This is a genomic window from Rhizobium sp. L43 (genome assembly GCF_002531725.1).
Taxonomy (GTDB): domain Bacteria; phylum Pseudomonadota; class Alphaproteobacteria; order Rhizobiales; family Rhizobiaceae; genus Rhizobium.
On record NZ_NWSQ01000036.1, the window covers coordinates 1 to 53,175 of the forward strand.

Annotated in this window: 55 protein-coding genes, 1 tRNA gene, 1 pseudogene and 1 riboswitch; of the genes and pseudogenes, 24 read left to right on the forward strand and 33 right to left on the reverse strand. The window is 62.2% G+C overall.

The annotated features are described in order from the left end of the window. Positions 1 to 273: 273 nt before the first annotated feature. Together CO667_RS30675 and CO667_RS30680 are read right to left on the reverse strand one after the other, a co-directional pair. Positions 274 to 3,021 carry an EAL domain-containing protein gene (locus CO667_RS30675; protein ID WP_245433357.1) on the reverse strand — a complete coding sequence of 916 codons (2,748 nt, stop codon included), beginning with the start codon at positions 3,019 to 3,021 and terminating at the stop codon, positions 274 to 276. Between the two features lie 79 nt (positions 3,022 to 3,100). After that, a complete protein-coding gene (locus tag CO667_RS30680; protein WP_245433367.1) occupies positions 3,101 to 4,201 on the reverse strand; it encodes a FecR domain-containing protein in 1,101 nt (366 codons plus the stop codon). Between the two features lie 394 nt (positions 4,202 to 4,595). Between CO667_RS30680 and CO667_RS30685 the strand changes: the two genes are divergently transcribed. Next, positions 4,596 to 5,618 (forward strand): LLM class flavin-dependent oxidoreductase, encoded by a 1,023-nt coding sequence (locus CO667_RS30685; protein WP_097621928.1) that lies wholly within the window; start codon positions 4,596 to 4,598, stop codon positions 5,616 to 5,618. Positions 5,619 to 5,621: 3 nt separating this feature from the next. Here CO667_RS30685 and CO667_RS30690 read toward each other — a convergent pair whose 3' ends face one another. Beyond that, complete coding sequence (locus tag CO667_RS30690) at positions 5,622 to 6,446, reverse strand: AraC family transcriptional regulator (RefSeq protein WP_097621929.1); 825 nt, start codon at positions 6,444 to 6,446, stop codon at positions 5,622 to 5,624. A 96-nt stretch (positions 6,447 to 6,542) separates the two neighbouring features. Here CO667_RS30690 and CO667_RS30695 point away from each other — a divergent pair, with 96 nt between their 5' ends. Next, complete coding sequence (locus CO667_RS30695) at positions 6,543 to 7,466, forward strand: phytanoyl-CoA dioxygenase family protein (RefSeq protein WP_097621930.1); 924 nt, start codon at positions 6,543 to 6,545, stop codon at positions 7,464 to 7,466. Between the two features lie 235 nt (positions 7,467 to 7,701). Beyond that, complete coding sequence (locus CO667_RS30700) at positions 7,702 to 8,625, forward strand: LysR family transcriptional regulator (protein WP_097621931.1); 924 nt, start codon at positions 7,702 to 7,704, stop codon at positions 8,623 to 8,625. Here CO667_RS30700 and CO667_RS30705 read toward each other — a convergent pair. The 3 genes from CO667_RS30705 to CO667_RS30715 all read right to left on the reverse strand — a co-directional run bounded on the left by CO667_RS30705 (position 8,622) and on the right by CO667_RS30715 (position 11,725). Next, positions 8,622 to 9,902, reverse strand: coding sequence for an MFS transporter (locus CO667_RS30705; protein ID WP_097621932.1), 1,281 nt, complete (start codon positions 9,900 to 9,902; stop codon positions 8,622 to 8,624). The two genes, CO667_RS30700 and CO667_RS30705, sit on opposite strands and share 4 nt — an antisense overlap. Next, complete coding sequence (locus tag CO667_RS30710; RefSeq protein WP_097621933.1) at positions 9,899 to 10,540, reverse strand: helix-turn-helix domain-containing protein; 642 nt, start codon at positions 10,538 to 10,540, stop codon at positions 9,899 to 9,901. Before CO667_RS30710 ends, CO667_RS30705 begins: the two co-directional genes overlap by 4 nt. A gap of 72 nt (positions 10,541 to 10,612) precedes the next feature. Then, positions 10,613 to 11,725, reverse strand: a complete 1,113-nt coding sequence (locus CO667_RS30715) for an adenylate/guanylate cyclase domain-containing protein (protein WP_097621934.1) — start codon at positions 11,723 to 11,725, stop codon at positions 10,613 to 10,615. Between the two features lie 276 nt (positions 11,726 to 12,001). On the opposite strand from CO667_RS30715, the gene CO667_RS30720 reads away from it, so the two are divergent. After that, on the forward strand, positions 12,002 to 12,181 hold the full coding sequence (locus CO667_RS30720) for a hypothetical protein (protein WP_097621935.1): 180 nt from the start codon (positions 12,002 to 12,004) through the stop codon (positions 12,179 to 12,181). Positions 12,182 to 12,268: 87 nt separating this feature from the next. On the opposite strand, the gene CO667_RS30725 is transcribed toward CO667_RS30720, so the two are convergent. After that, positions 12,269 to 12,577, reverse strand: coding sequence for a hypothetical protein (locus CO667_RS30725; RefSeq protein WP_097621936.1), 309 nt, complete (start codon positions 12,575 to 12,577; stop codon positions 12,269 to 12,271). A 185-nt stretch (positions 12,578 to 12,762) separates the two neighbouring features. Next, the gene (locus CO667_RS30730) at positions 12,763 to 13,209 is read right to left on the reverse strand and encodes an SRPBCC domain-containing protein (RefSeq protein ID WP_097621937.1); all 447 of its coding nucleotides are present in this window, start codon (positions 13,207 to 13,209) and stop codon (positions 12,763 to 12,765) included. Positions 13,210 to 13,514: 305 nt separating this feature from the next. Then, positions 13,515 to 13,657: riboswitch (FMN riboswitch) on the forward strand. A 79-nt stretch (positions 13,658 to 13,736) separates the two neighbouring features. Between CO667_RS30730 and CO667_RS30735 the strand changes: the two genes are divergently transcribed. Together CO667_RS30735 and CO667_RS30740 are read left to right on the forward strand one after the other, a co-directional pair. Beyond that, the gene (locus CO667_RS30735; RefSeq protein WP_097621938.1) at positions 13,737 to 14,171 is read left to right on the forward strand and encodes a 6,7-dimethyl-8-ribityllumazine synthase; all 435 of its coding nucleotides are present in this window, start codon (positions 13,737 to 13,739) and stop codon (positions 14,169 to 14,171) included. A gap of 268 nt (positions 14,172 to 14,439) precedes the next feature. After that, positions 14,440 to 15,129 carry a VOC family protein gene (locus tag CO667_RS30740; RefSeq protein WP_097621939.1) on the forward strand — a complete coding sequence of 230 codons (690 nt, stop codon included), beginning with the start codon at positions 14,440 to 14,442 and terminating at the stop codon, positions 15,127 to 15,129. Positions 15,130 to 15,262: 133 nt separating this feature from the next. Here the strand turns inward: CO667_RS30740 and CO667_RS30745 are convergent. Further along, positions 15,263 to 15,794, reverse strand: a pseudogene (locus CO667_RS30745) (cytochrome b/b6 domain-containing protein). After that, the gene (locus CO667_RS30750; protein ID WP_097621940.1) at positions 15,775 to 16,251 is read right to left on the reverse strand and encodes a MarR family winged helix-turn-helix transcriptional regulator; all 477 of its coding nucleotides are present in this window, start codon (positions 16,249 to 16,251) and stop codon (positions 15,775 to 15,777) included. The pseudogene CO667_RS30745 and the gene CO667_RS30750 overlap by 20 nt, the downstream one beginning before the upstream one ends. Before the next feature lie 98 nt (positions 16,252 to 16,349). On the opposite strand from CO667_RS30750, the gene CO667_RS30755 reads away from it, so the two are divergent. After that, entirely contained in the window at positions 16,350 to 16,718 is a 369-nt protein-coding gene (locus CO667_RS30755; RefSeq protein ID WP_179874254.1) for an antibiotic biosynthesis monooxygenase family protein, read from the forward strand. A gap of 81 nt (positions 16,719 to 16,799) precedes the next feature. Here CO667_RS30755 and CO667_RS30760 read toward each other — a convergent pair whose 3' ends face one another. Together CO667_RS30760 and CO667_RS30765 are read right to left on the reverse strand one after the other, a co-directional pair. Further along, positions 16,800 to 17,576, reverse strand: coding sequence for a DUF1194 domain-containing protein (locus tag CO667_RS30760; RefSeq protein WP_097621942.1), 777 nt, complete (start codon positions 17,574 to 17,576; stop codon positions 16,800 to 16,802). Between the two features lie 151 nt (positions 17,577 to 17,727). Further along, positions 17,728 to 18,630 carry a LysR family transcriptional regulator gene (locus CO667_RS30765; protein ID WP_097621978.1) on the reverse strand — a complete coding sequence of 301 codons (903 nt, stop codon included), beginning with the start codon at positions 18,628 to 18,630 and terminating at the stop codon, positions 17,728 to 17,730. Between the two features lie 188 nt (positions 18,631 to 18,818). Here CO667_RS30765 and CO667_RS30770 point away from each other — a divergent pair, with 188 nt between their 5' ends. Both CO667_RS30770 and CO667_RS30775 read left to right on the forward strand, forming a co-directional pair. Then, positions 18,819 to 19,544, forward strand: a complete 726-nt coding sequence (locus CO667_RS30770; protein WP_097621943.1) for an SDR family oxidoreductase — start codon at positions 18,819 to 18,821, stop codon at positions 19,542 to 19,544. Next, a complete protein-coding gene (locus CO667_RS30775; protein ID WP_097621944.1) occupies positions 19,538 to 20,026 on the forward strand; it encodes a RidA family protein in 489 nt (162 codons plus the stop codon). Before CO667_RS30770 ends, CO667_RS30775 begins: the two co-directional genes overlap by 7 nt. 221 nt (positions 20,027 to 20,247) lie before the next feature. On the opposite strand, the gene CO667_RS30780 is transcribed toward CO667_RS30775, so the two are convergent. Next, positions 20,248 to 20,787, reverse strand: a complete 540-nt coding sequence (locus CO667_RS30780; protein ID WP_097621945.1) for a Pycsar system effector family protein — start codon at positions 20,785 to 20,787, stop codon at positions 20,248 to 20,250. 128 nt (positions 20,788 to 20,915) lie between these two features. Here CO667_RS30780 and CO667_RS30785 point away from each other — a divergent pair, with 128 nt between their 5' ends. Beyond that, positions 20,916 to 24,674: a FecR domain-containing protein gene (locus CO667_RS30785; protein ID WP_097621946.1), complete on the forward strand. Its 3,759-nt coding sequence runs from the start codon at positions 20,916 to 20,918 to the stop codon at positions 24,672 to 24,674. Then, complete coding sequence (locus CO667_RS30790; RefSeq protein WP_097621947.1) at positions 24,674 to 26,638, forward strand: adenylate/guanylate cyclase domain-containing protein; 1,965 nt, start codon at positions 24,674 to 24,676, stop codon at positions 26,636 to 26,638. The genes CO667_RS30785 and CO667_RS30790 overlap by 1 nt, the downstream gene beginning before the upstream one ends. A gap of 476 nt (positions 26,639 to 27,114) precedes the next feature. On the opposite strand, the gene CO667_RS30795 is transcribed toward CO667_RS30790, so the two are convergent. After that, entirely contained in the window at positions 27,115 to 27,927 is an 813-nt protein-coding gene (locus CO667_RS30795) for a methyltransferase domain-containing protein (protein WP_097621948.1), read from the reverse strand. A 126-nt stretch (positions 27,928 to 28,053) separates the two neighbouring features. Continuing rightward, positions 28,054 to 28,641 (reverse strand): TetR/AcrR family transcriptional regulator, encoded by a 588-nt coding sequence (locus CO667_RS30800; protein ID WP_097621949.1) that lies wholly within the window; start codon positions 28,639 to 28,641, stop codon positions 28,054 to 28,056. 139 nt (positions 28,642 to 28,780) lie between these two features. On the opposite strand from CO667_RS30800, the gene CO667_RS30805 reads away from it, so the two are divergent. Then, on the forward strand, positions 28,781 to 29,338 hold the full coding sequence (locus CO667_RS30805; RefSeq protein ID WP_097621979.1) for a DUF308 domain-containing protein: 558 nt from the start codon (positions 28,781 to 28,783) through the stop codon (positions 29,336 to 29,338). A gap of 155 nt (positions 29,339 to 29,493) precedes the next feature. Continuing rightward, positions 29,494 to 30,474 (forward strand): SDR family oxidoreductase, encoded by a 981-nt coding sequence (locus CO667_RS30810; protein WP_097621950.1) that lies wholly within the window; start codon positions 29,494 to 29,496, stop codon positions 30,472 to 30,474. 140 nt (positions 30,475 to 30,614) lie between these two features. Here the strand turns inward: CO667_RS30810 and CO667_RS30815 are convergent, their stop codons facing one another. After that, the gene (locus tag CO667_RS30815; protein ID WP_097621951.1) at positions 30,615 to 31,505 is read right to left on the reverse strand and encodes a LysR family transcriptional regulator; all 891 of its coding nucleotides are present in this window, start codon (positions 31,503 to 31,505) and stop codon (positions 30,615 to 30,617) included. Positions 31,506 to 31,675: 170 nt separating this feature from the next. Between CO667_RS30815 and CO667_RS30820 the strand changes: the two genes are divergently transcribed. Continuing rightward, positions 31,676 to 32,572: a DMT family transporter gene (locus CO667_RS30820; RefSeq protein WP_097621952.1), complete on the forward strand. Its 897-nt coding sequence runs from the start codon at positions 31,676 to 31,678 to the stop codon at positions 32,570 to 32,572. A 32-nt stretch (positions 32,573 to 32,604) separates the two neighbouring features. Here CO667_RS30820 and CO667_RS30825 read toward each other — a convergent pair whose 3' ends face one another. Together CO667_RS30825 and CO667_RS30830 are read right to left on the reverse strand one after the other, a co-directional pair. Further along, the gene (locus tag CO667_RS30825) at positions 32,605 to 33,141 is read right to left on the reverse strand and encodes a GNAT family N-acetyltransferase (protein ID WP_097621953.1); all 537 of its coding nucleotides are present in this window, start codon (positions 33,139 to 33,141) and stop codon (positions 32,605 to 32,607) included. A 43-nt stretch (positions 33,142 to 33,184) separates the two neighbouring features. After that, the gene (locus tag CO667_RS30830; protein WP_097621954.1) at positions 33,185 to 33,937 is read right to left on the reverse strand and encodes a nucleotidyltransferase domain-containing protein; all 753 of its coding nucleotides are present in this window, start codon (positions 33,935 to 33,937) and stop codon (positions 33,185 to 33,187) included. Between the two features lie 283 nt (positions 33,938 to 34,220). Between CO667_RS30830 and CO667_RS30835 the strand changes: the two genes are divergently transcribed. Together CO667_RS30835 and CO667_RS30840 are read left to right on the forward strand one after the other, a co-directional pair. Then, the gene (locus CO667_RS30835; protein WP_097621955.1) at positions 34,221 to 34,916 is read left to right on the forward strand and encodes a fumarylacetoacetate hydrolase family protein; all 696 of its coding nucleotides are present in this window, start codon (positions 34,221 to 34,223) and stop codon (positions 34,914 to 34,916) included. 10 nt (positions 34,917 to 34,926) lie between these two features. Continuing rightward, on the forward strand, positions 34,927 to 35,457 hold the full coding sequence (locus CO667_RS30840; RefSeq protein ID WP_097621956.1) for a gamma carbonic anhydrase family protein: 531 nt from the start codon (positions 34,927 to 34,929) through the stop codon (positions 35,455 to 35,457). 234 nt (positions 35,458 to 35,691) lie between these two features. Here the strand turns inward: CO667_RS30840 and CO667_RS30845 are convergent, their stop codons facing one another. The 4 genes from CO667_RS30845 to CO667_RS30860 form a co-directional block, all read right to left on the reverse strand. Continuing rightward, entirely contained in the window at positions 35,692 to 36,399 is a 708-nt protein-coding gene (locus CO667_RS30845) for an isoprenylcysteine carboxylmethyltransferase family protein (RefSeq protein WP_179874255.1), read from the reverse strand. Between the two features lie 87 nt (positions 36,400 to 36,486). Next, positions 36,487 to 36,888 (reverse strand): hypothetical protein, encoded by a 402-nt coding sequence (locus CO667_RS30850; protein WP_097621958.1) that lies wholly within the window; start codon positions 36,886 to 36,888, stop codon positions 36,487 to 36,489. Positions 36,889 to 37,057: 169 nt separating this feature from the next. After that, positions 37,058 to 37,456 (reverse strand): ester cyclase, encoded by a 399-nt coding sequence (locus CO667_RS30855; protein ID WP_097621959.1) that lies wholly within the window; start codon positions 37,454 to 37,456, stop codon positions 37,058 to 37,060. Between the two features lie 88 nt (positions 37,457 to 37,544). Further along, positions 37,545 to 38,120, reverse strand: coding sequence for a transglutaminase-like cysteine peptidase (locus CO667_RS30860; protein ID WP_097621960.1), 576 nt, complete (start codon positions 38,118 to 38,120; stop codon positions 37,545 to 37,547). Positions 38,121 to 38,310: 190 nt separating this feature from the next. Here CO667_RS30860 and CO667_RS30865 point away from each other — a divergent pair, with 190 nt between their 5' ends. Further along, positions 38,311 to 39,237: a hypothetical protein gene (locus CO667_RS30865; RefSeq protein WP_097621961.1), complete on the forward strand. Its 927-nt coding sequence runs from the start codon at positions 38,311 to 38,313 to the stop codon at positions 39,235 to 39,237. A gap of 226 nt (positions 39,238 to 39,463) precedes the next feature. Here CO667_RS30865 and CO667_RS30870 read toward each other — a convergent pair whose 3' ends face one another. The 3 genes from CO667_RS30870 to CO667_RS30880 are packed head-to-tail and all read right to left on the reverse strand — an operon-like array spanning position 39,464 to position 41,599. Continuing rightward, the gene (locus CO667_RS30870; protein ID WP_097621962.1) at positions 39,464 to 39,862 is read right to left on the reverse strand and encodes a Fur family transcriptional regulator; all 399 of its coding nucleotides are present in this window, start codon (positions 39,860 to 39,862) and stop codon (positions 39,464 to 39,466) included. Further along, positions 39,859 to 40,671, reverse strand: coding sequence for a zinc ABC transporter permease subunit ZnuB (gene znuB, locus CO667_RS30875; RefSeq protein ID WP_097621963.1), 813 nt, complete (start codon positions 40,669 to 40,671; stop codon positions 39,859 to 39,861). The genes CO667_RS30870 and znuB overlap by 4 nt, the downstream gene beginning before the upstream one ends. Beyond that, entirely contained in the window at positions 40,664 to 41,599 is a 936-nt protein-coding gene (locus CO667_RS30880) for a metal ABC transporter ATP-binding protein (RefSeq protein WP_097621964.1), read from the reverse strand. Before CO667_RS30880 ends, znuB begins: the two co-directional genes overlap by 8 nt. 102 nt (positions 41,600 to 41,701) lie before the next feature. Here CO667_RS30880 and CO667_RS30885 point away from each other — a divergent pair, with 102 nt between their 5' ends. From CO667_RS30885 to CO667_RS30895, 3 genes are all read left to right on the forward strand, one after another. Further along, positions 41,702 to 42,703: a zinc ABC transporter substrate-binding protein gene (locus tag CO667_RS30885; RefSeq protein WP_097621965.1), complete on the forward strand. Its 1,002-nt coding sequence runs from the start codon at positions 41,702 to 41,704 to the stop codon at positions 42,701 to 42,703. Between the two features lie 146 nt (positions 42,704 to 42,849). Beyond that, on the forward strand, positions 42,850 to 44,055 hold the full coding sequence (zigA, locus tag CO667_RS30890; protein ID WP_097621966.1) for a zinc metallochaperone GTPase ZigA: 1,206 nt from the start codon (positions 42,850 to 42,852) through the stop codon (positions 44,053 to 44,055). Then, on the forward strand, positions 44,052 to 44,234 hold the full coding sequence (locus CO667_RS30895) for a hypothetical protein (protein WP_097621967.1): 183 nt from the start codon (positions 44,052 to 44,054) through the stop codon (positions 44,232 to 44,234). The genes zigA and CO667_RS30895 overlap by 4 nt, the downstream gene beginning before the upstream one ends. A gap of 401 nt (positions 44,235 to 44,635) precedes the next feature. Here CO667_RS30895 and CO667_RS30905 read toward each other — a convergent pair whose 3' ends face one another. Next, the gene (locus tag CO667_RS30905; protein ID WP_097621969.1) at positions 44,636 to 44,959 is read right to left on the reverse strand and encodes an RcnB family protein; all 324 of its coding nucleotides are present in this window, start codon (positions 44,957 to 44,959) and stop codon (positions 44,636 to 44,638) included. Between the two features lie 317 nt (positions 44,960 to 45,276). On the opposite strand from CO667_RS30905, the gene CO667_RS30910 reads away from it, so the two are divergent. Together CO667_RS30910 and CO667_RS30915 are read left to right on the forward strand one after the other, a co-directional pair. Further along, positions 45,277 to 45,660: a VOC family protein gene (locus tag CO667_RS30910; protein WP_097621980.1), complete on the forward strand. Its 384-nt coding sequence runs from the start codon at positions 45,277 to 45,279 to the stop codon at positions 45,658 to 45,660. 167 nt (positions 45,661 to 45,827) lie between these two features. Continuing rightward, positions 45,828 to 47,159 carry a hemolysin family protein gene (locus CO667_RS30915; RefSeq protein ID WP_097621970.1) on the forward strand — a complete coding sequence of 444 codons (1,332 nt, stop codon included), beginning with the start codon at positions 45,828 to 45,830 and terminating at the stop codon, positions 47,157 to 47,159. A 42-nt stretch (positions 47,160 to 47,201) separates the two neighbouring features. Here the strand turns inward: CO667_RS30915 and chrA are convergent, their stop codons facing one another. Then, a complete protein-coding gene (chrA, locus tag CO667_RS30920) occupies positions 47,202 to 48,635 on the reverse strand; it encodes a chromate efflux transporter (RefSeq protein ID WP_097621971.1) in 1,434 nt (477 codons plus the stop codon). Between the two features lies 1 nt (position 48,636). Further along, positions 48,637 to 49,452 (reverse strand): chromate resistance protein ChrB domain-containing protein, encoded by an 816-nt coding sequence (locus CO667_RS30925; RefSeq protein ID WP_097621972.1) that lies wholly within the window; start codon positions 49,450 to 49,452, stop codon positions 48,637 to 48,639. Between the two features lie 336 nt (positions 49,453 to 49,788). Between CO667_RS30925 and CO667_RS30930 the strand changes: the two genes are divergently transcribed. Further along, positions 49,789 to 50,106: a hypothetical protein gene (locus CO667_RS30930; protein ID WP_097621973.1), complete on the forward strand. Its 318-nt coding sequence runs from the start codon at positions 49,789 to 49,791 to the stop codon at positions 50,104 to 50,106. 346 nt (positions 50,107 to 50,452) lie between these two features. Here CO667_RS30930 and CO667_RS30935 read toward each other — a convergent pair whose 3' ends face one another. Next, positions 50,453 to 50,755, reverse strand: a complete 303-nt coding sequence (locus CO667_RS30935) for a hypothetical protein (protein ID WP_097621974.1) — start codon at positions 50,753 to 50,755, stop codon at positions 50,453 to 50,455. A gap of 222 nt (positions 50,756 to 50,977) precedes the next feature. Here CO667_RS30935 and CO667_RS30940 point away from each other — a divergent pair, with 222 nt between their 5' ends. Continuing rightward, complete coding sequence (locus CO667_RS30940) at positions 50,978 to 51,196, forward strand: hypothetical protein (protein WP_245433369.1); 219 nt, start codon at positions 50,978 to 50,980, stop codon at positions 51,194 to 51,196. A gap of 28 nt (positions 51,197 to 51,224) precedes the next feature. On the opposite strand, the gene CO667_RS30945 is transcribed toward CO667_RS30940, so the two are convergent. From CO667_RS30945 to CO667_RS30955, 4 genes are all read right to left on the reverse strand, one after another. Continuing rightward, the gene (locus CO667_RS30945) at positions 51,225 to 51,521 is read right to left on the reverse strand and encodes a hypothetical protein (RefSeq protein WP_097621976.1); all 297 of its coding nucleotides are present in this window, start codon (positions 51,519 to 51,521) and stop codon (positions 51,225 to 51,227) included. Positions 51,522 to 51,663: 142 nt separating this feature from the next. After that, a tRNA-Lys gene (locus CO667_RS30950) sits at positions 51,664 to 51,739 on the reverse strand. Beyond that, positions 51,730 to 51,918, reverse strand: coding sequence for a hypothetical protein (locus tag CO667_RS35090; protein ID WP_143540771.1), 189 nt, complete (start codon positions 51,916 to 51,918; stop codon positions 51,730 to 51,732). Before CO667_RS35090 ends, CO667_RS30950 begins: the two co-directional genes overlap by 10 nt. A 47-nt stretch (positions 51,919 to 51,965) precedes the next feature. Continuing rightward, complete coding sequence (locus CO667_RS30955) at positions 51,966 to 52,877, reverse strand: PhzF family phenazine biosynthesis protein (protein ID WP_097621977.1); 912 nt, start codon at positions 52,875 to 52,877, stop codon at positions 51,966 to 51,968. Between the last annotated feature and the right edge of the window lie 298 nt (positions 52,878 to 53,175).

Consider the following 53,175-nt stretch of genomic DNA (forward strand, 5'->3'; position numbering starts at 1 on the left):
ACCATCAAGCCTGACGAATGCGCAAACTACTTCACAAACGCTGGCTATGCTTCCGTCAAAACGTGAAACGCTCTAGTCGTCACGATGTTGGAGCGACCCTATCGGCTAAGAGCAAGGCTCTCATCCGCTTGCCGGCTACAGGGAGAGGATTAGCGTGGATCGGCCTTTATCGATCTCATGCACTTGGCCGCCAGTCGAGCAGAAATCGACTCCCTCTCAGCCGTTTACGGCAATTTCTTCTGCGTCCGCTTGAGCAATCGGCCGACAGGCCCGTCACGCAGCAAGGGTCCAGCTCGGCTGGCTTGAAAGCGCAATCAGCGCGGCGGACGATTGCGGCTTACCAAAGAAATAGCCCTGGCCCTCCTCGCAACCCATCTGTGCCAGCATCCGCCACTCCGTCTCGGTCTCTATCCCCTCTGCCACGACCTTGAGCCCCAGCCCGTGGGCAAGCGAGCCGACCGTCGCGACGATCGCGAGGATCTTGGGATCGTCCGCGATCTTCCTGACGAAGGACTGGTCGATCTTCAGCTTGTCGAGAGGGAAGCCGGCCATATAGCTCAGCGACGAATAGCCGGTTCCGAAATCGTCGAGCGCGACGGCGATGCCGAGCGCTCTGAGCTCTGAGATGACCGACATGACCTGCTCGCTGCCGTCGACAAAGGCGGATTCGGTAATTTCGAGATGCAGTCGCGAGGCCGGCAGGCCGCTTGTCGCCAACGCAGCCTTGACCTCGGCAACCAGCTCCGGCCGGGAAAACTGGATCGGTGATACGTTGACGGCGAGATTGAGTCCATCAGGCCATTCGGCCGCCGCCCGGCATGCTTCGGCAAGCGCCCAGCAGCCGAGATCGCAGATGAAGCCGCTGGCTTCGGCAACGGGAATGAAGTCTGCCGGCGAAACCAGCCCGAACTCCGGATGCTTCCAGCGCAAAAGGGCTTCCGCACCGACCAGTTTGCCGGTCTTGAGATCCACCTGCGGCTGATACAACAGGAAGAATTCGCGGCGCTCGAGGGCACCGCGCATCTGCCGCTCGAGCAGCCGCGATTGATGCTGTCGCAGGGCGGCTACCGGATCGTAGGCGCTCCATCCGCTGCCGGCCACCCGCTTGGCGTCGTCGAGCGCAATTTCGGCGTTCTGAATCCAGATGTCGGCGTCGCCGTTGCGCGCCTGGCTGGTGCAGATCCCGAGCCGGGCGGCGACGTGGATCATCGAACCGCCAAGCTCGAACGGCTCTCTGAAAAGATCAAGGATGAGCTGCGCGCACCGCTCCTGACCGCACTCCTCGGACACCGGGATAACGGCCGTGAAGACATCGCCCCCCAGCCGCCCGACGAGGCTGATTGCGCCCTCCTCCTCCATCCGCGCGGAGACGGCCCTCAACACCTCGTCCCCGACATCCCGTCCCATCGCTGTATTCAGTACGGAGAAACGGTGCAACCCCAGCGCAATCACATGGCATTCGCCGTCGAGCCGATCGAGGCGACGACGGAATTCGCGCCTGTTCATCAGACCGGTCAACTCGTCGAACTCGGACAGGCGCTGAAGCTTATCTTCGTACCGCCGGCGGGCGGTCATGTCCCTGACGATCAGGCTGCCGATGAAGGATTTCGTGGCGACGATGCCGGATTCGCCGGGCCGCTCGACGGGCGAAATGGTGATCGCTGCCTCGAGATGCTTTGTCCCTCGCTCGGTTTGAAGAGAAAAACGCGCGGTGCAGGCGTGGATCGTGCCCGGCTGCGCCACATAATCCGAAGCAAGCTTGACGATGCGATGAACGAGAGAGGACGGGACCATCGCGTCAAGCGTTCTGCGCCCATCTGCCCGTGGCTCCAAAGCCAGCATCGCCGCGGCCGAGGCGCTTTCGTTGAGAATTCGGAACGCATCGTCGAAGGCGATGACGGCGTCGGCGCTGTCTGCCACGATCCTCTCGAGCAGCCGGCGCGTGTTGCGCTGCTCGGCATTGGCAAGCTCGACCAGGAACCGGCCGAAATCGACCTTCTCGTTCAACAACAGCAAGAGACCAACAAGAAGAATGATCCACGGCCGCACCGTGTGAATAATGAGAGCATGATCCTTCTGAACAAGGAAGGCCGTCACTTCGCCAGCGGCGACGATGGCAAGAGCAAGCGCCACAGCATGGGCTGCGGGCCGACTGCGCATTCCAAGGGCGAGCGCGATAACGGCTGCGGCAAAGAGAAGCTCCAGCGGCATCTGGTCGATGTCCTCGAGCAGCCGCTTCTGCAGGATCGTTTCGGAAGCGAGGATATGAAGCATTGCGCCGGGCAGCGCGCCATAGACTGGAACCGGGAAAATATCCTTCAGCTCGGTCGCATAGGCGCCGACCACCACCGACCGCCCTTCCAAGTCGCGCCTGCCGACCGTCCCCGCAAGAACATCCGACAGCGAGAATGTCGGGACGCTCGCCGGGGCGATCGAATAATCGATCGGATAGGAGCCTGCCGCCCTGTCGAATTTCGCCAGCACTGCGGCAACGCTCTGTGTCGGCTGATTGTCGAGATTATCACCGAGATCGAACCGCCTGACCGTACCGTCGCCGTCGAGGCTGACATTGGCGAGGGAAAGCCAGGCATTCTCGGCGAAATCAGAAATCGGCCGCGTCACCACCGTCTGCGAGCCGGCTTCGGCGCCGAGATACTGCTTGAAGACCGGTAGGATCACGCCGCCTCCGGCATCAGCCAGAGCCTTGGCCAGCCGACCATCCTCGGCAGAGCTCGAGGGCGTGCTGAAATCGACGTCGATAAAGATGTCGCCGGCGCCTGCCGCAGTCAGCTTGTCGATGAGCTCGGCATAAAGACTGCGCGGCCACGGCCACGTGCCGACCGCATCGAGACTGCGCTTATCGATCGCGACATAGACGATATTTCCGGACGCCGCGCGTGGCGCTGCGCTGAAGCGCCAGCTCACCAGGCCATTGTCGAGATAATTCACGAAGGGCAGGACTTGCCAAGAGAGCGGCAGGCCGATCATCATCAGGATGAACAACAGCCTGACTGGGCGCAAGCCCGACAGCCGAAAACCACGACCGCCCTTCATCAAGGACGGAAACCTTTCGCGTCGGCCGGCCGGGAAACCTCAGTCGTCATCGTTTCCCCTTGCCTTTGTCCTTGTCTTTTTTGTCCTTCTTGTCCTTTTTGTCTTTCTTATCCTGCTTGTCCTTATCCTTCCCGCTCCCGTTTCCATTGCTGGCTGCATTCATGCTGCCGTTGCTGGAGGCATTATCGGCGCCATAGTGATTGCCGTTGCGGCCCTCGCTGCCGAAGGAGCCGGAAGCACTATCTCGGCCGCCCGAGCCGGCGCTATTGGAAACGGATGAAGGCGTGCTGGATGCCTTCGAACTCTCTGTCTCGGTCTGCCCGTTGAGCGTCGTCGCGCCGACGGCAGGTACTCTCGCCACCGACGGGGCGACCGCGGTCACCACAGGCGTCGAAACGTCGCCGGAAACCGTCATCCCTTTCACGCCGTCGACGGATGCGCCCTGCCCGGGCCCGACATTCGCCCTTTGACCGCTCGCAAACGAGGTCACCTGCACCAGGCCGCGGTTGACCGAAACCTCAGCCGCAGATTTCGAGACGGAGACCCGGAAAATCGTGCCCTTCACGACGGCCGCCAGGAAAGGCGTCTGGACTGTTGTATGCGGCTTGCTGCGTTTCTCGATCTCCAGATCGAGCACGCCCGCCTGCTCAACGACCTCCGTCTTCCTCTCGCCAAAGTCCGACGTGAAGACGCCCGCGACGGTGTTGGGCTGAAACGAAATGCTTTCGACGCCGCGCACCAGCTGAACGCGTCCCCTTGGGCCGGTCGATATCCAGGCGGTGTTGGGGATGATGTCTCCCGCTCGAACCGCCACCCAGTTCCGCTTGTCGACGGTGAAATTCACCTGCTGGCTGGCCCTGGCCACTTGCCAGTCACCCTCGGCGGCATTCGCAGACCCTATCGCAAAAAAGAAAAGCACCAGAAAAAACGAAAAAACGCGAAACATATAATCTCCTAAAATACCAGCTGATGAAAACACTATCTCCTTAATTTCATTTGAATGATTCCAGAAAAACTCTCGCGAATTCGGCGATTCCCGACCTTCGCCGACGAAGTGCGGGCGCTTTAGCAAGACGGTGCCAGCCGGCGCATGCCACCGCAGGTATTCAACGCCGCACACAAGCAGCTGGAGGATGTCGCGCGGCATGAACGCTATGGGGCTTCATCGATCGGGCCATCCGGCGTTCGGGACCATCCCACCATTATGTGTCGGAAAGTGTAGCGCGACGTCACCCCACCCACCGTCATTCCTGTGCTCGTCACAGGAATCCAGTGCGCCCAAGTCCTTGGGCGCAGGAGACTTCCTTCATAGGCGTGTTCGATTCATTCACCGCGCAGACGCGCGGTGGCTGGATTCCTCTGACGAGCACAGGAATGACGGAGGAAAGGGGTGATCACGCGACACTCTCCCGGGGCAGCGCAAGATAGCGCGCCAAATGCCGGATAAGTGATACGCCACACCCACCCGCTTCCGATTGTCTTCCTGCCCGAAACTATGCCATGACCCATCCACCATCAGATGCAACGGAAAAAGGCGCGGCATGAAGAAGATCGGTTTCCTCTCGTTCGGGCACTGGACGCCCTCGCCTCAATCGCAGACGCGCTCGGCGGCCGATGCGCTGCTGCAGTCGATCGACCTTGCGGTCGCGGCCGAGGAGCTCGGCGCCGACGGAGCGTATTTTCGCGTGCATCATTTCGCCCGCCAACTGGCGGCCCCCTTCCCGCTGCTATCAGCCGTCGGCGCAAGAACCAACCGGATCGAGATCGGCACCGCCGTCATCGATATGCGCTACGAGAACCCGCTCTATATGGCCGAGGATGCCGGTGCGGCCGACCTCATCGCCGGCGGCCGGCTGCAGCTCGGCATCAGCCGCGGTTCGCCCGAGCAGGTGATCGATGGCTGGCGCCATTTCGGCTATGCCCCGCCCGAAGGTCAGAGCGAGGCCGACATGGCGCGCCATCACGCCGAAGTCTTCCTCGAAGTGCTGCGCGGCGAAGGTTTTGCCAAGCCGAACCCGCGGCCGATGTTTCCGAACCCGCCGGGCCTGCTGCGTCTCGAGCCGCATTCGGAAGGCCTGCGCGAGCGGATCTGGTGGGGCGCAAGCTCCAACGCCACCGCCGTCTGGGCCGCCAAGCTCGGCATGAACCTGCAGAGCTCGACGCTGAAGGACGACGAAACGGGAGAGCCGTTCCACGTCCAGCAGGCCGAACAGATCCGCGCTTATCGCGAAGCCTGGAAGGCAGCCGGCCATACGCGCCAGCCGCGCGTCTCGGTCAGCCGCAGCATCTTCGCGCTCACCGACGACCGCGATCGCGCCTATTTCGGCTACGGCAACGACGAGGGCGACAAGATCGGTTTCATCGACGAGAAGACCCGGGCGATCTTCGGACGCAGCTACGCCGCCGAACCTGATGCGCTGATCAAGCAACTCGCCGAAGACGAGGCGATCGCCGAGGCCGACACGCTGCTGCTCACCGTTCCCAACCAGCTCGGAGTCGCCTACAACGCCCATGTCATCGAAGCGATCCTGACCCACGTCGCCCCGGCGCTCGGCTGGCGCTGACGCTCAAACCCGCCTGTACCTCGCGCGGAATTCGCGCGGGCTGCAGCCCTCGCGTTCGTGAAAGATCCGCGAAAAATAAAACGGATCATCCAGGCCGATCATGGCGGCGACGGTTTCGATCTTTTCGTCGGTGGTTGCCAGCAGCTGTTTGGCATGGTCCATGCGCGCCCGAAGCTGGAATGCCTTGGGCGGCAATCCGGTTTCGAGCGTGAACCGCCGGCGCAACGTGGCCGGCGACATGCCGTGCTCGGCGGCGAAGGCCGCGAGATCAAGCGGCTGCATCGCCCGCCGCCGCAGCGTTTCTACGATGTCGGCCATATCAGGCCTTTCCCGGCGTCGATCGGCCGCGCCGCTGGCCTGTCCGGCGGCTGATATGACGATGCGATGCAGCATCAATGCCGCCGACGCCTGGCCGAGGTTGGTATCGTCAAGCAGATCGGTATGAAGCTTGGCAAAGAGCCGCGACAGCTCATCGAGATGATACAAGGCGACGACCGGATGTCGCTCGGCAATCAGCCTCAGCCTGACGAAGTCCCGCGTGAAGGATCCTTCGAAAAGTGCCCAGCGCTCGTCCCAGCCGCCTTCGTCGGGGCCATAGGAATGCGCGCGGCCGGGAAACAGCCAGAAGAGCGCCGGTCCCGCCAGACTGAGGCGGCCGCTGGCGGCGGTTTCCAGCCAGCCCTGCCCGCGCTCCACCAGAACGACGGCGAAACTCGGAAGTTTCCGCTCCGTCACCGCATGGCTGGCATGCTGCCTGCCGCTGCCGGTGACCGCAAGTCCGCCGGCCGCGTCAAGCGGTGATCGATAGATGGCTTCGGCGTCTTTCATGATGAGCGAAAAGTCCAGCTATGGCTTTCCTCTATGTCGGCTGCCCCTGCGGATCAGCTAAATAGCGGCAATCAAGTCAACCTAGGGAAGGCCGAAATGTCAATTGCTGCCCAGACCGTGCAGGCCCGAAAGCCGGAATTTCCCCTTGCCGCCCACGGCAGGACCTTGCCTGCCGAGCGGACGGGCTGGCTCACGCCGACCGATCCCGCCATCGGCGTCGACGCCATCCGCCGTCGCTACCAGGACGATGGCTATGTCTGGCTGAAAGGCCTTCTGCCGCGGACCGATGTCATCGATTTCCGCCGCTGGGTTTTCGAGCGCCTCGCCGAAACAGGGCTGGTCGAGCCTGCAAGCGATTTTTCGCTGGGCATCGCGTCTGCAGCCGGCTTCGACAGGAGCCTGGCGGACCGGCGCCTGATGTCGCTCGTCCGTTCCGCCGCCTATGAAGGTTTTTGCGCGCAGCCGCCGCTCGCCCGCTTCATGGACGATTTCCTGCAGGGCATCTCCTATCTGCACAAGCGCAAGATCATGCGTTTCGTCCAGCCGGGATCGCCGACGGCCACGCCGGCCCACTATGATCTCGTCTATCTCCGCGGCGGCACCAGCCGCCTGGTGACCGCCTGGATTCCGATCGGCGACATCCCCGCCGAGATGGGAGGCCTCATCTACCTCGAAGGCTCGCACGCGCTGGGCATCAAGATGGAGGCCGAGTTCCAGGCCACAAGCGGCGAGCTTTCTCCGGAAGAGCGGATCAGCGCCTATAACCGCCACATGGCCGAAGGCGGCTGGGTTTCGAAGGATCTCCCCGATTTGGCGGAGCGCTTCGACACCCGCTGGCTCGCCGCCGATTATGAGGCCGGTGACGTGGTGCTTCACTCGCCCTACATGATCCACGCTTCGACCACCAACCAGGACCGCAGCCGACGGCTGCGCCTTTCCACCGACATCAGATATCAGAATGTCGACGACGAGATCGATATCCGATGGAACAACCACTGGAGTCTCGGCGACATGCTGTAGCCCGGCTTCCCCACGCCCATTCGACAGAGCCCGGGCCATCGTCAGCCGATGCAGGCGACGGCGCGGATTTCGATGAGTTGATGCGCGAAGGCCAAACCACAACTCCAAGCCTTAACTCGATACAGGAGCGACGCGCACGGACCTTTCGCCTTGGGTGAGCGTTGATGGTCCGAGCCTTGAATCGATCTCATGACTGATCGACTTATTCATGTAGCCGAACCGCTCGAGTTGCCTGATGCCGCGCACGAACCTGAACGATATCCTGATCTTCATGGCCGTCGTCGATGCCGGAAGCTTTATCGCCGGCGGCCAGGCCATGGGCCTCTCCCGTTCGGCGGCAGGAAAAGCCGTCATCCGCCTGGAAGACAGGCTCGGCGCGCGCCTGCTCAACCGCACGACGAGGACGCTGAACCTGACAGACGAAGGGCGTGTATTCTACGAGCACGGCTTGCAGATCCTCGCATCGGTCGACGAGGCTGAAGCGAGCGTGGCGGGCCGGAGCAATACGCCACGGGGCGTTCTCAGGCTCAGCGTTCCCGATGCCTTCGGACGGCTTGTCCTGCTGCCGCTGCTTGAAAAATATCTTCGCGCCTGGCCCGACATCCAGGTGGAGATGAGCTTCACCGATCGCTTCGCCGACGTCGTCGAGGAAGGCTTCGATCTGGCGATCCGGATCGGCCCGACGGCGTCGGACACCCGGCTGATCTCGCGCGCGATCGCCACCTACAGGACACGGCTCTGCGCCTCGCCGTCCTACCTCATTGAACGCGGCGAGCCGCGTGATATCGACGATCTCGCAGCCCACGACTGCCTGATTTTCGCCAGCCGCAATCAAAGGCACGGCTGGCGTTTTCGCGGCAAAGGCGGTTCCTGGATCACGGCGCAGGGCCGCAGCCGCCTGAGGCTCGACAGCGCAGAGGCGATCCGCGGCGCCGCCCTGGCGGGGCTGGGCATCGCGCTGCTTCCCGACTTTCTTATCGCCGACGATCTCGCCGCCGGCCGTCTGCGGCAGGTCTTGCCCGACCTCGAAACCGATGAGGCCAAGATCGTCACGCACTATCCCGACAAGCGCCCGCTGGAATCGCGCGTCCGCCGCTTCATTGACCTGATGGTCGACGAGCTCGAGGGCCAGGGTCCAGGCACGCCACCGCGACGCTAGCTCTCGGCGATAGGCTTGTTGAAGCCGCGGAAGCTTTTCAGCGCCAAGGGAAAGAGCGTTGCCGCGAGATAGGCAAGCCCGGTGAGCAGCAACGCCGCCGCAAGGCCGATCGTGCTGATCAGTGCGCCGCCGACGAGGCCGCCGAAGGGGATGAGGGCAAAGCACAGGGCGGCGTTCATTGCGGTGACGCGGCCGGTCAGCGGCTTGGGGATGCGCTCGAAAATCACTGCCGACAGGATCGGATTAAGGAAGCCCGAGGCAAATCCTGCGATTGCCAGGGTGACGAAGATGAGGGTGAGCGGCGCATCCAGCGCAAGGATGAAAAAGCGCGGAAATCCGGTCAGCAGGAAGGCCACGGTAAAGACCATCAGGCGCGGCATCCGTTCTCCGATCGCAGCGGCAATCGCAGCACCTACGATCGAGGCGCCGGTGAAGGCCGCCAACATCGCCCCCAGCAATTCCGGGCCATGGCCCGAGCTCTGCGTCCAGACGGGCAGCAGCACTGCCCCATAGGCCTGGTCCAGCAGATTGGTGGTCGCCACCATGACGACGATGCTGACGAGCACCGCATCACCGCGCAGAAAGCGCCAGCCTTCCCGGAGATCGTCGAGATAAGAGGATATCCCGTCCGGCCGGGCCTCGGGAGTGCTGCGCGGCCCCGGCATGCTGGGCAACCCTGGCATGCTTCGCAGCCTGGGCATGCTTTGCAGCCCGGGGATGCCTACGCCCACGATCAGCGCGGCGGCAGCGAAGGTGACGGCATTGACGATGAGCGCCTGGCCCGGGCCGATCAGGCTGATCAGCGCACCGGCGCCGGCCGCACCCGCCGTCGAGGCCAGCCGCTCGATGGCGCCAATCAGCCCGGTCACCCGCTCAAGCGGCACATCGGCCAGTTCGGCGATATCGGGCACCATCGCCTGTTTGGCGGCATCGGATGGACCGCGCAGCACACCCATGGCAAAGACAATCGGTAGCAGGACCGGCATACCAAGCAGGCCGAGCCGGTCGAGCAACGGCACCAGCATCACCACGGCCACCGAGGCGGTGTCGCAGACGACAGCGATGCGCTTCGGGCCGACGCGGTCGATCAGCGGCCCGCCGAGCGCTTTGGCGAGGACATAGGGCAGCATCTCCATCATCGCCGTCAGCCCTGTCAGAACCGGGTTGCCCGTGGCGACCAGCACCAGCCAGGGAATGGCGATGGTCGACAGCCGCGTGCCGGAAAGCGAAAGCGTCTCGGCTGCGGCAAGCGCCAGGAAAGGCCGACCCCTTCTCATGACTCACCCTCCTCCTCGCGATGCGGGAGCCGGCCCGGATAGGGAAAGGCGTGCAGCATAATCGAGAAAGGCACCATGCCCGGAACGGTCGCCTCGCCCAAAGGCAGAGCCACCCGCATGGCTTCGAGGATGATGTCGGTCAACTGCCTGGTCAGGGCCTCGGCCTGCTCCGCCGTCATCGGGATGATGACGTCGTTGGCAGCGCTCGCCTTGCGCCATTCCGCCGGCAGCTCGGCATACTCCTCCAGCGCCTGCTGCATCTGGCCGACCTGCAGGGAGAGTACCGCCTGATTGAAGGCGAGATCGAGATCGAGCGCTTCGCCCTCGGCCTCGCTTGCCGGCACCGAGGTCAGCTCGTGACTGGCGCGCCACCAGCGGTCGCGCCGCGAAACGTGCGGCGCCTCCTCGATGAAGCCGTACTGGGCGAGCTGGCGCAGATGATAGCTGGTGGCGCCGCTGTTTAAGCCCAACCGCACTGCCAGCTGCGTCGCCGTGGCGGGTCCATCGACCCGCAGCATGCCGAGCATGCGCAACCGGACCGGATGCGCCAGCGCCTTCAACGCGGTCGGATCGGGCACCACGCGGCTGATGGTTCGGGGTGCTGTGACGGATTGAGGCTGCGGGCGCGGTGTTTTCATGCTCGAAGCGTACTATTGCAAAGATATCTTTGCAAATTTTTCTTTGTAAAGATATCGGCGCCTGCCCGCGGCTCAATCGGCCGGCAGCGTGAACACCGCACAAGGCTGGGCGATGCCGCGCAAGCTGTGCTCTCCGAGCGGCATCAGCTTCGTCGTCGTATTCGCTGCCACCGCACCCGAGATCAGCACGCTTCGGCCGAGCGGCTTGCACAGCCCTTCCAGCCGGCTGACCAGATTGACCGCGGGGCCGATGGCGGTAAAGTCCAGCCGATCGGCAGCGCCGATATTGCCCCACAGGATCTCGCCGAAATGCAGTGCTGCGCCGAAGGGCAGCGGCGCCAGCCCCTGCGCCTGGCGCACCTGGTCGAGATGGGCCATGCCGGCACGGCTGGCGGCGACCGCTCGAAGGGCGGCCTCGCAGGCCTCGCGATCCCCTCGGGCGGCGTCGCCCTCGCCCGACGCGGCCGTGACCGGAAAGATCGCCAGCACGCCGTCGCCGATGAATTTCAGCACCTCGCCGCCGAACGCGTGCACGGCGCCGGCGATACGGTCGAACCAGGCGTCCAGGGCTGATATCATCACATGAGGCTCGGTCACCTCGGAGAGTGCGGTGAAATCGCGCAGATCGGCACAGAGAAGGGCGGCGCGGATGGTCTCGCCGGTGCCGCGGGCAAGCGCGCCGGCCTGCACCCGGGCGGCGCTGCGCCGGCCGAGATAGGCTTCGAGCAGCGCGGCCCGGGCCTCCCGCGCCGCCAAAGCGGCGAGCGGCGCTGCGGCAAAACGCGCGACCTCGCAGAGCCGGCTGGCCTCGGCCGGGCTGAATGCGCTGTTCCCTGCCGCGTGGGAAGGCCCCGCCCAGCCAAGCAGCGGGGCATCCGATGCCTGATTGTCCCGCCCGATCCTGGTCTCCCACACCGAGCCGAGCCCGGCCAGCCACTCGCGCCCGGCCTCGCTTTGCGGAGCCGCAGCAAAGGCCAACGCCTCGATGACGGCTCCGGTCTCGGCCCGCCACAGCCAGGTGCGCCGCGCGATGATCGGATGCGGCACCGAAAGCGTCAGCGCACCGCCGGAAAGCGGCAGGCCGTCAGCCAGCAACCGGCGCCCGAGCTCGGCCAGAAACCGTTCGGGACCCGGCGAGGCACCGGCCTCGTCAACCAGCCAGGCAAGAGGAGATGGCAGATCCATATCGCGATGATGGCACACGCCTCAGGGCACCCGCAAGCCGACCTCCCCTGAGATAACGGCCTGCAATCCCGCCTGTTCGTGAAGACATCTCTCTCGACGCAAGGGGCGCTCCGCAAAGGACGCCCACATCCCTGTCAAAAAAGAGCTCACGGCGATGGAAAACAGAAAATAAACACTTTAAAATTGCGCGGTTTTGATTCCATTATGGAGCCATTCGTCATCGTGTGATTGAGGGGTACGATATTCTGGCCGAAAGATCCGCTGGATGGGAATGATATGGCACTGCTGACATCGATCCTTCGGCGGTGGTGCGAAAGGTATCAGGTCGAGCTGAAGGCGGAAGAGAGCAGCCGCAAGGCGAAGGAACTTATCGAATGGTATGAATTCGGCGTCAAGGATCCGATCGAGCTCGAAGAACTCATCGACGGCGAACACTGGCTCATCAGCAAGATCTGACCGAACCGGACAATTGCCGGCTTGCATGCGAAAAGGCCGGGCGAAACATCGCACCGGCCCCTCCATATTTACCTCTGAATGAAGCCCTTAGTAGTCATCACGCCAGCGGCGGTCGCGCTCCCAGCGCCGCTCATGGCGCCAGCGCGGGCCATCCCAATCCCGGTGACGCCGCTCCCAGCCCCAGCGGGGCGGACCACCGTAGAAAGCGACCGGCGGCGGGCGGCGCCAGTTTCGCCGGCATTCGCCCCAGCGCGTCAGGTGCCAGCCGCGACCGCAGGCGTAGTCGACCTTTGTGACAGTGCTCTCAACTTTGATCGTCGCGCTCGGCATCGCCTGCGCCGTGCCGATCGAAAGGCTGCCAGCGAGCAAGGCAGCCGCGATAGAAAGTGCCTTCATAACGAACTCCAATTCAATCCAGCCGTGACCACCTTAGGTCCGCCAAATTGAACTGGAGATGAACTGCGTGTTCATGTCTGCGGGAGAAAAAGAAGCGCTTTCGGACGGCCGATTGGAGCGCCGGTCGGCAATTTTCCCCACTGCGGCAAACACTTCCAGCAACCCCGCTGCCGACGGAAAACCGTTCATGTCCTGCCGTAAAAAGGGTCGGGACCTGGGTCACGCCCGGCGGCGACCTCGGTCAGCCGCCCGAGATAATGGGCCCAGCCTTCCGCATGGCCGGCGCATTGATCGGCACTCGGCAGGCCGCTATGCGTGAGCCGCAGCAGCGTTCCGCCGCCCTGCTCGATCAGGTCGATCTCGACCAGGCTGGATCCCGGCGGCACCACCTCGCTGCCGTCCCAGCCGAAGCTGTAGGCAAGGCGATGAACCGGCACCACCTCGCGAAACGAACCGCGCGCAAAGCGGGCGCCGGTGACGTTGACGAGATAGAGCCCGCCGGGCTGCGGCTCGACCTGCGCCTGCGTTCCCATCCAGCGCAGGATCTTTTCCGGGTCGGTCATCAGCGCAAACACGGCAGCCGGCGGCGCTGCGATATGCGCTTCGCGGTGAACGACGAAAGCTTCAGGCATCACGATCTCCCATGGTTGCTGCTCTGCCTCGCCTCGAGCGAAGACGGCGTATCCTGTTCCGTCCTGTTGTTCTGACGTGGATGTCCTCACCGGAGCATGTAGGCGCGCGCCCATCGTCAGCAAGAGGGATCGCCTGTCGCGATCGACGGACGCCCGCCAGCGCCCGGAGCAAAAACGCCGAAGAGAGCCTCAGGATGAGGGACCGTGGAGGATGCCGTGCCGCTAATGAGGTGCGTGGAAAACAACTGGTCGCCGCTAAATCATTTCCTCCTATTGCCAGTCCCTCACCTTCCCCCTATTGTCCCCGCCGTTCTCAGGGCGGGGTGAAAGTCCCTACCGGCGGTATGCAATTCCAGTTGCGAGCCCGCGAGCGCCTTCTTCGGAAGGGTCAGCAGATCAGGTGAGATGCCTGAGCCGACGGTCATAGTCCGGATGAAAGAGAACGTGCGTTCCTGCCGCCCTTGCGGGCTGTCGGGGACGTTCGTGATCGCCTTGGGTGATGTGTCTGTTCGCCAAAGGAGATTACCGTGACACCCACCCGTTATGCCTTTATCAAAGCCAGCTGGCACGCCGACATCGTCGACCGCGCCCTTGACGGCTTCTACCAGCTCATTCCGGCCGAGCAGGTCGATGTGTTCGATGTTCCCGGCGCATTCGAAATGCCGCTGCTGTCGCGCGACCTTGCTGCAACCGGGCGCTACGGCGCCGTTATTGCCGCCGCCTTCGTCGTCGACGGCGGAATTTACCGCCACGAATTCGTCGCCCAGGCCGTCGTCGATGGGCTGATGCGCGCCGGCATGGATACCGGCGTACCGGTGCTGTCGGTTTCGCTGACGCCGCATCAATATCAGGAAACCGAACACCATAAGCAGATCTACCGCGCGCATTTCGTCGAGAAAGGGCGCGAGGCTGCAAAGGCGGCTTTGACGATCGGCAAAACGCGCGCCGCTCTTGCCGCGTAAGGATATTCATTTCCCCGCGCCGGCTCGACGAGCCGCAGAGTGACGGACGAAGACGGCGGGAACCGGTTCCGCCGTCTCATCGGACCGGCAGATCCTGCCACCCCAGTCGGGTCCGCCATCTCAAGCGACGCCTTGCCTTGCAGCGGAATCCGCCAAAACGGTTCAATACCGACAGAATAATTGATTCGACGCCCTTGCCGCGCTGTGGTCCACTGACCGCCGACATGTATCGCCATTCTTAATGCGTCCAAACCTCAAGGAGCTGAAGATGAGCAATGCAATGCGCAGTGAAACCCCCATCGAGACCCCGAATACACGGCCCGTCGACACCAAGCTGGAAGTGATCGTCATTCCCGTTGCCGACGTCGACCGCGCCAAACGATTTTATGACGGCCTGGGCTGGCGGCTCGACGCCGACTTTGCCAATGACGCCGATTTCCGCGTGATCCAGTTTACCCCGCCGGGCTCCGGCTGCGCGATCATCTTCGGCAAGAACGTCACCGCGGCGGCACCCGGCTCCGCCCAGGGTCTCTACCTTGTTGTCTCCGATATCGAGGCCGCCCGCCGCGATCTCATCGCTCGCGGCATCGACGTGAGCGAAGTGTTCCATGACGCTGCCGGCGTCTATGCCGGCAAGGACGAACCCTATCTCTTCGGACGGCTGCGCGTCGCCGGCCGCGATCCCGAGCACCGCAGCTACCGCTCCTTCGCCTCGTTCAAGGATCCCGACGGCAACGGCTGGCTGTTCCAGGAAGTCACCACGCGACTGCCCGGACGCATCGACGCCGACGAGACGAAATTCACGACGTCAAACGAGCTTGCGTCAGCACTGCGCCGCGCGGCAATCGCCCACGGCGAACACGAGAAGCGAAACGGCGGCAAGCATGATGAAGGCTGGCCGGACTGGTACGCCGAATACATGGTCAGCGAGCAGGCCGGCAAGCAGCTGCCGTTGTAGGCAAGGCGAGGTCGTCACCACCGGCACTCACGAGCGCCTCACCCCGAAGTGCCCCTCGCGATGCTCCAACGGCGACGCGGGCGCTCTGGACGTCAAATAAAGGCAAGGAGCGTTGCCGCCTCGTGAGTCGACCTCAGCCGCCATACCACATTCGCCGCAACAGATGATCGCCGCGGACAAGCTGGTGATAGAGCGCGGCACCGGCATGGAAGACCAGCAGGCCGACCAGCAGGAAGGCGCCGAGCCCATGCGGGCCGCGCGGCGGATAGGCAGTGAAATCAGGCAGCATGGCGCCGGGCGCCCCGAAAACCGCCGGAGCCGCACCGCTGAGGATCATCATGCCGATGCCGCTGGCGACCATACCGAGAATGAAGATGTAGAAGGCGCCGTGGACAAAGCGCGAGGCGCTCCTGCCAGCGAGGCGATGCCTCCACCGGCGCAGGCTTGCGATCGAAACGCCACCACCAGACAATGCGAAGAGCTGTGAGAAGCAGGACGACGATCGCCACCGGAATGTGGAAGCGCAGCAACCCGGCCTTGGTGGCCGCATCCATGGCGTTGGCGGCCCGGAAGCCGGAGCCGAGCAGCGCCAGGATCAGAACCGCGCTCAGCCAGTGGATCGAGACCGCTATTGCGCCATAGCGATCAGGCCTGCTCTTCAACATCTCCATGTCCTTCCAGTTTGTTGCGCAGCGCCTTCATGACGGCATGCGTGGTTTTGAGATCCTCGACCTGAAGCCCTTCCGAGAGCATGTCGACCCACGGGGCCTGCAGGCGCATGGCGGTTTCATATGCCTGGTTTCCCTTGTCCGTCAGGGCGACGAGCTGCGCCCGCCGGTGATGCGGATTGGGCTGGAACACCAGAAGCCCCTCCTTCTCCAGATCGTTGACGATACGCTGAACGTTCTGGCGGTTGGCGCCCATGTCGCGCGCCAGCCATGCGACCGGCTGTGGCCGGCCTGCTGTGACGACGGTGCCGAGGACATGCCAGCGGGCGCTGGTCAGGCCGAGCCCGTCGACGAGCTTGTCGCCCGCGTTGATCATCCGGTTGTTGAGCCGGAAGAGATCCAGAATGAGGTCGGTCAAGGCTGTTCCAGCCGGGCTTCGTTGAGGCTTGGACATTTGTCACCATGTATCTATATTGACATTATGATGTCAAAGGAAATATGTATCCTTATCACCAGATTGACATCATGTAACCAAATCAGATGGAGTCGACCATGTCGCTCATGCGCCCGATGGACCCTGCCTTCCCGATCGATCGTCAAATCGCACTCGATGCGTCCGCGATCGTCCTCATCAACCTCTTCACACTCGACAAGGCCGATGAGCAGGCTTTCCTTGATGCCTGGCAGGCCGATGCAGCTTTCATGAAACGGCAGCCGGGCTTCATCTCCACCCAGCTGCATCGCGCCATCGGCGAAAGTCCTGCCTATCTCAACTACGCCGTCTGGGAATCGACCGCCGAGTTCAGGGCGGCATTCTCGCATCCGGAGTTCAGGGCGAAGCTCTCCTCCTACCCCTCCTCCGCCATCGCCTCCCCGCATCTCTTCCAGAAGGTCGCGGTTCCCGGCATCTGCGTCGCGTAGGCAAAGCGGCGGTGGGAGCATCAGGTTGGGAAGAAGAGCAAGTGCGCAACAAGGGCGTGACCATCACCTGGAGCGAACCGCTCAGCGGTCGAACATGTCCCGCCACTGCTTTTCCCCGATCAGGCAGTCGGTCGCCGGCGGGGCGGCGGCTGTCTTCTGCACCGTTGCCGGCGGGGAAAGGCCGCTGATCTCCAGCACCAGCTTGCGGCGCACGGCAACGGCGAAATCCTCGATCTTGCGGACCGGCAGCACGAAGGCGCCGGGACCGCCGATGACACAATCCTCGTAATATTTGTCGAGCCCGTTGGGCGCATCGGAAGGCCGCAGCATGATGGCAAGGCCATTGATGATCATACCGGCCTCCACCGCCTTGTCGCGGGTGGGTGTGACGGGATTGCCTGAGTTGTTCGGGCCGTCGCCGGAAACGTCGATCACCTGTCGCCTGGACTGAAAGGGACTGGAAACGATCATGCTGGCGCCTTGGGCGATCGCGGTGGAGATCGATGTGCGCCGCTGCGTGGCGATCGGCCGGGCTTCGAGCTTGTCGGCAAAAGCGATCGCGTCCCCTTCCGTCTCGATCACCTGCCAGTCGATCACCGAATCCTGGACGACATAGCCTGCCCATTCGAAATAGCTGATGGCGATGCGGCCGGTCAGACCGCCCTTCACCGCATTGATGAATTCCTTGTGCTTGAGTGCTTCGACATAACCCTCGCGCTGGATGCCGATCTCCTCGAAATCCATCGACCGCGAGGTGTCGACGGCAAGCACGAGGGTCACGTCGACCTCATCTCCCCCCGCCTGCGCTGCCGGGACGAGGCCGGAAAGACCGATAAGCACCGCAAGCGTCGTCAGCATTGGCAATCCAATCCCCGCGCCATCCAAGCCGGCAAACTCTAACACAGCTTGGCCGACGCAGGACGCCCGCCCGCACATACGGCTTCAATTTTCGGTGATGTCCGGAATGTTTCCGTGATGGCTGGAGCACCGCCCCGCCCTTCGAAGGAACTCAATGCAATGGCAACCACAAGGGGTTCTTCCAGGCCTTCAGCGCATCAAGAAAGACCTGCAATCTCGAGGGCAGGAAGCGCCGTGTGGGATAGACGGCATGTACAAAGATTTCCTCCGACGACCAGTCCGGCAGCAGGCGGATGAGTTCGCCTCTTTTAATCTGCTCGTCGCAATAGGTCGAAGGCAACAATCCGATACCGTGTCCGCGATAGGTGAAAGCGCTCACCGCATCGAAATCCCGGCTCGAGACCGACCCCGATACCTGCAGGCGAACCGATTTGCGCCCGCTGACCAGATGCCATTCCGCCTCACAGTTGCGGCCGTTCAGCAGAACGCACCGATGGTCCTTCAGGTCTTCAGGCTTTGACGGGAGCACCCTGCCCTTCAGATAGTCCGGTGTCGCGACCAGGTAGCGCACGCTCTTGCCGAGCCGCTGCGCAACGATGGTCGAATCCTTGAGTTCGCCGAAGCGGATGGCGAGATCGACATTCTCCGCGATCAGATCGAGGAACAGATTGGTGACGAAGAGATCGATCTGGATATCGGGATATTTTTTCAGGAAGGCAGAGACAAATTCGTAAAACACCTCCTGCCCGAAAATAACCGGCACGGAGATCTTCAGCAGACCTTCCGGTTTTCTCTGTGTTTGCGTGAGCACCTGCTCGGCATCGAGGATATGGGCAAGCGGCTCGCGGCATTGATCGTAATAGGCGCGGCCCTGCGCGGTCAGGCTGAGCTTGCGGGTCGTCCGCTGCAGCAGCGTCACCCCAAGCTGCTCCTCCAGCGACGTCACCTTCCGGCTCACCGTCGAGACCGGCATGCCAAGCGAATGGGCGGCGCGGCTGAAGCTGCCGTACTGCGCCACCTTCGCGAACACGGCGATATCGTTGAGATCGGCCATGGCTGATTTTTGCATAGGCGCAAAAGAGAATCCAGATATTTCCATCTAATCGAGGAATGGCGTTTTCGCCATATTCACCTTGCGAACACAGACAACCCGATGGAGGCGCGTTCGCAGCAGCCCCATCTCGAGCGACCCGTCCTTCACAAGCAAGGCCCGCTGCCCGAACCAATCTTTTGGAGATCAACATGAGTACGACCAAAACAGTCATCGTCACAGGCGCCTCCCAGGGTATCGGAGCAGGCCTCGTCAACGCCTTCATCGAGCGCGGCTATAATGTCGTCGCCACCTCACGCCAGGTCAGCGCTTCGGATGCCTTCAAGGCCTCAGACAAGCTGGCGCTGGTCGATGGCGACATCGGCGATGCCGAAACCGCAGCGCGGGTGGCAGGGGCCGCAACCGGCCGGTTCGGCTCGATCGACGGCCTCGTCAACAATGCCGGCATTTTCTTGGCCAAGCCGTTCGTCGATTTCACGATGGCAGACTTCAGGAAATTGTCCTCGACCAATCTCGAAGGCTTCATCCATCTGACCCAACTGGTCATCCGGCAGATGCTCGCGCAGAAGACCGGCGGCAGCGTCGTCAGCATCACCACGCCATTGACCGATCATCCGATCGCCGGCTTCTCCGCCTCGGTATCGATGATGACAAAGGGCGGCATCAACGCCATCTCCAAGAACCTGGCGATGGAATATGCGAACGAGAAAATTCGCTTCAATATCGTGGCTCCGGGTGTGGTGGACACGCCGCTGCATAAGGACAATCCGAAGGACTTCCTGAGGACGCTGTCGCCGATGGCAGGCATATCGAACGTCGAGGAGATCGTTGACGCAGTCGTCTTTCTCACCGAAGCGCCGCGCGTAACCGGGGAGGTGCTGCACGTCGACGGCGGCGCACATCTGGGCAAATGGTAAACCCTCAAAAAGCGTTGGCAGCCGGCGCAGAACGACGGCTGCAGGAACTGGGCATCACCCTTCCCCCGCCGCCGACCCCTTTCGGGGCCTATGTCGAAGCGACAACGACCGGCAACCTGGTCTTTTTCAGCGGCATGCTCCCCGTCGTCGGCCACGAGCCGCGCCATATCGGCCGCGTCGGCGGCACGCTGACATCGGAAGACGGCAGGAAGGCGGCCGAAACGGCGACACTCAGCGCACTCGCGGCCGCCAGGGACTATCTGGGCTCGCTGGACAGGGTCGTGAAAGTCGTCAAGCTCGGCGTCTATATCGCCACCGAAGGCGATTTCCGCGACCATCCGAAGGTTGCCGACGGAGCATCGGAAATGCTGCTTGCCGTCTTCGGCAAGGAAAAGCTCTCAGGCCGCGTCGTCCTCGGCGTCGCCAGCCTGCCGCTTGGTGTGCCGATCGAGCTTGAACTGGTCATCGAGATCCAGGATTGAGTGGAGGGGCGGACTGGCGGCGGCATCCTCCAACGCCCCTCATCCTTGTAGCCCATAGGACGAAGCCTCGAAGGACACGCTCCGGCGCTGCTTCTTGCATCCCACCGACCACCAGCACACCCGCCTCGCCCTTCCAGGCCCTTGCAGGGTACGTCAAGGCGAGGCTCTGTTGGATGCCGGTGCCGGCCAACTGATAAGCCCCAAGCGCCGGCACACCCACCTCACACCGCCACCAACAACAGCACATAAGCAATCACGCTCACCATCAGCCCGCGGAACGCGAAGGTGACGCAGCGATATTTGTTGCGGGCGATTGTGGAGAGGATGTTGGCGTTTTCGAAATATTGGTCGAAAAGGTAGCGCTCGTCGCGCCTGAGTGCCGCCTCGAAAAACATGTCGCGATGACCGGGCCATGCGCCCCAGAACAGCGAGGTCGAAGTGTCCAAGCGGCGCGGCAGCACGACGAGAATGGCCGACAGGATGGAAAAGACCGAAGCTGCGGCAAGCAGGCCCGAGAACACCATGCCGCCCGGCGTCCCGCCGATATAACGTGCCGGGCTGAAAACCGCCCTCACCTCGCTCGAGCTCACCAGGAAGGCGAGCATAAAAGTAAAGATATAGGCAGCCTTTTGATCGGAAATCTTGATCTGATCATAGAATATGTCATTGATTTTCTTGATATGGTCGAAATACTCGACGCCGACATCCATGCTCGACGGCTTGCTCAGCATAATCTCAGTCGCATTTTCAAAATCGCTCACGTGATTACTCCACCCTCAAGTGTTTCCCTGATATTACACTAAGCAAAGAAAGCAAGAACACGTGTGCAGCGCGCTTGACTTTTCTTTTCTACACCGACAAAGGGGAAGCGGGGTATGGGGTTGAGGTCATGCGGGGGCAGTCCAAACACATCTTTCGCGCAGGGGTGGCGCTGGCGCTTGCTCTGCCTGCTTTCGGGCCGCCGGCAATGGCCGATCCCGTGCAGCGCGCGACCCCGGTCGCCGGATCCGTCATCGCCCGCAAGACCGGCGAGGAAGTCCGCTTTATCGACGTATCGAACTGGCGCGTTGTCGACCTGCACCAGGATCTTTTGACCGGCGACGTGCTGCGCACCAATGCCAACGGCCAGCTTGCCATCGTCTTTTCTGACCACACACAAGTCCGCCTCGGCCGCAATTCATCGCTGCAGGTCAAGAAGATGGCGGCAAGCGGCGATACGACGCTGGAACTTCAGTCCGGAACGATCTGGGCGCGGGCGGAGCGCGGCGGGCAAGGCCTGACGGTCGAGACACCTGCGGCCGCAGCCGCCATCCGCGGCACCGACTGGACGATGACCGTCGACGGCGCCAAGACCTCGATGATCGTGCTCGAAGGCCGCGTAGCGCTCAGCAATCCGCAGGGCAGCGTCGAAGTGAACGAAGGCGAAGGGGCCGTCGCCACCATCGGCCAGGCGCCGCATAAGATCATCAGCGTCAATCCTGACGACCGCGAGCAAATGCTCTTCTATCTGGACCTGCGCGACGGCTTCGGCCTGATGCCGACCTCGCCGCTGCGGGCCGATCGCATGGCGACGGAGCGCCGCCGGCTGCTGGCTCTGCCGCCGGCTCGCCGCACGACGGAAGACTGGGTGGAACTCGCCGAGGTGCAGAGCGCCTTCGACGGCCGCCAGGCAGCGGCCGCAACGTTGCGGAACATCCGCGGGCGCAAGCTGACGGTGGCCCAGCAGGCGCGCGTGGACCTGCTCGACGCCACCATCGCCGGCTCGGAAAAGCGTTATGGCGATGCCGCCAAGCTCTTCCAGAGGGCTCTGCCGCATCTCGACCCGACACGCCGCAACATGGCGCAATATGGCGGCTATTTCGCCCGGTCGCTCGCTGATCCCGCCCATGCCGAACAGCCGCCGGCCACTGCGACGGGTCCCTACGGCGCGATCATGCAGGCCTATACGGCAGGCTTCCTGGAAAACCCGCGCGCAGCGCTCGACATCATCAGGAAAGCGGAACGACGCTATCCCGATGATGCGACCCTGCCGGCGATGCGCGCCCAGTTGGCCCAGCTCATCGACGACCGTGAGCAGATGAAGGAAGCGATCGAACGCTCGCTGGCGCTCGACCCGGATCATCCGATGGCGCTCTCCGCCCGCGCCGGCTACAAGGCGGTCTATGAAAGCGACATCAACGGCGCGCTTGCAGACCTGAACCGCGCTATCGAGCTTGCGCCCGGCTCGTCGGGCACGCTGAATTCGCTCGGCCTGCTGCAGGGTGCGCGTGACGCCAACGGCGAGGCGGAAGAAGCCTTCCTCAAAGCGATCGCACTCGATCCGCAAGATCCGGTAGCGCACGCCAATCTCGCCATCCTCTATCTCGATCAGGGGCGCATGAAGGATGCCAAGCGCGAGATCGATGCGGCGCTCGCCGCCGAGCCGGGCTTCGACATCGCCATTCTCGCCCGCGGCCGCTACTACCTGCAGATCGGCGAGCGCGACAAGGCGCTGGAAGATCTGCTCGCCGCCAGTACCGCCAACCCGGCCCATTCTCAATCGCAGCTGATGCTCGCCGCCGCCCATTATGAAAAGGGCGACCGCATCCCCTCCGAGCAGGCGCTCGACAATGCCGACCGACTGGACAACAACGATCCGGTGATCTCAGCCTTCCGCACGGCCGTCGATATCGACGACTACGACGCCGATGGTGCGATCCGCAATGCGCAGGAATTCCTGCGTCGCTCCCGCGCCCGCGGCGGCGATTACAGTGGTCTCGGCGCCAATGCGAGCGCCGGCTCGACGCTGAACAACGCCTTCCTGCTGCAAGGCCTGGATGCTTGGGGCCGCTATTATGGCGATGCCGTCTTCGATCCCTTCGAAGGCAGCGGTTATATCGATCAGTCGATCAGGGGTAGTATCTTCCCATTCGTCAACGCGACGAGCTTCAGCGACGACAATATCATCCAGAACCGGAATAATGCGTCGAGCTACTCGTCCTTCATCCAGGGCCTGCTGCTCTCTCCGCACATGCTGTCCGGCCGTTCGCGCTCGGCATCGCTGTTCGACGTACCCTTCATCGAAGGCTCGCTCGGCGGCGGCATCAACAGCGTCGACGGCCACACGCGCCGCATCGGCGAAGCCGATATCCAGGGCTATTCGAACGCGACCATCCCGATCAGTTTTTATGGCAACCTGACCTGGGAAGAGCTGGCGCTTGATCGCGACTACCGGGATTTCGGCGGCGTCCAGACTGATAATAAACTGCTGAGCGCCAACGGTTACCTGACGGCAACCGTCACGCCTGATGATCGCATAGTGGCCTTCGTCAACCATGGCAAAAACGATGGAACGCTGAACGCACAGACGCAGGGCACGACGCTGACGGATCTGTTCAATTTGGCAGGCATTCCGATCAGGACGACGGTACTGCCGGAATATATCGGCCGCAATGTTGACAACGAATTAACCAATGCCGGCGTCGGCTGGAGCCACACCTTCGCCTATGAAAACATATTGAACGGTGCACTCCTCTATTCGGAGACCAAGTCGCGAACGGCAATCTCTCTTCGGGTCGACGATGCCCTGATTTTACCGCTGCCCGACCCGGACATAATTCCTGTCCTGGACACGGCCGAGAACACCTCCTCTATGACCTACATCGGGGCTCTCAGCCATTCCATCGGCAGCGGGCCGCTGACCTGGCGGTATGGTATCGAAGGCGGCTGGATCGATACCAGCACGACCGTCTCCTCCCGCCTTTATGAACTCGTTCCTCTCGTCCCGCTCATCCCGGAAGCCATCGAAGGTCCGACCACTAGCAGCAACACCGTCAATATCGGCCGCGCCTATGTCGATGTGCTGCACGAGATCACGCCCGATCTCAAGGGCGAATACGCCTTGTTCGCCACGCGCCTGGACGGCGACGGCATCGATATCAGTCGGCTGGAGCCGCGTTTCGGCCTCGCCTGGGCGCCGGTTCAAAACCACTGGCTGCGTGCCGCCTTCATGCGCCAGAGCTTCGATAGCGGAGTGCCGACCCTTGCCCCGATCGGCATATTAGGGCTGCAAGCCAACCAGTTTTCCGCCGATCCGCAAGGCTATACGGATACGGTCGCCCTGCAATGGGATGCCGAATGGACCGACCGCTTCTTTACTTCGGTCGAGTACCAGCATCAGGAACTGCACGATTTCTCGATCGATCTGCCGCTGATCTCGCTTCCATCGGACACCAGCCTGCCGCTCTCGCGCGGTAGCATCGACCGCGCCGCCGTCACCGCCAATGTCGCGCTCGGACACGGTTTCGGTCTTTCAGCCACGTACGCCTACATGGATTCCGAAAACAAGGATCCAGGAACCTTCAACTACGGCGGCAACCTGCCCTACATCCCAAAAAACTCAGGCCAGATCGCGCTGACCTGGGTCAACGAGGCCAAGGTCAAGGCAACGGTGGCAGCCAATTATGTTGGCGAGCGCGATGGCGACGATCTCGGCACCAAACTCGACGACTACTGGAGCCTCGACGCCCACCTGATCTGGGAGCCGTTCGACAAGCGCATGGAATTCGAAGCGGCCGCCTACAACCTGCTCGACGAGGACTTCGAAATCACGCCCGGCGTGCCCGGCTGGGGCCGCGCCTTCAAGGGCACGCTCAAAGTCCGCTTCTGATGCGGGACAAGCCTCGGCAGACCAGGCAGATCACGAGCCGCCATCTCAGGCTGCTCGCGCTGTCGCTGACCACGCTGATCGCCATCTCGCTTCTGTCGCGCCTGCCCGCCTGGTCGCTGCTGGAGCTCAGAAGTTTCGATTATCTCTCGACCGTCGACGATCCCCGCCCGCCGCAAGGCGGACCGGTCATCGTGGCGATCGACGAGCCCTCGCTTGCCGATATCAACGCGCAATGGCCCTGGCCGCGCAGCCTGCATGCCGAACTCATCACCCAGCTGCGCGCCGCCGGCGCTCGCGTCATCGGCCTCGACATCATCATGGCCGAACCCTCGAACCCCGGCAATGACACAGCGATCACCAAAGCCGTCGGCCCGGATATCGTGCTCGCCGGCGACGAAACGCTGATCGAGACGCCGCAGGCCTCGCAACTGATCCGCGCGACACCGCTGCCGCAGCTCACCGAAGCGGGTGCCGTCACCGGTATCGCCTCGATCGATCTCAGCGGCGACGGCATCTTCCGGCGCATTCCGGGCTATGAGGACGGTTTTGCCGCCATGCTGGCGAAGGCGTCGGGAGCGGCCCATGCATCCTTGCCGGCCGGCCAGCTGATCCAATCCTTCGGCCCGGCCCGCAGCTATCCCACCGTTTCGTATTACCAGGCGCTCGACCCCCGGAATTTGCTGCCGCCTGACTATTTCAAGGACCGCGTCGTGCTGGTCGGCCTCAGCCTGCAGAACGCGCCAGCCATCGACAAGGGCGGCGTCGACGCCTTCGCGACCCCCTATACGGTTCACACCGGCAAGCTTGTTTCCGGTGTCGAGGTCCAGGCGACGATCTACGACAATATCCGCCGCGGCCTGTCGATCGCCGAAGCCCGCCTGCCCACGGTTGCCGCTTGCATCCTGATATCGGTGCTGCTGGCCGCCGCCACCGTCTGGCGCTCGACAGGCTGGCTGACGATCGTCACCAGCGCATCCGCCCTCCTCGCATTCGCAGCCGTCAGCTTTGCCGGCATCCGACTTGCCCATGTCTTCGTCTCGCCGCTCGGCCCCACGGTTGCGTATATCTCTGTCGTCTTCGGCCAGGCCGCCTTCGATTATGCCGAGGAGCGCCGCAACAAGCGGCAGATCATCCGCGCCTTCGCCCAATATATCTCTCCCGATCTCGTCCGCCGCCTGTCGAACGATCCCTCACAGCTGAAGCTCGGCGGCGAGCGGCGCACGCTCTCGGTGCTGTTTTCCGATGTTCGCGGCTTCACCACCATCGCCGAAACCCTGAAGGACGATCCGGAGCAGCTGACCGGCCTGATCAACCGGCTGCTGACGCCGCTCTCCGATGTGGTGATGGATCACGGCGGCACGATCGACAAATATATGGGCGATTGCATCATGGCCTTCTGGAACGCGCCGCTCGACGATCCAAACCACGCGCTCCACGCCGTGCGCGCCTCGCTCGCCATGCAGGCGGCGATATCGAGGCTGAACGGCCAGCTGGAGCGGGAGGCGGCGACACGCGGCGCCAAGCCGCACGTCTTGAAGATGGGCGTCGGCATCAACACCGGCGAATGCATCGTCGGCAACATGGGCTCGACCCGTCGTTTCGACTATTCCTGCCTCGGCGACAGCGTCAACCTCGCCTCCCGCCTCGAAGGCGCCTCGAAGAATTACGGCGTGGCCCTGCTGCTCGGCGAGGAGACCGCCAGGCTGGTCACTGAGACCTACATCGTCGTCGAACTCGACCGGATCATCGTCAAAGGCCGCACTGCGCCCTCGCCCGTCTTCACCGTCGTCCACAAGGCCGACGCGGCAGCGCTGGTTGCCCACCAGACCTTCATCGAGGCGAAATATGCCGGCGCGCTGACGCCATCCGACGAGGCCTTCGAGACGCTGGCCGCTGATATTCCCGAGCTTGCAGGCTATTACGCGATCGTGCTTGATGCACTGGCCGCCGACGGCGAGGAATGAGGGTCATGCGCAGACAGCCGCCGCTGCGCCTAGCGGCCGGCGGGCGGATTGGCCAGGATGGGATCAGGTTGGCCTACATTCCTGCTTGATCTCGCGACTCGCCGGATAGAGGTCACTTTGTATTGTCCCTCATCAGGTCTGATGCCGACTTAATTATAGGAAGCGCCGTTTGCCCGAATTCAGCTGTTGGTTTTGCGCCAAGTCCATAGAAGAAGACGATGTTAAAGCCGTGCATATCGAGATATCCAACCTCTGGTTTGTCGGAGAAAATCAACCGACCCAGACATTTTGGGCTCATTCAGGATGCGCGAAGGCAAATCTCAGTCCGATCTACAGGTTTGATCCCGATGATCTCCTCAACCCGCAATAAATAGTCGTGCTGGTTTCTGCTACAGAATGCTGATCTCCGACGATAAGGACACCTGTCGGCTCGAAGCGAACGTGCCGTCGCTATCGATTTGCTTCGGATCCAGCAGCTAGACCACAGCCACGATGACATGTGCCTGAATTTTGGCGGCAACCTCGCCACCACCATGTCTTTCTGCAATCGCGGATGCGGCATAGTCGGTCGCAGCGTCGAGTTTTGTCGGGTCCCGGGCCACGATTTCGTTGCGAAGAAGCGTTCCCTGGCAATAGGCGACGGCCGGAATGCTGGGCGAAAGTGCGCGGCTTTGTTCGGCCCTCGTTTCGATCATCACATGGGAGAAGCCCGCGCCGGTGAGCTCGGAGCGGATCAGCTCCTTGTCGTGATAGCCGTGCGGCGTGCGCGCCAGAAAGCGCGGCGGATCGTCGGGAAAAATCCTGGCGAGAGCATGCGTCACCTCATCGGCAAAGACGTTTTCCTCGATGCGATCCCACACGCTCAGCAAAAAACGGCCTCCCGATTTCAGGACCCGCCTTGCCTCGCGATAGGCCGCCGGACGGTCGGCAAAGAACATCGCGCCGAACTGGCAGCAAACGAGATCGAAGGCCGCATTTTCGAACGGCAGCGCCAGAGCATCCGCCTGGCGCCACTGGATGCGGCTGTCGGGCGCTTGCCGCAAAGCGGCGTAATCGAGCATCGGCTGGTTGAGGTCGGTGACGACATAGCTTGCGCCGGACGGCAGCCTTGGCGCCAATGCACGGGTAACGACGCCGGTGCCGGCGGCGGTTTCCAGAATGGCGCCAGGCGAAAAGGACGCCGCCCGCCCCGCAAGATCCGCAGCGTAGGGCTCGAAAATCAACGGCACCATATAGCGGTCGTAATTTTCCGGAACCGAGCCGGCAAACACCTTGTCCGTCTCCAACATTGCCAACGCCCTCCGTCCGCTGATGGCTTGCGAGACTAGCATGGAATTGCGCGTTTTGGCTCGTTTTCGAGCAGGAGACATCCGACAGCCTATGCGGCCATGCCCGATCTTGGGCCGACAGCCCCTTCAGCGACCCTGTACCCGCAGCCTCGCAACCTCAGGGGCGATGATTGTGATGAACAGTCCGGGATCGCCGAGGGCCCTCGCAGAGAGCATCGCCCCGTGAACCGAGGCCATCAGCATCTGGGCCTGCTGTTCGGGCCGCGTGTCCAGGTAGAACAGCTCCTGCTCGACTCCGGCCTGCAGCACCGAGGTAAGCCATGCCGCGAGACTCTGGAAATGGGCGCGGACGCGGGAGGCGACCTCTTCCGGCAGCATCTGCATTTCGCTGGCGAGCATCGCGCAGAGGCAGAAGGGCTGCGAGGCGTCGCGAATGCATGTGTGCCAATAGTTAACGTAGAACTGCAACTGATCGGCAGGGCTTGCGGCCTGCTCGCGCAGAGACTGCAAACCCGCCTCCGCCTGCTTCCTGTAGCGATCCACCAGGACCGAGACCAGCTCGGCCTTGGTGGGAAAATGATGGTGGATGCTTGCCTTCCTGATGCCGATCGCAAGCGAGATGTCGGCATAGCTGAAGCCGTTGTAGCCTCCCGCCACGATGAGCGACTGCGCGATGTCGAGGATTTTGTCGGACGTCGAAGCCATTGATTTCATGCCGTCGCCTACCTTCTGGTAGGCAGATTGTCAAGCCTGTCGCCGTATCGCTGCCTTCACAAGAAGGTGTGCGCGCGATGCGTTGACTCCGATATTTTGTCTACCTACTAGTAGGATGGCAAACACGAAGGAACTTGCCATGCAAACTCATTCTTCTCTCCAGTCCAACTGGCTGCGATCCTACTATTTCACCCGCGCCGCCTTCTCGCTGATCTGGATTGCCGCCGCCATCCTCTTGTCCGGGCAGCCACGCGCCGCGGCCTTTCTGCTGGTGATCTATCCCTTGTGGGATGCGCTGGCCAATCTGATCGACGCCCGGGTCAATGGCGGCCTGCAGGCCAATCCGTCTCAGACGTTGAATGTCGCCGTTAGCACGGTCACGGCGCTCGCCGTCATCATCGCGCTCAGCAATAGCATCTACGCCGTCCTCGCCGTGTTCGGAGCTTGGGCGATCCTCTCGGGCCTGTTGCAGCTCTATACCGGCGTAAGGCGCTGGCGCACCTACGGCGCCCAATGGGTCATGATCCTGAGCGGCGCGCAATCGGCCCTCGCCGGCGGCTTTATGATCAGCCAGTCGTTTGGCGCCGACGCGCCGACGATCCTCGATATCGTGCCTTATGCCGGGTTCGGCGCATTCTACTTCCTGCTGTCCTCGATCTGGCTCGTCGTCGCTGCCTATCGCAACGCACATGCATAGGCGCTGCCCGGCGGCGGCGATCTGAGATTATTGCCGCCGCCGGTCACCGCTCCGTTCCATGGTCCCGGCGCACGAGATTTGCGGGAGACGACCACTTTCTTTCGCGCTATGAAGAGTGATCACAGTTCCCGCCCATAGACCCCGAGGTCACTCCCATGGCTTTGAAAGTTCTCTTCATTGGCGGCACCGGCCAGATCTCCTATCCGTGCGTCGAGCGTGCCGTGACCGCGGGCCATCATGTCAGCGTCTATAACAGAGGCCTGAGAAGCGCTTCCTTGCCTGCCGGGGTGACCTCGATCGTCGGGGAGCTCGGATCGACCGCCTACGCCGATCTCGCCAGAGCCAATTATGATGTCGTTTGCCAGTTCATCGCCTTCACGCCGGATCAGGTGGCGCGCGACATCGAGCTGTTCTCGGGCAGTTGCGGCCAGTACATTTTCATCTCCTCGGCCTCGGTCTACGAAAAGCCGCCGCGTCACTACGTGATCACCGAGGAGACGCCGGCGATCAATCCCTACTGGCCCTACAGCCAGGCGAAGATCGCCTGCGAGGAACTGCTCAAGACGTCCGGCAATCTCGCCTGGACCATTGTCCGTCCCAGCCACACCGTTCGCACCGGCCTGCCGATCATGATGGGCGACAGCGACATCATGGCGAGGCGCATGCTCGACGGCGAGCCCACCATCGTCGCGGGCGACGGCCACACACCGTGGACACTGACCCGTTCGGTCGATTTCGCCGTACCTTTCGTCGGCCTTTTCGGCAAACAGGCAGCGCTCCGCGAGGTTTTCCACATCACCTCCGATCGCGCCTACATCTGGGACGATATCCAAAAGACGATCGCAAGATTGCTGGGCGTAGAAGCCAAGATCGTCCACATACCGACGGACACGCTGATCAGGTACAATCCGGATTGGATAGGCCCGCTTGTCGGCGACAAGGCCTGGACGGCCATCTTCGACAATTCCAAGGTCAAGCGCGTGGCGGGCGACTTCACTTGCGCCGAGAGCCTGGATGAAATCCTGGCCGAGCCGATCATGCACCTTAAGCAGCGCCTGGCCAAAAGCCGTCCACCAAGGGGTGAGCTCGACGCTCTGATCGACAGGATTTGCGCCGAGCAAAGCGCTCTTGGCTAGAGAAATTCCGAGAAAGTGCGAAGCGGTTTTCCCAGGCAAAGCGCGAAGCGATTTTGCTGGAGAATTGCTTAAAAACAAAAGGATAGAGCGGTTCGGCGCTTCCGTTAAAAGCTGAACCGCTCCAGGCATGTCCCACCCCTTCAGCTCGCCAAGGTCAGGCCGCCGTAACGGCTGACTTCATTCTCGATTTCTGCGACCAGCGTATCGAGCGCGGGATTTCGCGCCTTTCTGGCGCGGCGCACGACATAGGCCAGGGCAGGAGGTGTGGGCAGGCGGTTGGTGATGATTTCCATCTCGGGGCGCAGGTGGCGCCCGTTCAGAAGCGCCACGCCGAGGGCCGAGGTGACGGCCGAGACGATTCCGGCGGCGCTGGCGCATTCGAACACCGTCTCGAAAAGAGTGTCGCCGTCCTGCCCGATATCAAGCGCCCACTGCCGATAGAAGCATTCGTCGTCGAAAGACAGGAATGGAATGGGACCACTTAGCGGCAATGGCAAATCGGGATGCTTCACCCAGTAGAGTTGCTCCCGGAAAAGGACGATATCGGTCGGACGAACCTCATGGGCAAAGATCTGTACGAACGCAGCGTCGAGCTCTCCCCGCTCCAGCATCGCCCTGAGGACCAGACTCATTCTGACCTTGGTGCGCACGGCGACATCAGGGTGGAGACGGCGAAACCGGCCCAATATGCGGGCAAGGTCCGTGCAGGTCGTGTCCTCGGTCAGCCCCAGCGCGATGCGCCCTGCGAGCGGCGTTTTCGTCAGACTGAGAAGCGCTTCGTCATGAAGGCCAAGGATACGCTCGGCATAGTCAAGCAAGTCCTCGCCGGCGGCGGTGAACATGCCCGCGCCCGATTTGCGGCTGAGCAGGTCGCAATCGAGGCTGACTTCGAGGCGCTTGATCTTATGGCTGACGGCCGATTGCGAGAGACCGAGCGCCTCGGCGGCGCGGGTGACCCCGCCGTGACGGCGAACGGACCACAGGACCCGCAACGCGTCTATTTCCAATCGTCGGCTGTTGAATTCGGTCAAGGTGACGCCCTCGGCTCACTGTGTCGCAAAACCCATGCATGGAGCTGGCGGGCCTGACAAGTCGCCATCGACAAAACAATAATTTTGTCATGCCGCGATCGAAATTTGTCATGTGCAATGGCGCATGGCATGGCCTACGCCAAAGCAGAACCTATCGAAATGAGTATGTCATGACCGATCAAACCATCGCCCGGCCCGAGCCGCAACGACATCCTCTCCTCTGGCCTGTGCTGGCGACGCTTCTGGTGATCAGCTGGAGTTCCGGTTTCGTCGGCATCCGCTACGCCAGCGAGGAGGCGAGCGTTATCCTGGTGTTGTTCTGGCGCACGCTTTTGTCGGGACTGATACTGCTGCCCTTCGCGCTGACCATCGGGCCGAGGATGCATCTGCGCAGTGTGCTGGACCAGATGCTGTTCGGCGTGATGTCGGTCTTCCTCTATCTCGGCGGATTCGCACTCGCCATCGAGCAGCGCGTGCCGACGGGGCTGGTCGCGCTGATTTCCGACCTCTTGCCGCTGGCGATTGCGTGCCTGTCGCAACCCCTCCTGGGCGAACGGCTGACATTGCGGCAATGGCTGGGAACGGCAACCGCCGTGGCCGGCGTTCTGCTCGTTTCGCTCGAAAGCCTAAGCTTCGGCGAGGCTCCGCTCTGGGCCTACGGGCTGACGGCCGGGTCGATGCTGGTTTTCGCCCTCGCCTCCGTTCTCTATAGACGGCGGCGCGAGGAGCATATGCCTGTCCATCAGAGCCTTTGCATCCAGACCCTGACCGGCTCGGCCTTGTTTTCGTTCTGCGCCTTCATGCAGGGCAACATGATCCCGCCGATGACTGCCGATTTCGCCACCGGCATGGCATGGCTCGTGCTGATCGCGACCTTTACCGCCTATTCGGTCTATTACACCAGTCTTCGGCTGTTCCCGGTGGCGCAGGTCAGCGCCGCGATCTACCTCAGCCCGCCCGTCACCATGTTATGGGCCTGGGCCCTGTTTTCCGAGCCGCTGACGGCAACGATGTTCATCGGGCTGGCGGTGACATTGGTGGGTGTCTGGATGACCTCGCGAGCGTGAACGCTTGTGCGAATGCGATTGGCATTTGCCATTTAAGTCCGGAAACTGCCGGTGGCGTACATGTTGGTGGGCGCCCCGTGCAGCATCACCTCACGTTCGAAGATAAAACCACATTTTTCGAGAATGCGTTTCGAAGCGGCATTGGCGGAGCGAACCAACCCGATCACGCGATCCGTCTGCAGATCGTCGACGGCAAATGTCAGAGATTCCCTGACCAATTCCGTAGCATAGCCATGCCCCCAGCTTTCAGGTTGCAGATGATATGAAAGGTTGAGGCCGTCGAATTGCTTGGAAACGGTCACACCGCCGAACCCTATCAGCGTACCGTCCGCCTCGACCGCCCAACGCCCGAACCCGTGATCTTTCCAATGGGCGATGTCGCGCGCGAGCCGCGCTGCACTTTCCTCCGGCGTATCGGGCCGGGGCACCGGTCGGTGTGCGACCAATTCCGGTCGCGAAAAAAGTCGCGTCAGGAAATCGATATCCCCTTCCGCGGGAATTCTGAGGCGCAATCTGTCAGTGCGCCTCACTGCGGGCTGCAAGGTACCCTTGAATTTGCTCTCAAGCATCTTCCATCCAATTTTCAAACTCGGCAACGCGATCGATACCAGATTATTCCAGGCGGCGCGCTTCCAGCGGCGCGTCCTGCTTAAACCCCTCGAAATAGCGACCGCCATGCGAGGCAAGCTCCCGATCGGCCAAAGCCAGAAATCGGGCGCCGTCACCCGCCGTTGCCAGCCTGAACGCTACGTCGAATTCGGCTGCCAGTTGTGCGTCGAGCTTCCGCATAAGACGGGGAGCCCACTTCCCCCGGCCGGTCCATGCGCCGCGCCCGAGCAGAATGAGATCGGCGAGCTTTTGATAGAGTAGCGCAGCGATCGCCGCGACCTCTTCGGGCGGGCGCGTTCCACGCAGATCGTCGACGAGATCGGTCACCTGATAGCGCAGCATGTCATAGTTTTCGCCGGCAAGCGGCTTCGGGCCCGCCGCCAGCATGCCGGCCACATTCGCCTGGATGAGGCGCGCTCGCTCGATATCCGGCCCCAATATGCTGCCCGTCGCGACCATATTGCCCATGATGGGATAGCCGCTATCCGCGTCCTGATGGATATAATGCGCCAGCGTCTGCGGATCATGGACGAAGGCCTCGACGGGAAACCCGTCCTCCGTGAACGATTCCCGCCAGGCTCTTTCCAGCGTCGGGAATACGACGACCAGATCGATATCCGAAAAGGCGGTTCCTTCACCGCGTATGAGGGAACCGGTCACAAAAACGAAAGCGGCGCCGGCAAAGCGGCTGGCGACACAGCGACGGCCAGCGGCAAGCGCCCGCTCGGCGAGCATATGTTTTTGGATATCGTCCACGATCTCGTCCTCGAATGCGGGACACGGGCGGCAACAAAAAACCCGCTCGTCTCCGGCGGGTTGGTCTTAACAGCGATGAACGGAATTCAGTTCACGCGTCTACCACCCACCGCGGCGCGGTGGTCGTAGACATTGTCGAAACTGCAAAAATCCTGCTCATATCAAACGTTAACCTGCGACCGTGACACCGTCAAGGACCGAAGCCGGACACCGGGGACGCTTCCCCGGCATGCCGTTTTGCGTCTAAGATGAACGCCAGACTCGAAAACAGGAAGAACCGCCCATGCCCCATCCCGCCACCGTCATTCCGCGTCCCGCACCGGTTCTGCTGCCGGTCGAAGGCAGCGCCGAGCGTTTTCCGGTGCGTCGCGTCTATTGCGTCGGGCGCAACTATGCCGACCATGCGATCGAGATGGGGCATGATCCCAGCCGCGAGCCGCCCTTCTTCTTCCAGAAGAATGCCGACAACCTGCTGCCGGCAGGCAACGCCTTTCCCTATCCGCCGCTGTCATCAGACGTGCATTACGAAGTCGAATGTGTGCTGGCGCTGAAATCCGGCGGTGCGAACATTCCGGCCGCCGACGCGCTCGACTGCATTTACGGTTATGCCGTCGGCATCGATTTCACCCGTCGTGACTTGCAGGGCGAGGCCAAGAAGCTCGGCCGTCCCTGGGAAGTCGGCAAGGCATTCGAACATTCCGCCCCCGTGTCGCCAATCGTTCCGGCAAGCAGCCTCGGCCACCCCGCGCAGGCAAGGATCTGGCTGGAACAGAACGGCAAACGCGTTCAGGACGGCGATCTCAACCAGATGATCTGGAAGGTGCCGGAGATCATCGCCGAACTATCGAAGCTTTTCACCCTGGCGCCAGGCGATATCATCATGACCGGCACGCCCGCCGGTGTCGGGGCGGTTGCCAGGGGCGATCGCATCAATTGCGGCATCGACGGCATCCCCACCCTGTCGGTCGAGGTCGTCTGAGGAGAGAGCCATGCCCGTCTATGCGCTCGGCGGATCGACGCCGAAACTGCCCGCCGCCGGCCTCTATTGGATCGCGTCGGATGCCAACATTATCGGCCAGATCGAGCTCGGCGAGAATGTCGGCATCTGGTTCGGCGCCGTGCTGCGCGGCGACAACGAGAAGATCACAATCGGCGAAGGCACCAACGTCCAGGAAGGCGTGATGGCCCATACCGACATGGGCTTCCCGCTGACAACGGGCAAAGGCTGCACCATCGGCCACCACGCCATCCTTCACGGCTGCACGCTGGGCGACAATGTGCTGATCGGCATGGGCGCTACCATCCTCAACGGCGCGAAAATCGGCAACAACTGCCTCGTCGGCGCCAATGCGCTGGTCACCGAAGGCAAGGAATTCCCCGATAATTCCCTGATCGTCGGAACGCCCGCCCGCGTCGTGCGCATGCTCGACGAGGCGGCAGTCGGAGCCATCCGCCGCTCGGCGGAAAACTACGTCGCCAACTGGCAACGCTTCGCCCGCGATCTCAAACAGATCGGATGATGCTGTCATTCGGCGGGTGGCCAGTCCCGTCCTTCGAGGCCCCTGCGGGGCGTACAAGGATGAGGCTGGAGTGAGGGCAGCGGATGACAGTCGCGAACGCCTCAGCTTGCCAGACACACAGCGCATCCATCAGCCCCCAGCCGCACGGCACTCCGATTGGCCCTCATCCTGAGGCGCATAGGCCAAAGGCCGGAGCCTCGAAGGCGGGGGCGGGTGGCGAAGCCCCCTCTCCACTCACCAGACTCCCGGAATCCAGCGCCAGCGCACACGCGCCATATAGTCCGCATAGCCTTCGAGGCCCTTGCGCAGTTCGGCTTCCTCGCCGAGTGTGCGGCCGAACAGGACGACGACAAGCAGGCCGACGGGGATCAGCGCGTAGAGCGATCCAAGCGACAGCGCCATGCCGGCGCTGAGCACGATGGCGGTTGCGTATCCGGGATGGCGGATTACGGCGTAGGGTCCGGTGTCGATCACCTTGTGGTCGCGGTCGGTCTGAATGCGCACCGTCGGCTCGAAATGCCGGTTGACCGATTGCGCCCAGGTCAGGCCGAGATAACCTGATGTCATCAGGAGATAACCGATGAGGACGACCCAACCGGGCTGCGGTGCCCAGTGGAAACGCCCGTCGTCGAATGCGCCGACCGGAAGAATGGCGGCAAAGAGAATGATCGTCAGCGTCGCCACCACGGCGTCCCAGGGTTTCGTACCCTTCTGGTATCGGCTGCGCGCCGCAAAAAGCTCCGGATTCGTCCGCCAGATCCAGATGACTGCGACAACAGTCAGCACAAGGAACAGGCCGAGAAAAATCCAGCCGCGCGGCCAGTCGAGCGTGCCGGCTGGCCAGAACAACGCGGCAAACATGACCGCAATGGTGATGGCGAGCGATCCGAGCGATGGTGCCGCGGCGAATGCGTGACCGAGCCGAGTGTCTCGCTGCGTCATGATCGCGCTCCGTTCCATTACAGCGCTACGCGTCTTTAGACGCACAGAAGGACGCTGCACCTGGCGGATTTCATCGAAAAAACCGCCCTACTCGGCGGCTTCGAGAAACTGGCTGTTTCGTGAGGAAGCGGCAAGCGCCTGAACCCTGGCTTCGGCCTTGGCGATCAGCTGATAGAATTCGTCCTGCGCTTCGACATCCAGCTGGATGACGGCATTGACGTCGTCGGGCGTATCGCAAACGCAGGCGACCGCCGAAATCGGACAGATGCCGCCGGGATAACGTTTGCCGGTGCCTGTATAGGCGCGGCGGCCCCAACGCTCGGAATAGACCGTCTCTTCCCGCTGGAGATGCAGGATCGTTCCCTTGCAAGCGGTCACGATAGCTGCCTTGCCGTAAGCGAACCAATGATAGTTCAGCTTCCGGAGAATATATTTGCCGGTGATATCTTCGCCAGCCAGCTCGGCAGGGTTTTCAATCATTCTGATCATGACGGCTTCCTCAACGTCTAAACAATATCCGTCATGTCGTCGCCCGCAGCAAGTCGAAAAACGCAGCTTTTGGAGACACTTAGTCACAAAGTGTTTCCGATTCTTACACCAAACACTCGCCGAGCCACCCGTCGAGCACACAATTCTTCGTCGAATTTACCGCAACCTGCTACCGATCGTGACGAAGCTGGACTTCGATCGCCGCCTTGTCGATGACCGACCAGACCTCGACGATCTTGCCGCCGCGAAATTCGTAGATGACGTTCTCAGTGAAGGAAATCTGCCTGCCGTTCAACTCGAGGCCGAGGAACTTTCCCTTCGGCGTGCAATCGAAGCCCAACCGGCAAGCCACGTAAGGCGGGTCGGCGATCAGCATCAGCACCTTGAAATAAAGGTCTGGAATGTCATCGAAGTCCCGCTCGAGCAAGGCGACGTAACCCGACAGCCCGAGCCGCCGGCTGTTATGAACAGCATCGTCGCCGACGAACTGCCCGAGATTGGACCAGTCCTGCCTGTTCAGGCAGGCGATGTAGCCGCGATATATCTCCGCGAGTTCGGTTTTCGTCACACGATCGTCCTGGCTAGGGCTCTCAGGCAAAGATAGCGCCGGGATCTGCACTTGCCAGCGGCGAGCGCGCCGCCTCGATAGTTTCACTTCAGGAGAACTCACCTGCGCGGGGACCAGCAAGCGTCACGCGCCAACCCGTTCGCGATTGGAAATCCTGGGTGGCCAGAAATGTATAGCCGGTCATGCGCCAGGGCTTCACGCCGCCGGTCAGATTATCGAGCACATAATCGCCGCGGTCCGTCCGGGCAACGAGAACGACGTGGTTTTGATCATGCGGTCCGATGACCACGGAAAGCGCCAACCTGTTCGATGGATAACCAGCCTCGATCAGGTCCTTCATCTTCTGGAGGGCGTAGTCCTCGCAGTCGCCACGGCCGGCAACCGGCAGAGACCAGACATCCCCGTTTCCGGAAGACGAGCGATCTTCTGCCGAAACGATACGTCCGTTTACGGCATGATTGACCTTTTGAAGCAGCGCAATCGCAGCCTGCTCGTCCAACTGTTGCACCGCCACCCTGCCGCACAGCCACTTGTACTTGGCGCAGGCCCCGGCGAATCCCACCGGCGCTCCGATGCTTCGCGTCACAGGCAGAGACGATCCGGCAACTGCTTGAAAATGCGGAATAATCACCAAAAAGGCAGCAAGAGAAAGGAGACGCTTCATAGCCGATTCCCTCTGTTCGTAACGAGAGAATAACACAGTCAGTATAAAATTTATTAAAATTTTATACTTGAGAATTTAACTGTATTAGATGATTGAAACAGATTAACCATTCTTTGTTCTTCGTATTAATTCATCGTTAGTATAAATGATCTCCCAATTAACATTCGGTTAACCTTGGGAGATGAGTGAAATGATCAGCAGAGCATCGAAATTCGGCCTTGCCGTTGCTTCCCTTCTGGCAAGCAGCAGTCTGGCAACGGCCGCCCCGACGGTCGTTAACTGCAACACCGCGGTTCGCGGCACACTCGAATACAGGCTGTGCATGCCGACCAGAGCAATTCAGGCCGATAGCAAGTTCAGCCCGAACGACAGCGATCACGGCAGCCAAGGTATTGGCGGCGGCAAGAAGACATCCAACACCGGCTCGGTCGCCAGCAATGGGAATGATGGCGATGACGGTGATGGCAAGAGCGGTGGCAGCGGCGAAGGCGTTGATCAAGGCGACGACACCGGTGGAGATCAAGGCGACGACACTGGTGGAAAAGATCAAGACCCCGGCAAGGATGGCCACCACGGAAAAGATGACCACGGCGGCAAGGATCGCGATGATCACGGCGGCGGCAAGGGCGGAAAAGACCGCGACCACGGCAAGGATGGCAAGGGCCACCACGGAAAGGACGATCACGGCGGTAAGGACCGCGATGATCACGGCGGCGGCAAGGGTGGAAAAGACCGCGACCATGGCAAGGATGGCAAGGGCCACCACGGAAAGGACGATCACGGCGGCAAGGGTGGCAAGGACAAGGGTGACAACGGCGGTCCCGGCAAGAGCGACAACGACGGTCAGGGCAAGAACGACAACGGCGGCCAGGGCAAGGGCGACGACGGCGGTCCCGGCAAGAGCGACAATGGCGGCCAGGGCAAGGGCGACGACGGCGGTCCCGGCAAGAGCGACAATGGCGGCCAGGGCAAGAGCGACAACGACGGCCAGGGCAAGGGCGACAATGGCGGCCAGGGCAAGAGCGACAACGACGGCCAGGGCAAGAGCGACAACGACGGCCAGGGCAAGGGCAAGGGCGACAATGGCGGCCAGGGCAAGGGCGACAACAAGGGCTGACCTAATGCCGGCCGGGATTAAACTCGACCAGCGAAAGATTGCAAAAGATGAGGCCGGTTTCCGGCCTCATCTTTTGTCACGTTGAGTTGCCGTCGGCTCCACCGCTTTCAGGAAGATAATTTTTGCATGCATGGAATCCATTCACCGCGCGGACGCCGGTGAATGGTTTCCTGCGACAAGCGCAGCAATGAGGGAGGTGAAGCGACCTCATTCCGGCCCGCGCGTCTTACGCCGCACAGGCCTCGCACAGACCGCGGATCTCGATCGTCGTCTTTTCGGGCTTGAACTTCTGCGCGCGCACCCAGGCCATCAGGCGGTGGTCGACTTCATGATCGTGGAACTCCATCACCTGGCCGCAGCTTTCGCAGATGGCGAAGGCGACGATGCCGTGGCTGTGGCAGTCGTCGCCAGGATGGGCGCAGGCGACGAAGGAATTGATGCTTTCCAGTCGGTGCACGACGCCGTATTCGAGCAGCTTTTCCAGCGCCCGGTAGACCTGCAGCGGCGCGCGGAAACCATGGTCGCGCAGCTTGTCGAGGATGGTGTAGGCGCTGAGCGGGCCTTCGGCCTTTTCGAGCACGTCGAAAACCAGCGACTGGTTCTTGGTGAGCTGCGGTGTCGTCATGAGCCTTGTCCTTGCATGACCGCGCGGTGGCGCCGGGGAAGCAGGCTGAGAATGAAGAGGATCAGCGCCGCGACCACGATCGAGGGACCGGAGGGCGTGTCGTAGGTGAGCGAGCCGAACAGCCCGCCGACGACGGCGGCCGCCCCGATCAGCGAGGCGAGCACCGCCATGATCTCCGGCGTCGACGAAAAGCGACGTGCCGCGGCTGCCGGGATGATCAGCAGCGAGGTGATGAGCATGATGCCGACGATCTTCATAGCGATGGCGATGACGACGGCCATCAAAAGCATGAAGAACAGTCGCGCCCGCTCAGGTCTAAGCCCCTCGGCTTCGGCAAGCTCGGCATTGACGGTGGCCGCCAGGAGCGGCCGCCACAGCCAGGCCATCGCCGCGAGCACGAAGAGCCCTCCGCCCCAGATCAGCGTAATGTCGGTCGTCGAGACGGCAAGGATATCGCCGAACAGGAAGGCGATGAGATCGATCCGCACCCAGCTCATGAAGGCGACCATGACGAGACCGATCGCCAGTGTCGCGTGCGAGAGGATGCCGAGCAGCGCATCGGCCGACAGCGCCTGGCGCTTCTGCAGGAAAAGCAGCAGCACCGATACCAGGGCGGCGACGGCGAAGACGGCAAGCGTCAGGTTCAGCTCGAAGAGCAGCGACAGTGCGACGCCCAGCAGCGCCGAATGGGCGATCGTATCGCCGAAATAGGCCATGCGCCGCCAGATGATGAAGCAGCCGAGCGGCCCCGTCGTCAGCGCCAGCCCGACACCGGCAAGGATGGCGCGCACGAAGAAATCGTCAAGCATGGCGATCTCCCGCTGTATGCTCATGGGCGTGCGGATGAGCGTGGTCATGTCCAGCATTCCCGTGGTCATGTCCGGCATGCTCGTGGTCATGATCATGACTGTGGTCATGCGCATGATGGCCATCGTCGGCATGGCAATGATCGGTGACCGTGCCGTCCGCGTGCTGTACGCGCCCATCCGGCAGATGCGTATGATCGTGGTGATGGCTGTAGACGGCCAGCGTCTGCGCCGCCCGGCTGCCGAACAGGCGCACATATTCCGGGCTGCGGCTGACGGATTCGGGCGTGCCGCGGCAGCACACATGACCATTGAGGCAGATGACGGTGTCGGTCTCGGCCATGACGACGTGGAGATCGTGCGAGATCAACAGGATGCCGCAGCCGCTGGCGTTGCGGATCGACTTGATGAGATCGTAGAGGGCGATCTCGCCGGAGAAATCGACCCCCTGCACCGGCTCGTCGAGCACCAGCAGATCCGGTTTGCGGGCAATGGCGCGCGCCATCAGCGCCCGCTGGAATTCGCCGCCGGACAGGTGCTGCACCTCGGCATCGAGCATATGGTCGATGCCGGCGGCTTCGAGTGCGGCGCGCATGTCGCGCTCGGGCAGCGGGCCGGTCAGCGTCATCAGCCGGCGCACCGAAAGCGGCAGCGTCCAGTCGATCGTGAGCTTCTGCGGGACATAGCCGACCTTGAGGCCGGCCTTGCGTTCCACCCTGCCCTCGTCGGGCTTCAGCACGCCGATCGCCGCCTTGGCGCTCGTCGACTTGCCGGAGCCGTTCGGCCCGATCAGCGTGACGATCTCACCGCGCGACACGGAAAAATCGACGCCCCGCACCAGCCAGCGGCCGTTCCTGAGAACGCCGACATTTTCAAGCGAAACCAGCGGTTCGGCCCTGATACCACCGGGGGTCTTTGCGGGAGAGAGCATCAAATTTTCCGAAAGTGCTGTTGCGTCCTGCTATTGCACACGTTATAGCATAACGCAATTGATGTAATAACATAACAATTGTAATTCAAGGGAAGCATACCGATGCAACGTGCCTTGAGGTCAGCCCTCAACATGCCGGCTCTCGCAATCATGGGCGTCGCAATCCCCGCCTTGTTCTTTGCTGGAACGATACGAGCAGCCGATGCGCCTGTCGTCGTCACCTCGATCAAGCCGATCCATTCGCTGGTTTCGGCGATCATGCAGGGTGTCGGCGAACCGGAGCTGATCGTCGATGGCGCCGCCTCGCCGCACACCTACAATCTCAAGCCCTCGAACGCCCGCGCTTTGCAAAACGCCAAGGTGATCTTCTGGGTCGGCCCCGGCCTCGAAGCCTTCCTCGAAAAGCCGCTGCAGGCGCTGGGCTCGGACGCCAGCGTCGTCGAACTCGACAACGCCCCGGGGCTGACCAAGCTGCCTTTCCGCGAGGGCGGTGCTTTCGAGCCGCATGATGACGGGGATGCCGCGGAGCACGAAACTGCTTCCGCCGATGGTCACGATCATGCCCCTGATGACCATGACCACGGCGCCTTCGACACGCATCTCTGGCTCGACCCGATGAATGCCAAGGCGATGGCCACCATGATCACTACGACGCTGGTCGCCGCCGATCCCGCCAATGCACTGACCTATCAAGGCAACGCCAAGGCGCTCGACGATAGGCTGGATTCGCTCGATGCCGAGATCAGGGGCATCGTCGCTCCCGTCAAGGACAAGCCCTTCATCGTCTTCCACGATGCCTACCAGTATTTCGAGCATCGCTATGGCATCCGGGTCGCCGGCTCGATCACCGTCAGCCCGGAAACTATTCCCGGCGCCGAGCGTGTTTCGGAAATCCACAGCAAGGTCGGGCAACTCGGCGCAACTTGCGTCTTTGCCGAACCGCAGTTCGAGCCGCGCCTCGTCGATGTGGTCATCGAAGGCACGCGGGCCAGGTCAGGCGTGCTCGACCCTGAAGCCGCAACGCTCAAGGCTGGCCCCGATCTCTACTTCACCCTCATGCGCGGCATTGCCAACAGCATGAAGGGCTGCCTCTCCGGCGCATGATCGTCATGCGCCGCGCTGCGCGTCCTGCGGGACACGCGGCGCTGTGGAGAAAGCCGAAGCGGAAAGAGGCGGACACCCCCGTTCCGCCTTTTTTCGGCGCAATGCATGTAATGATATAACATTAATAAAAAACCGATGAGGTTCCCATGGACAACAGACTTCCCGTCACCGTGCTTTCAGGCTTCCTCGGCGCCGGCAAGACGACGCTGCTCAACCATGTACTCGCCAATCGCGAGGGTCTGCGCGTCGCCGTCATCGTCAACGACATGAGCGAGGTGAATATCGATGCCAGCCTGGTGCGCGACGGTGGCGCCAATCTCTCGCGCACCGAGGAGCAGCTTGTCGAGATGACCAACGGCTGCATCTGCTGCACGCTGCGCGACGACCTTTTGAAGGAGGTGCGCGATCTCGCCACCCAGGGCAGGTTCGACTATCTGCTGATCGAATCCACCGGCATCGCCGAGCCCCTGCCCGTCGCCACCACCTTCGAATTCCGCAACGAGGACGGCCAGAGCCTTTCCGACCTCGCAAGGCTCGATACGATGGTGACGGTCGTCGATGCCGCCAATCTGCTCGCCGATTATGCCTCGGCCGATTTCCTCGCCGACCGCGGCGAGACGGCAGGCGAAGGCGACAACAGAACCATCGTCGATCTGCTGGTCGAGCAGATCGAATTCGCCGATGTCGTCGTGCTGAACAAGGTCGGCACGGCGAGCGAGACGGAACGCGACGCCGCGCGCAAGATCATCACCGGCCTCAACCCGGATGCGAGACTGATCGAAGCCGATTTCGGCAAGGTGGCGCTCAAGGAGGTGCTCGGCACCGGCCGCTTCGATATCGACAAGGCCGAGACCCATCCGCTCTGGTACAAGGAATTGCACGGCTTCCGCGATCATGTGCCGGAGACCGAGGAATACGGCATCCGCTCCTTCGTCTATCGGGAAAAGCGGCCCTTCCATCCGGCAAAGCTGCAGGCTTTCCTCGACAAGACTTGGCCGGGCGTGGTGCGCGCCAAGGGCTTCTTCTGGCTGGCGACGCGGCCGCATCACGTCGGCGAGATCAGCCAGGCGGGCGCGATCGTGCGCACCGGCAAGATGGGCCTGTGGTGGGCGGCGGTGCCGCGCGAACAATGGCCTGAGGAACCAGGCTTCCTCAGCGCCATCGGCCCCTATCTCGACCCCGTCTGGGGCGACCGCCGCCAGGAAATCGTCTTCATCGGCGCCGACCCGATGGACGAGATCTGGATCAGGAAGGAACTCGACGCCTGTCTCATCAGGACGGATGTCTTTGTACCGGAGCGCTGGCGCAACCTGCCCGACCCCTTCGCCAACTGGAACCGCCAGGCAGCATGAAGGCGACGGCAATCAAACCCTACCGCTGCTTCTGCCAGGAATGCGATCCTCTGCCGCCGATCGAGGGGCTGCATCCGCTGACGCATGAGCCGGACGCTGAGGCGCCGCGCAAGACCAAGGGATTGCTCGGCATCATCGCCGATCGGGTGATGCCGCGAGCCGGAACGACGGGAGGATAGGCGAATGGCGTCTCCCCGACAAAGCGCGCTTGGTTTTGCAGTCTCCTCCCGCCACCATACCGCGCCCATTCCGCTAAGCTGCAGAAGTCTGGCAAGAGCCTCACCTCTATCTCCCTCATCCCTGTGCTCGTCACAGGGATCCAGCGCGCCCAAGTCCTTGGGCGCGGAAGACTCTTGTCAAACCAGCATTGAGTCATTCACCGCGCAGACGCGCGGTGGCTGGATTCCTGTGACAGGCACAGGAATGAGGGAGCGTGGGGAGAGCGATGATGCCGATCGAGGCAAAGTTCTATGCCGGACGGAATGCCCAGACAAACTCTCACTAGTGGCCGGAATCTCTATGCCTTACCGAAACCGGAAAAAGGGCGGCCGAAGCCGCCCCTTTCTCATCCATCCACCGATCAACGGCCGGCAATGATGCTGGAAATAACACCGCTGGTGACGCCGATCAGCAGGTAGTCGTTGTCGGCACGGACCCAGCGATAGCCGCGCGGCGGCGGCGCCAGCCGGTAGCGGCGGTAGTCGTTGACATCGGAGAACCGCCGACGCTCGCTGGCGTTGACGCGGTATCCCTTCTTCCAATGCGGCCGTACCACAGTCTTCTCAACGATCACCCGCTTGTGCACGACAGGCGGGCGACGATAATCGTCGGCGCTGGCCTGGGAGACGACCATCGGCGAGAGAAGGAAGGAGGCGGAAAGAAGAGCTGCAAAGATCTTTTTCATGTGGAGTTCCTCAGTGTTGGGCACGCGAACAAACTAGGGCTGAAAAGATGAACCGAAACTGAAACTTAAATTAAACTTTCGTAATGGAATCCGGTGCTTTGAGGCCGGATTCTTGTATTTTAGATGAAGCTCACACATCTTGACGAACCGCCGTTTTGCCGAAGTCGGCACGTCGTCCACAGAGCGGATTCGATTTCCGGAAGGATTGAGCGCAGATTCAAAGTCGTCGAACGCTTTGCCCCCATCCGATCACGCCCTTGGCGCCGTCGGACGCCGCGAGGGCGTTCGAGACAACGCAAAAGATGATGGAGGAAACCATGCCCGGCATCAGCATGCGCTATATCGTCGACGACGTCGACGCCGCGCTGGAGTTCTACACGAGACATCTCGGCTTCACCGTCGCGCTTCACCCCGCGCCCAGCTTCGCCATCCTGACCAGGGACGGCTTTCGTCTGCTCGTCAGCGGCATGGTGGGACCGGGCGGCGCGTCCCAGGCAATGCCCGACGGGCGAACACCGGAACCGGGCGGATGGAATCGCATCCAGATCGAGGTCGCGGACCTGGCGGCGGAAGTCGCCGCGCTGCGCCAGGCGGGCGCGCGGTTTCGCAACGAAATCTTCCAGGGCATAGGCGGCAAGCAGATCCTGCTCGAAGACCCGGCCGGAAATCCGATCGAACTCTTCGAAGCGCCGAAAAGATGAGTGCCGCAGCAGCGGTCATGCTCTCCCCGCCGGTTGAATCGCAGGCGAGATCCTGATGACGGCAAGCCGGCATCGGCATCCCCAACGGCAAGAATGGCGGCTGCGCCTTGCTACCTCGGCCCGAGCGTGTAGTTTCGGACTCGCGTCAATTCAGAGGTAGGGAAAACATGTCCGAATCCGCGGGCGGGCTCTTCGACTATGTCGGGATACTAGCCGTGTTGCTTCTCGTGGCCGCCAACGGCTTCTTCGTCGCCGCCGAATTCGCGCTGGTGTCGGTAAGGCGCAGCCGTGTCACCGAACTTGCCGCGGCGGGCCGCATGAATGCCTCCGCTCTCCAGCGCGCCGTCGACAATCTCGACGCCAACCTCGCAGCCACCCAGCTCGGCATCACCATCTCCTCGCTCGCCCTCGGCTGGGTCGGCGAACCGGCGCTTGCCCACCTGATCGAGCCTCTGCTGTCCTGGCTGCCCGGACAATGGGCGACAACAGGTGCACATACCGTCGCCATCGTCATTGCCTTCGTCATCATCACGGCACTGCACATCGTGCTCGGCGAACTCGCGCCGAAAAGCCTGGCGCTTCAGCGCAGCGAAGCCACCTCGCTTGCCGTCGTGCGTCCGCTTGGGCTGTTCCTGGTGCTGTTCAAGCCGGCAATCTTTGCGCTGAACGGCATGGGCAACCTCGTGCTCAGGGGCGTGGGTCTTCGCGCCGGCACCGGCGAATCGTCGTTCCATTCGCCGCAGGAACTCAAGCTGCTGGTGGCCGAGAGCCAGGAGGCCGGCCTTCTCAACCAGGTGCAGCAGCAGCTCGTCGAGCGGGTCTTCAACATCGGCGACAGGCCGATCTCCGATATCATGACGCCGCGTCTCGATATCGAATGGTTCGACGCCGACGACAGCGAAGCCGAGATCCTGAAGACCATCCGCGAATGCAGCCACGAACAATTGCTGGTCGCCCGCGGCTCGATCGACGAACCGATCGGCATGGTGTTGAAGAAGGACCTTCTCGACCAGGTTCTCGACGGCGGCAAGGTCCGGCCGATGGCAGTCATCAAGCAGCCGCTGGTGCTGCATGAGGGCGCCTCGGTTGTGCGCGTGCTCGATAGTTTCAAGGCCTCGCCTGTCCGGCTCGCCATCGTCATCGACGAGTATGGCAGCCTGGAAGGCATCGTCACCCAGACCGATCTGCTCGAAGCCATCGCCGGCGACCTGCCGGGATCCAATGAAGAGCCCGACATCGTTGTGCGCGAAGACGGATCGCTCTTGATCGATGCGATGATGCCGGCCTTCGACGCTTTCGAACGGCTGGGGCTGCGCGACCGTCCGGATGCCGATTTCCATACGCTTGCGGGCTTTGCGCTGCACCAGCTCCAGCATATCCCCGAAGCCGGCGAAACCTTCGTCTTCGATAACTGGCGCTTCGAAGTGCTCGATATGGACGGCATGCGCATCGACAAGATGCTCGCCACTCGCATCCCCGCGGACGGGGCGGAAGCCTAGAGCAATTCCCGGTCGGATCGTACCATTCTGGCCGGAAAGACTCTATCTCACGGCCAGCGTCCAGAGCATTCCTGATATCGCGCAGGCAAGCAGCGTCGTGATAACAGACGTCCTGAACCGGAAGATCGCGATGGCGGCGGCGGCCGACAGCGCCATTGCCGCCGGCACGGCCGATTGCAGCACGGGAATATCGAGCCGCAGCCCGCCGAGCTGGACGGCCGCGACTTCGGCAAACAGCGTGTGCACGCCGAACCAGATGGCGAGGTTGAGAATAACGCCGACCACGGCCGCCGTGATCGCCGACATCGCCCCCGCCAGCGCTGCGTTGCCGCGCAGTTTTTCGATGAAGGGCGCGCCAAGGAAGATCCAGAGGAAACAGGGCACGAAGGTCACCCATGTCGTCAGGATCGCAGCAAGCGTGGCGGCGAACATCGGATCGAGCGTGCCGGAATTGCGATAGGCCCCCATGAAGCCGACGAATTGGACGACCATGATCAGCGGCCCCGGCGTCGTCTCGGCCATGCCGAGACCATCGAGCATCTCGCCGGGTTTCAGCCAGCCGAAATGCTGCACGGCTTCCTGGGCGACATAGGCAAGCACGGCATAGGCCCCGCCGAAGGTGACGACGGCCATCTGGCTGAAGAATAGGCCGATCTGGCTGAAGACGTCGCCTGGCCCCAGGGACACGTAAATCGCGGCGACGGGCACGAGCCAGAGGGCGAGCAACACTGCCGAGATGCGCAGCGACCAGGCAAGATCAGGGCGCGCATGCGCCGGTATGCCCTCGCCGAGCGCGGACTCAGCATCCGACAGTACCGCTCCGCTTCCTGCCTTGTGGCCACCGCCAGGGCTGAAGGCGGCGAGCCCGAACCGGCCGCCGAGGAAGCCCGCAAAACCGGCGGCCAGCACGATCAGCGGGAACGGCACGTGCAAGAAGAAGATGGCGATGAAGGCCGCTGCCGCAATTGCGAGCATGATGTTGTTTCTGAGGGCACGGCTGCCGATGCGGATGACGGCCTGCACGACGACGGCAAGCACCGCCGCCTTCAGCCCGAAAAACAGGCCGGCGACGATGCCGACGCTGCCATAGGCCGCGTAGATATAGCTGAGGCAAAGGATCGACAGAAATCCCGGCAGCACGAATAGCAGGCCGGCGACGACACCGCCCAGCGTGCGATGCATCAGCCAGCCGATGTAGATGGCGAGCTGCTGCGCCTCGGGTCCGGGGAGCAGCATGCAATAGTTCAGCGCATGCAGAAAACGGTGCTCGCCGATCCATCGTTTCTCGTCGACGACGATCCGGTGCATGACCGCGATCTGGCCGGCCGGGCCGCCGAAGCTCAGGGCAGCGACGCGCATCCACACCTTGACGGCCTCGCCGAAGGAGACGCCGTGGTGATGTCTCTCGCCTGCGTCTTTCCCCTGCATTTGGCCTCCCGCTTGTCCCATGAGCGGACTGTCCGTCATCTCGGTCATCTCATGCCCTCTTCTTCGGCGTGGGCCAGTTGTGGGTTTCCTCGGTCGCGTCCCGGCACCAGCGGAAGAAGGCGTCGTAGAGAAGCATTCCGGCCTCGAGTTGCTCGAGATCGTCGGAATACATCCTGGAGAGGCCGAGCGATGCGGCCAGCAGACCGGGCGCCTCCGGCGCGAGATCGAGCCTTGCGGTATCCGCCGCCCTGACGATCCGCGCCAGGCGCAGCAGCGGTTCCGATGCCAGCCCGAACTCCTCGATCATCACATCGAACGTGCAGAACTCGCCGCGATGGCTCCAGAACACCCCTTCGATATCGAAGGGCACGGCCCCGAAACGCTCGGCGACGGCCAAAACCTCCGGCGCCGGCACGAACAGGAAGACGGCGGCCGGATCGACGAAGCGCCGGATCAGCCAGGGACAGGCGATGCGGTCGATCTTCGGCCGCGCCCGCGTTACCCAGACGGTGCGTCCCTGCGCGTCGCGGCGCGGCAGCTTTTCCTCAGGCACCGCCGGTCCCGTTGCAATCCAGGCTTCGAAGCCGCCTTCGAGGCTTTCGGCGTCGATCCCGGCATGTCTGAGATAGGCGGCAACGCCATGGCTGAGTTTGGCGCCCCTCTGGCAGACCACCACGACGGCATCCGCATCGATGCTGCCGGCCCAGGAGGCAACCTCGGCATGGTCGCGCCGGATCGAGCCCGGAACCAGGCGCGGATCGAGCGCGAAGTCCTCCTCCGTACGCACGTCGATGACGGCAGGCGCACCGGGGGTCCCGATGAGGCGATTGAGCTTGTCGGGAGAAATTTCGAGAAATGACGGCATGACGCGTCCTCCGTTGATCGGGTTTAATGGACGCGATTCTTCAGCATGACGCCTCGTGGGATGATCGCAACCCCATGACAAAACCATGCGCAAACACACCCCCTCGTGTCAAGCGGGCGCTTGCATGGAAAAGGGTTGCGCAACATTCATGTCGAAGCGGAAGCGACTTCGGTGGGTGAACCAAGGCCACGGTCCGTCGGCAAGCCGGGCGGCATCGGCTGTCGATTCGGGTCGGCTGCGGCCGGGAAACCCCTGCTGGCAACCGCTTCCCGGCACCCGCATGGAACAAAATGCCCACTTCGGCATTCTTCTCTCACCGAAAGAGGAGAAAGTACCATGACGTACGACCCCAATAATGCCAACGACCCGAACCGCCCGCTGAACCCAAATCTGGACCTGCGCACCACGCCTGCCGCGCGCGCCAATAATACGTGGGTTGTCTGGGTCGCTGCATTGGCCGTGATCGCTGTCGCTGCATTCGCCTATTCGCAGTGGAGCACCCCCGGCACATCCCCGGACACGACAGCCTCCACGACCCAATCCGAGCCGGTGCCGGTCAAACCGATCGCTCCGACCGACAACAGCGCAACGCCCGCCCCGGCACCAGCAACTCCGGCTCCGGCCACGCCGCCGGCTGCCCCTGCTCAGCAGTAACCCTGCTCGGCACAAGGAACGAATACCTCCCTGGCGTGTCGGACACGACACCCTGGGGACGGTCTCTGGCGCATGATCGGGAAAACGATCTCCATTCCCAGGGTCATGCGCCGGCTTGGGCATCTTTTTTACCGCGTGGCCCTTGAACCTCTTCAGGCTAACCTTACATACCACTCATGTAATTTGTCTCCGACGGCTGACCACGGATGTACTGGCAGCCGCCGTTGAGACAGATCGAGGAAGGTCGGTGCGAATTTCGCCCGGCCTTTTTTCTTGTCCTCGCCGTCCGCCAACCTGGCTCGGCCTCTCGCGGTTCGACGCGTTCGACAAGATTTGGCTCGGGGACCTACTTGGGAATCCTGTTGTAGAAGGATTGCGGATCGTACACGCACTCATAGTCGAGCAGGCAGAGTTTGCCATCGCCGTCCTTGATCCTCGCGGTGTCGTATTTATCGCCCAGACTACATCTGGCCGGCGGATAGCGGAAACTGCGGCCGCCGAAGCCCATGCGCACGAAGACCTTCTTGTTCTGGCGGATGATCTGCGCAAGCTCGCCGCAGCTGTGATCCCTGGCCTTGACCTCCACCGCCTCGGCGGCGAGGGCTGCGGAAGGAAGCAACAGCGCGACGGCCAGAACAAGGCTTTTCATGGAAACTCCTGGACATGAGAGGATGGAGGTAGGGCATATGCGCCCCTACCGCCAGCCTTCAACACCGCGAATGATAGCCTGTAAACCGCCCGAGCGAAATTTACCGCGCAATCGATCATGCCGGAGCCCATCCATCCGTTAAAACCGACCTTTGGACGCAGGCGCCCCGCATTACCCGAGCGAAAGCGGATCGAGGCCGCTCCAGCGCCCGGGAATGATGCGTTGTATGACTGGCGCAGGATCGGGCGATACGCCAGAAACGGTGCGCTTGCCCTTCTGATCGCCGCAAAGCTTGCCATCGCGGCCACACACGTCGCCGCCCTCGACACCTCCAACTCTTTCTCGGAATACGGACCGCCCATGGCGGCCATGGCGGCACTGGTGATATTCATCCTCGGAGGTCTCTGGCTCCTCGGCGTAAAGCCGACCGACCGCGACTGAGACGCTTATCGATCCTGCCGTTCGAATATCACGGGAAATTATAGGACGATGCGGGGTCGTAGATGCAGGCGTAATCGAGAACGCATTGCTTTCCCCCGCCGTCGCGGAAACTGGCCGTGCTTCGCATGTCGCCCAGGCTGCATTGAGCCGGCGGATAACGAAAGCTGCGCCCGCCGAAACCGACGCGGACAAAGACCTTCTTGTTCTGACGGATGATCTGCGCAATCTCACCGCAGCTGTGATCCGCCGCCTTGATCTGCATCACCCCGGCGGCAAACGCAGGCAGCGGCAGAGACAAGACGACAGCGAAGATGACGCTTTTCATGGCCCCCTCCAGTGTATGAGAGGAAGATAGGGCAAGCGCATGCATGCGGCCAGTGCGAACCAAATCGCCCGCTTCCGGAATGATTTCCAGCAGGCCGGAAAATCCGGCCTGAATGCAAATACATCAATCTTATCAAGAGATTTGGTGGGTGATGTAGGGCTCGAACCTACGACCCGCTGATTAAGAGTCAGCTGCTCTACCAACTGAGCTAATCACCCGTCCGCGCTTGGCTGCGCGGTGTGACGGGGCGTATAAACAGGATCGGCAGGCTTGTCCAGCATATCGGCGAAATTTCTTTGGTTAATTGCAAAGATTTTTCGGCATCGCTGAAATGCAGCACGCAGCCCCGAAAATCAGAACCGATTTTCGGAATGATTATCCGCGGATTCAAAGTCATAGAGCGTCCTTGGCGCGGCCTATCGGACGCGCGGCGCTCTGATGAAATCAAAGGTCGAGAGTGCCGCTCGCCAATCGCACCGCCTGGCCGCCGATCCGGGCGTTGGAGATCGCCCCGCCATCGACATCGATATGCAGATGGATGAAGGAGGGCCGGCCCATCTCGACACCCTGCTCGATCATGATCGGGTGATGCCCGTCCGTCAGCCGGTCGAAATGATGGATCGCGCCGGAGAGTGCGGCTGCCGCCGAACCGGTGGCCGGGTCTTCGGCGATGCCCATGCCGCTGGCGAACATGCGCGCATGGAACTTCGCCACGTGGTTGACGCCGCCGCGGCAGTAAACATAAGCCGAGGCAAGCGCACCGTCGACGAAGGGCACGATCTTTTCCCAGAGCTGCGGATCGAATTCCACCCGTTGCGCGGCGCCGACATCGTGCACCGGAATGAGCAGGAAGGGAACGCCGGCGCTCCAGATCGACGGCACGTGATTTTCGAAGCCGATCTCGGTGACCTTCAGCGACAGCGCATCGGCCATGCCGAGCTTGTCGAGCGGCATGACGGCCTGCTGCGATTTGCGCGGCAGGTCGAATTCGGCAAAGCTCGCCTCGCCCTCCCGCAGCCGCACGGCGCAGCGCACCGGCCCGACATTTTCCTCGAGCACGGTGACGAGATCGCGGTTCGTGTCGCCATGGGTGCGTTCAGCGAGCGCAATCGCCGTGCCGACCGTCGGATGACCGGCAAAGGGCAGTTCGCGGCCGGGCGTGAAGATCCGGAGCTTCGCCGCATAGGCCGGATTGTTGGAAGGCTGCACGAAAACCGTCTCCGAGAGATTGATCTCCCGGGTGATCGCCTGCATCGCCTCCTCGCTGAGATCGTCTCCGTCGAAGATCACCGCCAGCGGGTTGCCCGCAAGCTTTCGATCGGTGAACACGTCATAGACGCTGTAGCTTCGCGCCACATCGGCCTCCTTGAATCGGTCATCGCGCCGCCAACCTGCCCGACCAAACGGCCGAGTGCAAGGCGGTAAGTCCGCTAAGAACAACGCATCCCTGGCAGGAGACGCCGGCACCCTTGGATTTATGCGTGATTGTTAATGAAAACTGCATTCGATTTTTGGAGGCGGCGGTGGATGGATGCAGGAAGCAGCGCTGGAGCGTGCCCTTCGAGGCTCCGGCCATTGGCCTGCGCACCTCAGAGTATGTGAAGCTTTCGAATCTAATGCGTTTCAGGCCGTTGGTTGGCCGATGCCATCGCGC

Coding starts and splice junctions, on each gene's coding strand:
- CO667_RS30680 (WP_245433367.1), bottom strand. CDS start 4,201: ATGCCGCGCGACATCCTCCAGCTGCTTGTGTGCGGCGTTGAATACCTG.
- CO667_RS30685 (WP_097621928.1), top strand. CDS start 4,596: ATGAAGAAGATCGGTTTCCTCTCGTTCGGGCACTGGACGCCCTCGCCT.
- CO667_RS30690 (WP_097621929.1), bottom strand. CDS start 6,446: ATGAAAGACGCCGAAGCCATCTATCGATCACCGCTTGACGCGGCCGGC.
- CO667_RS30695 (WP_097621930.1), top strand. CDS start 6,543: ATGTCAATTGCTGCCCAGACCGTGCAGGCCCGAAAGCCGGAATTTCCC.
- CO667_RS30700 (WP_097621931.1), top strand. CDS start 7,702: ATGCCGCGCACGAACCTGAACGATATCCTGATCTTCATGGCCGTCGTC.
- CO667_RS30705 (WP_097621932.1), bottom strand. CDS start 9,902: ATGAGAAGGGGTCGGCCTTTCCTGGCGCTTGCCGCAGCCGAGACGCTT.
- CO667_RS30710 (WP_097621933.1), bottom strand. CDS start 10,540: ATGAAAACACCGCGCCCGCAGCCTCAATCCGTCACAGCACCCCGAACC.
- CO667_RS30715 (WP_097621934.1), bottom strand. CDS start 11,725: ATGGATCTGCCATCTCCTCTTGCCTGGCTGGTTGACGAGGCCGGTGCC.
- CO667_RS30720 (WP_097621935.1), top strand. CDS start 12,002: ATGGCACTGCTGACATCGATCCTTCGGCGGTGGTGCGAAAGGTATCAG.
- CO667_RS30725 (WP_097621936.1), bottom strand. CDS start 12,577: ATGAAGGCACTTTCTATCGCGGCTGCCTTGCTCGCTGGCAGCCTTTCG.
- CO667_RS30730 (WP_097621937.1), bottom strand. CDS start 13,209: ATGCCTGAAGCTTTCGTCGTTCACCGCGAAGCGCATATCGCAGCGCCG.
- CO667_RS30740 (WP_097621939.1), top strand. CDS start 14,440: ATGAGCAATGCAATGCGCAGTGAAACCCCCATCGAGACCCCGAATACA.
- CO667_RS30750 (WP_097621940.1), bottom strand. CDS start 16,251: ATGTCCAAGCCTCAACGAAGCCCGGCTGGAACAGCCTTGACCGACCTC.
- CO667_RS30755 (WP_179874254.1), top strand. CDS start 16,350: ATGTCGCTCATGCGCCCGATGGACCCTGCCTTCCCGATCGATCGTCAA.
- CO667_RS30760 (WP_097621942.1), bottom strand. CDS start 17,576: ATGCTGACGACGCTTGCGGTGCTTATCGGTCTTTCCGGCCTCGTCCCG.
- CO667_RS30765 (WP_097621978.1), bottom strand. CDS start 18,630: ATGGCCGATCTCAACGATATCGCCGTGTTCGCGAAGGTGGCGCAGTAC.
- CO667_RS30770 (WP_097621943.1), top strand. CDS start 18,819: ATGAGTACGACCAAAACAGTCATCGTCACAGGCGCCTCCCAGGGTATC.
- CO667_RS30775 (WP_097621944.1), top strand. CDS start 19,538: ATGGTAAACCCTCAAAAAGCGTTGGCAGCCGGCGCAGAACGACGGCTG.
- CO667_RS30785 (WP_097621946.1), top strand. CDS start 20,916: ATGCGGGGGCAGTCCAAACACATCTTTCGCGCAGGGGTGGCGCTGGCG.
- CO667_RS30790 (WP_097621947.1), top strand. CDS start 24,674: ATGCGGGACAAGCCTCGGCAGACCAGGCAGATCACGAGCCGCCATCTC.
- CO667_RS30795 (WP_097621948.1), bottom strand. CDS start 27,927: ATGTTGGAGACGGACAAGGTGTTTGCCGGCTCGGTTCCGGAAAATTAC.
- CO667_RS30800 (WP_097621949.1), bottom strand. CDS start 28,641: ATGAAATCAATGGCTTCGACGTCCGACAAAATCCTCGACATCGCGCAG.
- CO667_RS30805 (WP_097621979.1), top strand. CDS start 28,781: ATGCAAACTCATTCTTCTCTCCAGTCCAACTGGCTGCGATCCTACTAT.
- CO667_RS30810 (WP_097621950.1), top strand. CDS start 29,494: ATGGCTTTGAAAGTTCTCTTCATTGGCGGCACCGGCCAGATCTCCTAT.
- CO667_RS30820 (WP_097621952.1), top strand. CDS start 31,676: ATGACCGATCAAACCATCGCCCGGCCCGAGCCGCAACGACATCCTCTC.
- CO667_RS30825 (WP_097621953.1), bottom strand. CDS start 33,141: ATGCTTGAGAGCAAATTCAAGGGTACCTTGCAGCCCGCAGTGAGGCGC.
- CO667_RS30835 (WP_097621955.1), top strand. CDS start 34,221: ATGCCCCATCCCGCCACCGTCATTCCGCGTCCCGCACCGGTTCTGCTG.
- CO667_RS30840 (WP_097621956.1), top strand. CDS start 34,927: ATGCCCGTCTATGCGCTCGGCGGATCGACGCCGAAACTGCCCGCCGCC.
- CO667_RS30845 (WP_179874255.1), bottom strand. CDS start 36,399: ATGACGCAGCGAGACACTCGGCTCGGTCACGCATTCGCCGCGGCACCA.
- CO667_RS30850 (WP_097621958.1), bottom strand. CDS start 36,888: ATGATCAGAATGATTGAAAACCCTGCCGAGCTGGCTGGCGAAGATATC.
- CO667_RS30860 (WP_097621960.1), bottom strand. CDS start 38,120: ATGAAGCGTCTCCTTTCTCTTGCTGCCTTTTTGGTGATTATTCCGCAT.
- CO667_RS30865 (WP_097621961.1), top strand. CDS start 38,311: ATGATCAGCAGAGCATCGAAATTCGGCCTTGCCGTTGCTTCCCTTCTG.
- CO667_RS30870 (WP_097621962.1), bottom strand. CDS start 39,862: ATGACGACACCGCAGCTCACCAAGAACCAGTCGCTGGTTTTCGACGTG.
- znuB (WP_097621963.1), bottom strand. CDS start 40,671: ATGCTTGACGATTTCTTCGTGCGCGCCATCCTTGCCGGTGTCGGGCTG.
- CO667_RS30880 (WP_097621964.1), bottom strand. CDS start 41,599: ATGCTCTCTCCCGCAAAGACCCCCGGTGGTATCAGGGCCGAACCGCTG.
- CO667_RS30885 (WP_097621965.1), top strand. CDS start 41,702: ATGCAACGTGCCTTGAGGTCAGCCCTCAACATGCCGGCTCTCGCAATC.
- zigA (WP_097621966.1), top strand. CDS start 42,850: ATGGACAACAGACTTCCCGTCACCGTGCTTTCAGGCTTCCTCGGCGCC.
- CO667_RS30895 (WP_097621967.1), top strand. CDS start 44,052: ATGAAGGCGACGGCAATCAAACCCTACCGCTGCTTCTGCCAGGAATGC.
- CO667_RS30905 (WP_097621969.1), bottom strand. CDS start 44,959: ATGAAAAAGATCTTTGCAGCTCTTCTTTCCGCCTCCTTCCTTCTCTCG.
- CO667_RS30910 (WP_097621980.1), top strand. CDS start 45,277: ATGCCCGGCATCAGCATGCGCTATATCGTCGACGACGTCGACGCCGCG.
- CO667_RS30915 (WP_097621970.1), top strand. CDS start 45,828: ATGTCCGAATCCGCGGGCGGGCTCTTCGACTATGTCGGGATACTAGCC.
- chrA (WP_097621971.1), bottom strand. CDS start 48,635: ATGACCGAGATGACGGACAGTCCGCTCATGGGACAAGCGGGAGGCCAA.
- CO667_RS30925 (WP_097621972.1), bottom strand. CDS start 49,452: ATGCCGTCATTTCTCGAAATTTCTCCCGACAAGCTCAATCGCCTCATC.
- CO667_RS30930 (WP_097621973.1), top strand. CDS start 49,789: ATGACGTACGACCCCAATAATGCCAACGACCCGAACCGCCCGCTGAAC.
- CO667_RS30935 (WP_097621974.1), bottom strand. CDS start 50,755: ATGAAAAGCCTTGTTCTGGCCGTCGCGCTGTTGCTTCCTTCCGCAGCC.
- CO667_RS30945 (WP_097621976.1), bottom strand. CDS start 51,521: ATGAAAAGCGTCATCTTCGCTGTCGTCTTGTCTCTGCCGCTGCCTGCG.
- CO667_RS35090 (WP_143540771.1), bottom strand. CDS start 51,918: ATGACTTTGAATCCGCGGATAATCATTCCGAAAATCGGTTCTGATTTT.